We start from the raw sequence: 57,671 nt of genomic DNA, 5'->3' as shown, positions 1-57,671 counted from the left end.
AAGTTAGGTTATACGATTTTAATAAAGTGTCTACCCGTTCAAGGATCTTATAAACAGTATTATGATGCGTATATAAAACCTTGCCTAAATCACTAATGTATTCAACATCCTTTATAAGGATAAACATGATGACTTGTAGTGACAGAGAATTCTTAACAAATAATGAACGGACTTGTTCAAGTGTTGAATTATTAGGGTTATTTATATAAATACCCTTTCCCTTAATTGTTTCAATATGCCAACCTTCTGGGAATGTTGCGTTGATTATTTGTATGTCAGTTCGAATTGTCTTTTCCGTACAGTTTAACTTTTTAGCAAGCTCCTCCGTTCTAAACCATTTTTCTTGACTGCTTAAAACATCAATTAATTGTAATCTGCGTAAACTAGCCTTATCCATCCCATCTCCTACTTTTATCAATAAGTAAATTTTTTTACTAACTAAATGTAATTCACAACTTTGCGGTATGAATCACAAAAAATGTTATATTTCTAAAATCATTTTAATCTTAGATGGCCGACAAAGGTATGACTATTTTTACCGTTAAAAACGGTAATAAATAAATTAGAAATGTCACAAATAGTTTTTTAAATTGCTAAAAGACATTTTATATATTAGCCGTTTTTACCTATTGAAACGGTAAAAAATAGCATAGGAAACTTTAATAAGCAAAGATATAATTTGATTGACAGAAGAGAAGCCATTTTAATTCGTAGATGTAGATAATTATTAAAGTTTGGTGATCTAAAATTGATAATTGGAGGAGGGAAATGATGAAGAGTATGATCATGCTTTTTATTCTAGGAAAACTTTTGCTAGTCCAGTCTATTGTATACAGTGGAATTACTTTAGTAGGATTTTTATTTAGTATTTTTATTGTTGTTTTGCTGTATTTACTTCCGACCTTTTTAAATTTCAATAAAAGAGAACTACATATTGGATATAGTTTCACATCTTTAGTAGTAGGAGCTATATTATTAATTTGCACTGTTTATGAAAGGTATGCGGTTTATTCATTTTCAAGTCTGTATCAAACTGAAGAATTCTCAATGACACTCTTCTCGTTTTTTATGGTAAGAGATTTACTTTTTATTTTCGATTTCCTTTTGTTGCCGTATTTCCTACTGTTTAAAGAAGGTAAAATAAATAACCTACATATTATAAAAATATTCTTTAGAAAAGAAATCAAAGGGATTAGGACAAGAAGGCGTAAGAGTATTTTTAATTACTCTCCACTAAAAAATATTACTCTTAATGAAGAATAAACAATCGAAATATTTGTTAATTTGAAAGATGAAGCCAGATAAATTAAGTTCGAAAAACCTCACTTTATTAAGGTGGGGTTTTTTATTTTTAAAGGATGACCCAAATTGGGCGTTTGAAACAGTAACAATGCCCAAGTACTCATCATATTTTGTATTTGAGAGTCTGCATTATAGTAGATTCAATTGAGTGAACTGTTTTTATTTTGGGTCTGTAAGTTGTATTTTTTAGAGCTTTAGAATTTTTATTTCGGAGGTTATAAGAATGTATGATTTTCAAAGAGAACTTCAACAATTAAATGTTGGTCAGTTACAGTCTAGTCAAGTAGTCCCATGGGATTATTATCAATATCAACCTTATGATTCTCGAGTTTTTGCATGTTTCTTCCCTTTCTTTAGTTGCTTTGGCTGTGGAGGTTGTGGAGGTTGCGGAGGCTGTTTCCGTTGCGGAGGTTGTGGAGGCTGCGGTCGCTGTCATCGTTAATTTGTAATGTTTTATAAAAACTATTTGTCCATTAAGGTCATAAACCCCTACTTATATAAAGTAGGGGTTTACTAGCGTTATGTTATGACATAAGGAATACTAAAAAAACATAGGATTATGAAGAAAGTATTTGTGCAGTTCAATATACAGCTCACTGCATTGAAGGGGTTGAAAAGTATGTCCAAATTGAATTCATCTACACGGCTAAAAGTTAATCGAGATACTTTTTTTATACCTGATTCGAATGGAGGTGTTTATTTCAGGAATAATTTAAGTTCATTTCGTATGGAAGGTGCTTCTGTTTACCAGTGGATTGAAAAGTTATTTCCTATGTTTAATGGTGACCACTCATTGGGAAATTTAACAAATGGACTTCCTAGCCAATACGTAGATCGAGTATATGAAATTGGAGAAATACTATATAATAATGGCTTTGCGCGCGATGTAAGTAAGGATCATCCACATCAATTGTCAGAAGAGGTTTTAACTAAATATGCAAGTCAAATAGAATTTCTAAATTGTTTTGGAGAGTCTGGTTCCTATCGTTTTCAGACGTATCGTCAATCAAAAGTATTAGCAATTGGATCTGGATCTATTGTCAATTCGCTAGTTTCGGCATTACTTGAGTCAGGGTTGCCGAAGTTTCACCTTCTAATAACGAGCCCGGAAAATACCGACGAAAAACGAATAAAAGAGATTGTAGATCATGCCAAGAAAACAGATACTGAGGCAGAAGTTGTATTAATAAAGAGAGAGAAGCTTTCTTTACGAGAAATTGTTTCTAATTTTGATTCGATTTTATATGTTTCAGAGGATGATAATTTATATGAACTTAAGATGCTGAATGACATATGTAAAAGGGAGAACAAGAGATTTATCCCTGCAATTTCTTCACATAAGATTAGTATGGCTGGGCCACTAGTGACGCCAAATTCTGTGGCTTGCTTTGAGTCAGCTTGGAGAAGTATTCATCAAGAAATACTGAATGACGGGGGGACACTGCAACCTTTGTCTTCCATGACGGCAGCAATGCTAACGAATATCATAGTGTTTGAGTTATTTAAAGACATTACAAATTCACGTGAGAAGGAAAAATATAATCAAATTTTTATTATTAATCAAGAAACGCTTGAAGGTAATTGGCATTCATTTTCGCCTCATCCATTGGTTAGTGGGAAGGCAAAGGCCAAATTAGTTCATAATTTTAAAGAAATGCTAGAGCAAAATATTAATAGAAGTGACCAAAGCAAGTTATTAACATACTTAGGGCAATTTAACTCCCAAGAAACGGGACTATTTCACGTTTGGGATGAAGGAGAATTAAATCAACTTCCTTTGGCTCAATGTCAGATACAAGTAGTTGATCCACTCACTGAGGGGCCAGTTAAACTATTATCAAATAAAGTATGTACTGAACTAACTCACGAGGAAGCACGAAGGGAAGCAGGGCTTACAGGGATTGAAATGTATGTATCACAAATAGCGGAGCAAATAATCAAGAATTCAGAAACTGAAGTTGTGGAGAGTCTTGAACCACATGAATATATTGCCATCGCTACAGGTCAAACTTTCTCAGAGAGTATTTGTAGAGGACTACAAAAATATTTGTCCGAAGAGCTTGATCAGCAAACGAATGGACAAAAAAACAATATACGAGAAGTAAATGAAATAAAAATAGAAGATGAACGGGCCAGATTTTATCTACAAGCATTTAATACGATACAAGATTTACCGAAGATAGCACTCGGAAAGGAAATTTTCGGATTTCCTGTAGTATGGATTGGTACAAAACAAGGTTGGTATAGAAGTGTTGGTTTAAATATAACAATTGCCTTTCAAGAAGCATTAAAACAGGCACTTAAGGAGGCACAAAACAAGTCTTCATTATATGATTCAAAGGCTATTGAGACTTCAGCTGTTTTACTTGAAGAAAAGCAAAAACTCGACATCATAATTCCAGAATCTAAAGGTACTGAACATACTGATCTTTTACTTTCGGCTATATACATCTTAAAGCAGAATAAAAAGCAAATTTTATCGCTAGAATTAATGCTTGAATCGTTTAATGTAGAGGAGCTAGCGGGAGTTTATGGCGTCTTGTTAAGAGAGGTGAACCAATCTTGAAATCAGTCGTTACCATTTTGGGAGAGGGACTATTAACGAAATATGTGTCCGAGATTCTTGTAAATAAGTATCAAATAGTCCAGCAGAAGGAAATAGACGTTCCGATCCAAGAAGACACTAATTTAATATTGATTTTGGACGACGCATGGAATCCAAAAGTTCTTGAAAAAGCCGACGAAAAGTTAAGAACAGCTAATGTGCCATGGTTACGTGCCTGTGTTTCATTTGGAGAAGGTGTAATTGGACCTTTAGTGCGTCCGGGAAAAGTTGGTTGCATTAAATGCGCCGATTATCGACGTATAATGGCCGGCAGAGAACGAAGAGAAATGCTAAAAATAGATGATCAGTTATTAGAAGGTGATGGGCAATCAAGTGATGTATGGGGAACTAGAACAGGATTACTACAAATGGCTTATCTAATTGCAGCTGAAGTAGAAAAGTTTATGAACGGGAAAGAAACGCGTATAGACGAAAGAATCTTTATCTTAAATTTAAAGACATTTAAAAGCTCAAATCACTTTTTTTTACCAAACCCATTATGTCCAAATTGTGGGCAGTTAGATGATGATACATCTGATTCTGCGATTATTTCACTTGAGCCTAGTATGAAAATTACACCATCAAGCTACCGCAGTCGTTCGATGGATGAATTGAAAAAGGTGCTAGTTAGCGATTATTTAGGTCAACGAACAGGTTTTTTAAACGGAAAGGCATATGATCTAACTACCCCATTTGCAGATGTAGTTGTAAATTTACCACTACTTCAAGGGGATGAAGGAACGGCAGGACGGACTCTCTCATATGAGTCTAGTGAATTAACTGCTATTTTAGAGGGGCTAGAAAGATATTGTGGTCTTACTCCTAGGGGGAAGCGAACAGTAGTTCACGATAGTTATCAAAATTTAAAAGACCGGGCAATTAATCCGGAAATCGTTGGTACTCATTCAAAAGAGCAATATTCTTTACCACACTTCCCATTCAAGTCATTTAACCCTAAGCGTAAAATGGATTGGGTATGGGGTTATTCCTTTATGAAAGAGGAGCCGATTCTTGTGCCTGAGTTACTTGCTTATTACAGCTTGGGCTGTGGACATGGATTTGTGTATGAAACTTCAAATGGTTGTGCACTTGGAGGTAGTTTAGAAGAAGCTATATTTTATGGTATTTTGGAAATTGTTGAACGGGATTCATTCTTAATGACTTGGTATGCAAAGCTACAGCTTCCTCGACTTGATCCTAAATCGGCGAATGATCAAGAGCTGGATTTAATGATTGAACGTATGCGCTTGGTTGGTGGGTACGAACTTCATTTGTTTAACTCGACGATGGAAAATGGAGTTCCAAGTATCGTAGCAATTGCAAAAAATCTAAAAGAAAGTGGCTTAAATCTCATTTGCGCTGCCGGTGCTCATCTTGACCCGGTTAGAGCGGTTAAGAGCGCAGTGTATGAGTTAGCTGGAATGATGTTAACTTTGGATAAGAAGTTTGAAGAAAATTACGCCAATACTATGAAAATGCTTCTAGATAATACGCTCGTTAAACAAATGGATGATCATGGAATGCTGTACGGATTGCGACAAGCAGAGGAGCGTTTAAAGTTTTTATTAGATGATAACCGCCCATTAAGGACGTTTGAGCAAGAATTTAAATGGAATACAACCCATGCAGATTTGACGAAAGATCTAAAGGATATTCTGCAAGTTTTTAAACAATTAAATCTTGATGTCATTGTAGTTGATCAAACTACACCTGAGCTTAAACGAAATGGACTATTTTGTGTAAAAGTATTAATCCCTGGGATGCTGCCGATGACATTCGGAAATCATTTAAAACGATTAAATGGACTTGATCGAGTGCTAAAGGTTCCGGTTAAATTAGGCTATGCGAAAAAGCAACTAAAGCCGGAACAATTAAATCCATATCCACATCCGTTTCCATAGGGGGTGTTTTAGGAGGTTCATTAGATGAGTTTACAAACATTTCTACACAACCTTCATTTTGATATTGAAAAGGCAAATCAATCAAACTGGGAAGTAGACTGGGAGGATGCGCCTTTAACTTATAAATTATACAAAGATTTACCTATAATACCTCTTTCACTGGACGTGCCACTGTCCTTAACAGAGGAAAAAAACGCAGTAAATCCGAGCTTAAACAAAATAGGATATTTTCTATGGTATGTATATGGATTAACTCAAATTGCCCAAACGGCTATCCCTTCTGGTTCAAATGAGACCGTTAAAATGATGTCGTCGAACCGAAGATTTGTACCTTCTGGTGGGGGCTTATATCCTAATGAATTATACTTATATTTAAAAAGCGATAAAGTCTCTTCCGGGATTTATCATTATGATGTAGCTAGACATTGCTTAGTTTTATTAAGAGAAGGAAACTTTGATTCTTATGTATCAAGTGCTCTAGGAAATAGATGTGATATTCCTAAGTGTTTTGGTACTATTTTTATTTCAACAATGTTTTGGAAAAACTTCTTTAAATATAATAATTTTTCTTATCGTCTCCAAAGTTTAGATGCTGGTGTACTAATTGGACAGATTTTAGAGGTGTCAAAACGCTTTGGGTTTAAAGCAGGGGTATACTATCAGTTTTTAGATCAAGCAATCAACCATCTAATTGGTGTGCACGAACGGGAGGAAAGTATATACGCTGCAATTCCGATTTCTATTGAAGAATCGTCTTTATTTTCTAGTGAAAATAGTAAAAGCATGAGCTTCAATTCAACAGATTTAAGTAAAGAATTACCAACAGTTTCGCACAAGTATATATTAAAATCGAAAAATATAAGAGAATTCCCAATGCTGATTAAAATGAATAAACTATCAATGATGGAATCGACTCAATCATTTAAAAAAGTAGACAAAAGTGATGAAGTTATAGAAGGTCAGCAACGAATAACTTTGCCTAAAGTCAGTATGTTATCATATGATCTAGCAGCTATATGTAAGAAACGCTTTTCACCTGAATTAGACTTTACAATACGTCCCGTCAGTCAAAAAACTCTAGCGACACTACTTCAAGAGACAACAGCCACCTTTTCGTATTTGAACGATTTAGACGAACCCTTCAAAAAAAATAAAAATCGTCCCAAACTATATATGTGTTTACACAACGTCGAGGGGATTACCGATGGCGCATATTGCTATGATGATCTTACTCATTCCTTAATAAAAATCAAATTAGGTGATCATCGAATCCAGCTTCAATATGGAATGAATGCTTCAACTGTAAACTTATGCCAAATCCCAATTTGCATACATGTAGTAGGAAACAAAGAACACATCAAGTCGACACATAGCTATCGTGGCTACCGAATTCAACAAATGGAAGCCGGCATGATGGTGCAGCGATTACTGATCGCCGCATCAGCCTTAGAAATGGGTGGCCATCCACTATTAGGATATGATGTAAAACTGTGTGACGAAATATATGAATTAGAAGAAACAGAAAAAACAAGTCTAATACAAATCCCGATCGGATATTATCGAAATAGACCTTGGATGCTAGGAAACTTGCACGGTTGATTTTTAAAAGTGGGTAGAGCTGAAGAAAGAAAGACAGCGATTTTATTTAAGTGGAAATTAAAAGTACACAAGATTATCATATATTGGATCAATGAGAAATGAGGATACTTTTTTAGTATCCTTATTTTTTTTTGAGCTTAAAAATAGCAACATGCTCATTGTATAAATAAATAAAAAAATACCGATAACAATATTAAATGAATAAAAAGGAATGATTAATATGAGTTTAAGTAACGCCATTATTTTAATGCAAATTCTACTTATTTTTATATCATTGATCATTACTGCTGGAATTTGTTACTTAACATTTAAGTTTATAAAATACTTAAAAAATAATTTTTAATTAGTATGTTACACGTTTGAAACATTTTTAAGTTAGGATATTAAATAGTGAATTGACTCGACATACATTCGACATGCAATTTAGTTTATATAGTACTTTTGACTTAAAAATACGTAGTGTTCTTCGATTGATTGTTATTTAAATATAGAATAAAAACCTTCAAAAAGAAGGTTTTTTATCCTAATAAATATTTAACGTAAATATCCCCAAAGTATAATTGGTGTAATTAAAAATGTATAAAGTAAAAATTGAAGTATGATAATCGGTGCAATTTCCCTAAAGTCTTCAGCCCAAAACTTAGCAATAGTAGCAGTTATGGCTAGTTCTAATAGGGGACCAAAACAAATTAACCATTTCATTATTTTTCTCTCCTGTATATAGTTTCTTAGATGTATTAGTTTTTAGTGAATTCTTTTTTCCTAAAAATTCTAAAAAATTTATTTATATATCCATCAATAAAATTATATTAACACAATTTTAGAATTGTTAAAAATACTATTTATTACCATGACATATAATTAAAAAAAATGTCAGATTATAAAACTTTTTGTATAATTAAATTCGTCTATTGTTAGTAGAGAAAATATAAAGTAAAGTTTTTGCTTTTTTTAAAGTTAAAGTTGATTTTTTGTGACATGAAAAATGATAAAAAATATAGAAAATATAGGAGGAGAACAGAAAGTGTCTAGTAGAAAAAAACCAATTATAGGTATAGCCATTTCATCTTTAGTTATAGCAGCAGGAGTTGTAGGTACTATAAACTATCAGAATCATAATAAAGAACCTAAAACAATTGTGATTAAGAAAAACGATCAAGTCAAAACAGATATTGTTAAAAATAATAATGTACTAAACTTCCCAGATTATTATAAAACAACAAAAGAAGACGAGTCCGGTTTATTAGAAGTGTTAAACATCGATTCAAATTTAGTTTTAGTTAATAAAGATCGAAAACTACCAGATGGATATGAACCGAGCGATCTTATCTATCCATCCATTCCTTTAAATGGAGCAGTAAAAGATAAAACAAGAATGAGAAGTGAAGCTGCTCATGCATTAGAAAAATTATTTGCTGGTGCAAAATCGGATGGATATACATTAACTGCAATTTCTGGATATCGTTCATACGATCGACAAGTTTCGTTATACAATAATTATCTATCTGTACATGGCGAAGAATGGACTAAAGCATACAGTGCATATCCAGGAACAAGCGAACATCAGACTGGACTAGCTATGGACGTTTCTTCACCATCATTTGGTAATGCTTTAGAAGTCGGATTTGCACAAACGCCTGAAGGAAAATGGTTAGCAGAGCATGCACATGATTACGGATTTATCATTCGTTATCCTGAAGATAAAGTAGACTTAACACATTATCACTATGAGCCATGGCACATTCGTTACGTAGGAAAAGAATATGCTACTTATTTATATACAAAACATCTTGCACTGGAAGAAGCAATGCCAGCTAAGAAATAAGAAAAGCTAAGGTAGGAAGAGTGGGTGAAAAGGCATGTTCTATAATGGGACATGCCTTTTTAGTGTGCTGAAATAAAAACTGGTTCATGAGTTAAAAAAAGCGAGTGAATTTGAAAAAAATTAACTCATAAGGGGTTCATGAGTTAAAAAAAGAGAGTGAATCTAAAAAAAATTAACTCATAAGAGGTTCATGAGTAAGTAAATAAGCAAAAAGATGACATCAACCACATATTTTCAACATAATAAAAAGGCACGTCCTTCAAAGAGGACATGCTTTTTATTGATTTATTAATGTATTGGCCATTCTAAGTGCTTTGCGTGTTTGTTTGCATTTAAAATAATAGTTAAACAATTCTTTTTCTGACTGATTGATTAAATACGCAAAGCCTAATTTTTTAAAATATGGTAATGAGTAATCCGATAAATATCGATGATAATCATGTTCTTTTTCTAAAATTAATAGATCTAATAAGGTGAATAAACAGATAAACAATTTATCGTTTTTCTCGGAAGCTAACTGGTAGCCTTCATTAATAAGTTGTAGTAATTCTCCTTTGGGTAAAAGTTCTCCATAATATGAACTTCGTATATATCCTTCGAGTGAAAGTATGTATGGGATCGATTTATGATCCTTCAATTTCATCGATTCGAAATAATATTTTTTCGCTAATTCGTATTCGTTTCTTCGATAGTATTCAAATGCTAAATTATGATATACTCTAGCTTTTCGTTCGTTCGATTTGCAAATTTCGCAGCTTTGGATTAAGTTTTCAAATCTTTTAATGATTTCTGTAAAGTCTTCATTATCTTTAACTTGTATGAGCATAAGCATCTCGGAATCAATTACACGTAGATAGGAATTTATACTTTTGAAATATTGACGAGCTTTATCAGCATAGAAATAGGCCATTACAGACAACTCGTTTGAGTGATTGGCTGATGCTAAATGATAAAAATACTCCTCATTAGCATATTCTTCATTATTTATTTCTTTTAAAACTTGAATGGCATTTAAAGGCTCGTGTATTGTTAAGTGGTAAATTCCTAACACATGTCTAAAAAGATTCAATTCATAAGGTGATAATTTATGCTTTATTTTTTTGATTTCAATGATGAGCTCCAAGGCTTTATCAACTAAATTCTGTATTAAAAAGTATCGAATACGAAGTAGTTTATATTGATTTATATAATTTGATATTCGTATTAGCTCTTCTTGTTCAAGCTCTATGTTTATTTTTTCTACTTCATCAAATAATTGCATGACAATTGCCTGTTGCCAATTATCGATCTGCTTTTTGATATTTTGTAATTTTAATATCTCTTGCTCGATTTTTATTCCAAGTCGATCTGATAGTAGTGTAATGATTTCATGTGCATATTCAGTTTGAGATCTTTCAATTTTACTAATATGAGTACTAGAACAAATACCTTTTCCTAATTGCTCTTGTGTCATTTGAGATTTTTCTCGATAATATTTTATGATTTTCCCCTCATACATAATATATTTCTCCCCTTAGAAAACCTTTTATTAAAAGTTTGAGTAGTAGAAAACCAACAATTCCCCCAAGTTTATAATAAAAATTTCTATTGAATTTAGATGACTTTCTTCCAAAATACAATCTATCAATCAATAAATTTAGTAAAATATGAGACTTTCATCCTAAAAAGACAATCTAGAAACGTTTTTTTGTCATGAAATAAGAATTCAAATGAAAACTTGGACTGAAATAACCCCTATTTACCATGAAAAATCGCTAAATTACAATCAAATTGTTAGAGTTATTTAATTATTCTTAATCTAATTTTACATCATTTTTTTAATAGGAGGAATGAAATAGATTTAGATACTTAATCATTTTTGATTTGTGTTCTATTAAGATTCAATTTTCACTGAGTTAATCTAACGAAGGATAAAGAGAAGGAGAGCATGGAAATGAAGATTAGAAAGAATAAAGTGTTAAACGTGATGGTAACTAGTGTATTGACTACGAGCTTTTTTACAACTTATTTAATGCCCCCAAAAAAGTCTTATGCAACTTCTAATTCTGTAGAAACACTCTTAAAGGGACTTACGGATGAGCAGAGACAATCAATTAAACGATTAACTCCACAAGAAGGTTTTGTGGTGGATCCAAGTTTATTATCATTAAAGGACAAAAACGCAAACATTATAGTTGAGCTTAAAACTTCACCAATCGAAAAGGATCAAAATGGAAAAATAAAAGAAGTGTCAAAAAGTAAAAGAGAAAAAATTAGAGGCGAACAAGAATTTTTTAAAAAGCGATTATCGGAAATATGGAATAAGAAAAACCAAAAAGCAGAAATAAATCAAGAAGCGAAGGAGGCAACTAGCCGGTTTCATATTAAGCAATCATTTGAACATGTATTTAATGGAGTGGCTATGACAATTCCTACGGATCGAATCAATTCACTTCTTGAAACGGGTGTAGTCAAACGAATTTGGAAGGATAACAAAGTTAGTGTACCAATTAATGAGCTAACCACTAAAGATTCGAAAGAAAATAAAGTAGTCCCTCCATCATTACCACTTTTAGGTGCCGATCGTTTACATAACGAGGATATAAATGGTCAAGGAATTAAGGTTGGAGTTCTTGATACAGGTATAGATTATAATCACCCGGATTTAAAGGATGCTTATAAAGGTGGTTATGATTTTGTAGATAATGACTCAGATCCGATGGAGTCAACGCCTGCTGATCTTATCGCTTCTGGTGAGCCTGCCGAAGTCGATGGTCGACCATTTGTTACCGAACATGGAACACATGTAGCAGGAACAATTGCTTCAAACCCACGTAATAATGTTGAATATGCGATGACCGGCGTTGCACCAAATGTTGATTTATACGCATATCGAGTACTTGGTCACTATGGTTCTGGATATGATTCTTGGATTATAGCTGGTATTGAGAAGGCTGTAGAAGATGGTATGGATGTTATTAATCTATCTTTAGGAAACAGTAATAATTATTCGTTGGATGCTACAGCTGTAGCAATTAATAATGCAGCGCTTCAAGGGGTAGTTCCTGTTGTAGCTGGAGGAAATGCGGGTCCGACACCAGGATCATTAGGGTCACCTGGTTCATCACCATTAGCAATTACTGTTGGGGCAAGTGATGTTCCTACAGATATACCGACAGTAAAAACGAGTATAGGTAAGGCTGTAGTTAGTAATGAGCTAATGGCTCACGGCTTAGGGAAAGATTATTTAAGTGTTATTGATAAAAAATTGAATGTTGTTGACGTAGGAATCGGTGCGGAAGAAGATTATGCCAATAAAAATGTTACTGGGAAAGTGGCACTAATCTCACGCGGTACATTATCTTTTGACGAAAAAATTCGCCGTGCTAATGAAAAAGGGGCAGTAGCAGTGTTAATTTATAACAATATAGAAGATGAGATTCCATTTTTCTTAGGTGAAAATTTTGGGTATGTACCTACCTTTAAAATGAGTCAAGATGAAGGGCAAAGCATTGTAGATGAACTTAAAAAGAATCCAGATGCTGAATTAAAAATGACAGATTTACAGTCAAATATGACAACGGGCGATGTATTAGCAGACTTTAGTTCCCGTGGTCCTGTTAGTAATAATTTTGATATTAAACCAGATGTAGTTGCACCTGGAGTATCCACTTTTTCAACGGTTCCAGAATATATAAACAATCCCCAGGAGGGTACGGATTATTCAACTAGTTACGCTAGTATGGATGGAACTTCAATGGCTACACCGCATGTTGCGGGAGTGGCTGCATTACTTCTTCAATCCCATCCAGATTATACGGTTGCAGATGTAAAAGCTGCACTTATGAATACAGCAGATCCTTTAAAAGGAAGAACTTATAATGTAAACGAAGTTGGAGCTGGACGAGTGGATGCATATGAAGCCGTTCATAATACGACTTTAGTCGAAGTTCAGAATAAAACATATACATTAGATGAGGATGGATTAAAAAAACAGATTGATGATGTTTCAGGTTCGTTACCATTTGGAAGTATTACACAAACAAGTGAGGAACAAAATCGAACAACATCAATTAATATTAAAAACTTAAGTAATCAAAATGAAACATACCATACGAGAGTAGAATTTTTAACGATTGATAATGTTTCAAAGGATGCTAGTAAAAACGGAGTAAAACTAGAATTACCTTCAACTGTAGCAGTTAATGGAAACGAGAGCGTTAATGTAGATGCGAAAATATCAATACCAAATTCTGCTGAGGTCGGTATTTATGAAGGATATATTTACGTAGAAAATGAATCAAAGACACAGGAATATCAAATTCCATTCCATGTTCGATATGCAACAAGTGGCTTCGCAAAGGTTGAATTCTTTAAGAATGCAATTACGAGTGATTTAAGTAATTACCACCCAGATATATTACCATTTACTCCAGTTACGATCAGATTAAACAGTGAAATGAAAAAAATAGATGTCGTTGTTAGTGATTTATCTGGAAAACCAATTGGATTATACGGTACTTTCGATTTAGATGGAGCAAATGTTGATACAGACTACTTAGTGATGTACGGATTTTCAGGTGATGTAAAATTATTTACAGGCAACCCAAATAAACCACTATCACTAGAATATGAATCATTAGATGAGGGCAAATATATGGTTTCTTATATTGGTACAGATGCAGATGGAAAAACCTATAAGGTAGACAATGATATGGTAATTGATAATACACCTCCAAAAGTAGTATTTGATAAAAAGACAGGCATAAATGAAATTACTAGTGAAGATTTAACAACTGAAACAAACCCAATAGATGGTAAAGATTACAAAGCTTACTGGGTCCACGGTAATGTGTATGATGATACGATTGACTATTTAAAGAGCAGAGGACATAATCTGACACAAGAAGCGAATACGGTTTATGCTTACCAGGATTCATCTTGGCCAACAGCACAATTTTTCCCTACAGCAAATGGAGATTTTAAATTTGGAGTACTACCAGAGGAGTATGCTAATTACCCTACAAATATAGCAGTTTATACTTATGATTATGCAACTGCTGGTAACCCGATTTTCCCTGATTTTACAATTATTAATAAAGGTGATCGATATTCAACGATTAATACAGCGGCGAAAGAAGTAACGCTTGGTTCAGAGTTTACAAGTACATTTACTGTCCACAATGCAAAAGATTTAACAAGTGCAAATGCAACAATCAATATTCCTAACTATTATAAAGTCATGAGTGTAAAGCAATCGAAGCAATTAGATGAGTTAATAAAGAAAAATAATTGGAGTGTTAGTATTGGTAAACCACAAGTAACAGAAGACACTTGGTCAAATATGACGACAATTTCGATTGATATTAAGGACAAAAAGACAAAATTACCGGTGAAAATTAATGGCAATATTGATTTGTTAGATATTAATCTAAAAGTCGTGAGTGATCTTAACTATATGAGAGAAAGCGGATTTTATTATCAGGAATCAACTTATCAGACAAATGAAGGAAATCAAGTTACATTACCAACATACGCTAATCACTTTAAATTCATAGCTCAACACTCAGTTTTGGAAGGTTATTTCCACGGTGAGGCAGTAAACTTTTATAACTATGACTTAGATTATTCAAAATTAGGTGTAAAAGCATATGTTGTGGACAAAAATGGAAAACAATATAAAGCGGATATTTCAGAAAATGGATATATGACTATTTTTGATATTCCAGCAACTGCAGATGATTACACATTAGTAGTCAACATTCCAGGGCACTATCAATATAGTAAAAAACTTAAATTAAGTAAATTAATAGACGGAAAAGTCCAAGGTATAGACTATTTCGCTTATACTGACACTGCTGCAGCGGGAGATCTAAATGGAGATAATGTAATCGATATTTTCGATGCAAAAATAATTGCAAATAAAGCGAAGGCAACAGGCGATAACTTGAAGGAAGATTTAAATAAAGATGGCGTAGTTGATCTAGTAGACTTCAATTATGTTGAAAAGAACTTTATGACAACAAATCCATATTTCCCTACTTCAATTAAACCAGTTGAAAAAACTAGTAAATTAACTTTAGAAGAATTGAAGAAGAGCTTTAATTAGTTAAAAGATTTAGACCACAAGGGATTTACCTTGTGGTTTTATTACGTTTAGAAAGTTCTGCTAGCTATGTTAAGATAAACTTGTTAATTGAAAAATGTTAATGTAATTAGGAGTGAACGGTTATTAATACGCTTTTGCGAGTATTAGGTATTGCCTTATTTATTATAAGTGTACAAGGTTTGATAAGAGGCATTGTCCCTTGGTTTAGCAGTGGCGATTTTAATTTTATCTTACCGTTTGGATTGGAACAGTATGCTTTATTTTCATATATCGTTATTTTGATTATTGGACTTGTTTTGATATCTAAAACCAAAAAATTTGATAATGAGTAAGCTGCTGGACAGCGAACATAATATGTCCTGTGTTGATTAAGTTGTGAACCTTATTAGTAAAGTAGCTGTTTTTGTGCGTAAATACGTTAGTTTTGTTCATAAATGGGTGAGTTTTGTGCATAAACCACTGAGTTTCGTACATAAACCACTAAATTTTGTTCATAAGAGCCATTCCGCGCCAAAGAATGGCGACAATCCGATAAAAAAACAAAAAGAAAACCACAAGGAACATGATTCCCTTGTGGTTTTACTCATTTTACTTCCATGATTCAATTGCATTTGTTACTAATGAAGCAAATACTTTTGCGCCGTTTGGTTTTAAATGAACGCCGTCTGGTGAAAAATATGAGCTATGATTTGCGCTAGCACTATGCCAGTCTAGAACTCTAGTATTAGGATATCTATTTGAAACTTCTCTTAAAGTTTTATTAACGAAAGATTCCCAAGGTCTAGGTACTCGCGTGTTTACAAATAAAATTTTTCGATCTTTTCCAATTAAATCAATTAGAGAAGACATTTGTTTTCCGGTGAACGGACCATTTGTACCTAGTTCAATGACAACAATATTACCAAGCGAATTTGTGTTTTTAGCTTGTTGAATAATGCTAGTTGCTTCAGTAAATTGTCTACCAATTTTAGCGTTTACTGATAAAGATGGATAGGTCTGTTTGAGCTGAGGAATCGAATTAATAACAATCGAGTCTCCAATAATAAAGATGTTTTTTTGATTATCCGTAACATCAGGTGTATTAGTGTTAGTTGGAGTTTGGTTAGTATTTACATTCGAATTCTGATCTTCATTCTTATTCTCATTTTTATCGTCATTCTTTTGTACATTCTGATCTGGTTCATTTTGTTTGGTTGTTGTATTATTCGCAACGGGCTTTTCATCGGTTTTTGATGGGTTATTGCTTTCGTTATGCTGAACTGGTTTCGTTGCTACTTTATCATGATCAACTACGTTAGTTGAAGGAGGCGTTTTAACATTGTTTTGTACCGTTTCAGCTGATTGCTTTGATACGGATTGAACTGACTCTACCTCTGAGCTTGCTTTTACTCCTTTAGCGTCTGGAAGTACTGATAGCCCAAAGCTAGCAATTCCAGCTAATAAAACAAACGTGCTAATCATGACGATATGTTTGTAGAAGAATTCTTTTATATTAATATTTCCTGAGAGGAAGTTCTTTAAAAGTAATCTTAGTTTGCCTTTTCGAATCGGATCTTCAATGTAGCGATATGAAAGTGCTGCAAGAACAAATATTAAGGTAATTTGAATAAGTGCTCTAAAGATTGAAACATCACCTGCATTTACTTTAGGGGTAAATAATATAATTACGGGGTATTGCCATAAATATATACCGTATGAACGTAATCCAATCCATTTCAATGGCCTCATTGATAAGAATCTACCAATCTTGCTTGTAGGGTGTGCAAGCGCCGCAATTAGCATAGCAGCAGAAATTGATAATAGGAACATTCCCCCACGATATAGGAAACTATCATATTGATTCGTTTTCCCGACCATAAGTAGAAAAATGAATAAACCAGTAATTCCAACTACATCAATTAAAATTTTTCCAGACTTTGTGACGTGATTTGTAAGCTTTCGACTCGGCCATACTAGTGCTAAAGCTGCACCTATTAGTAATGAAAAGGCTCTCGTATCAGTACCGTAATATACTCTACTCGGATCACTCCCTGGATGGAATAATATAGCCATTAATATTGCTGAAACAAATGCGCCGATTAATGTAAATAAGAAAAGTCGATCCTTATTTTTAATATATTTTAAGCCTAATAGAGTAAGGATTGGCCAAATGATATAAAATTGTTCTTCAACTGCTAACGACCAAAAATGATTTAATAATGATGGGTTTGCATATGAATCAAAATACGAAAGATGATGAAAAATGTACCACCAATTACTGTAATAAAATATTGCAGCTACCGAATCTTGTTTTAAATTTCCGATCATAGATGATTTAAACAATGAAACGAATGCTATGAGAATAAGTAATAACGTAAACATCCCAGGTAAAAGTCTTTTGGCGCGACGGAACCAAAAACCTTTTAAGTCGATTCTATTATTAATACTCCACTCTGCAATTAATAGATCAGTAATTAAATAACCTGAAAGTACGAAGAAGACCGATACTCCTAAGAACCCACCAGATGCCCAGGAGAAATTTAAGTGATATGCAATTACTGACAAAACCGCTAAAGCTCTAAGTCCGTCTAATCCGCCCATGTAACGATACTGTTTATTTGTATTAGACATAAGCTTTGCCTCTTCGTTTAAACACCTCATAAACGATTTCTTTCTCAAAAGAATGTTGAACGCTTGGAAAATCTAACTTTCTAGCTTTCTGAACCAAAAAGTTCATTGTAAACTACCCCTTCCCCTAATATAACTACTTATATTAGCCCTATCTTTATTTATTTGGCTTATGATTATATCTATTTCGTTTCGCTTAAAAGAGAGCCAAGTCTCAAAATGAGAGAGGCTCTTTTAAATTTATTTGTTTATACTGTTGCTTTATTAAGGATAAATTAAGGAAACCCTGCTATCTTATATAATGATTACCGACTAAATCTTTTGAAAGAATATCAGTCGGAATAATGAATTCAACAATACCCATATAACCAGGGGCTACCTCATATTTATCAAATGAGATTACTAATTTATGATCATTATTTATATAGAAATTTTGATTCTCTTTAATACTTGTAAAAGCATCAATTGAATAATCCAGATTTGCCTCAGGTATCCAGTATACCTTACTTTCGTCCTTTTTCATCTGCTCTTTCATCTGTTCTTTAATATTTTCACTAATTATTTTTACATATGATTGATCTTTAAAAAGGATTGGTAATGACAATAAGATTTCTTTTTTCTTATCAATCGTGTCAAACTTCATAGTTGTTGACGAAGAAGCGGCAGTATTGACAACATATCGTTCAATGGACAATATATCCTCATTGTCTGTTTTGACTTCATAACCGCTGTCAATTCCTAAGTGCGCACCAGAATCCTTTTTGACTGATTCTGTTTCTTTCTTGAATTGTTCATAAAGCTTACGGTTTTCATCTAAGTATTTTTTGTTCAAGCTTTGCTCTAAATCTTTATTTTTTAAATTAGTAACAGCAGGAACCTTTAGATCTGCTTTATAGGTTGGTTCATTTACAGTAAATTCAGTAAAAGTTAGTACATTAATAACATTTCCGAGTATTGGAACATTCGATAAAGTCTTTGCGAATGATGAACTAGTGTTAATTGATAAAACAAATAGTGCTGCGGCAACAAATCCAGTAATCGATTTTAGAGGATATCTTTTTTGCATGGAGCGTTTAATTGCTTTTTTAACGATCATGTCCAAGTTATCAGGAATGGGGACATTCTTGTAGTCCGATCTTAATTTTTCTAATTTCTTATCCAACTAATTGGCCTCCTAAAAAATAAATTCATTTCATTTTAATCCGGAGTATTTCTAAAGCTTTATATAAACGAGTTTTTATTGTATTTGGACTTTCCTGTAAAATTTCAGCAACTTCTTCGATTTTAAGGTCTTCGAAATACCTTAGGACAATTACAGCGCGGTATTTAGTTGGTAATGATTCTAATGACCTTTCTAAATCAATATTGGTGTAATTATCATCTTGGCCTGGAGAATATAACTCAATCGTTTCTTCATCCACTACCATTATTTTTTTCTGTTTTCTTAAAAAATCTAATGCTGTATTTACTACAATTCTATAAAACCAACTTTTTAAAGATTGTTCATTCTTTAATTTATCTTTTGAGGAAATGGCTTTTTGAATAGAATCTTGTAATATATCCACCGCATCTTCTGAATTTTTAACGTAGCTATATGCTAATCGATAAAAATCGTCTTTATTATTAATAATAAAATCTACAAGTTCATTTTCTAAGTTTAACTTCCCCTTCATGTAAAGAGCTCCTTTTTTGAGATACGTATCTAAGAAGGTACACATATAAAAGACGTATACCTATTCGAAAAAGTTTTATAAAAAATAAAAAAAATATAAGTTAATTTTTACTAAAAATAAATCGTACCGAAAACGCGTATTTTCGTAAAAATTTACTGTGAAAATTAGGAACAATGAAGTGCAGAGAAATGGGGGAGAAAAAGAAAAGTTTGTTCAAAAAAATAAAAAAGCAAGGAGCCAATCCCTTGCACATAGGTATTAATATCAATACAATCTTAAATTCTTTAATCTGCTCCTTATTCTACCCTATTCCTTGTAATTGATTATTCCTTTAATCTTTTTTAAACCATTCGTTTTCCTAAATCCATACCTTCATCTAGACACGCACCCAATACTTCGTTTACCCATAAAGTAATATGTGGTAAAGAGGAGGGGACATATGTATTCTTATCAAAATCCAAATAATTATTACGATTACTATAGACAATTAAACGCTGAATTAGAAAGAGACATTGAAAAAGCGATTAACTTAAAATATAATGCAATCAATTGCCTGGCACAATTAGGACAACAAGCACCAAATGATGCTACAAAAGTAGTGATTAATGAGATTCGTGAAGATGATGTTAGACATTATGAAGCGTTTCAACAAGTTTATCGAATACTAACAGGAAGAACAATTGAAGCCAAAATTACACAAGTATGTGGGAAAACCTTTAAACAAGGAATTGAAGCCTTATTTATTGGTGAACAATACGATAGTCGCTTTTATCTAAAAATTGCCGACAGTACAACGAATCAAACTGTTAAAAATGTCTTTAATCGAGCGGCTATTGAAGATGGCATTCATGCAAATTGGTTCTTATATTTCATGATAAAAACTAAATAAATACGTAAAAGAAGCATTACATAAAGTAGTGCTTTTTCTATTAGAAGTATTCCATTACATAATTAGATTAGGGATAATAGAATTGAAACAAGTTGTACTGATTTAAGAATTTTAATTGGAGGATAAATTAGAATGGAGAGCCTTAATTTTAAACCATTTCCAAAATTAATCACGGAACGATTAATTTTAAGACAAATGAACCAAGACGATAAAAATGAAATATTTGCATTGCGATCAAATAAAGAAATGTCCAAATATATTAGACGACCGCTTGTAAAAGAGATAGATGAAGCACTGCAATACATTAATATGATTAATCTAGGAATAGAACGTAATGAATGGGTTCTTTGGGCAATTACACTTAAAGAAAGTGATCAATTGATTGGGACAATTTGTTTGTGGAATTTTGCAATCGAACAATCAAAAGGGGAAGTCGGATATGAACTTTCGCCAGAGCTTCAAGGAAAAGGAATTATGCAGGAAGCAATCGTAACAGTGCTAGATTACGGATTTAAAGTGCTAAATCTACAAACAATAGAAGGCGATGTTCAGTCGGAAAATCAAAAATCAATCCAATTACTAGAGAGAAATCAATTTAGTAATAAAGGTAAAATCGAGAGAGAGTCAACAAGTGAGGAAAATAAATATTCGTACATTTTTGAACTAACAAGGGAGAAGTTTTACACTGGTGCAGGGAAGAAATGAATAAAAAAGTAGTCACTATAGCGTGACTACTTTTTTAATATAAACTAACTATTTTTAAATTTTTTGATTTAAGATATTCAATAATTTGAGGTAAAGCATCTAAAGAAGGTTTTGATTCATGAAGTAAAATGATGCTACCAGACTCGGTGTAGCTTTTTACATAATGAATAATTGTATTTGTGTTGCGATTTTTCCAGTCTTCAGTATCTTTATTCCATAAAACCATTTTAAATTGATGTTTTTGCATTAATTGTATAGTTGCTTCGTTTTTTGCTCCGTATGGAGGTCTAAAGAGAACTGTGTCTTGCTTCGTAATATTTTTGATTAGATTGTTCGTTTGAATTAAATCATTTTCTTGTTGTTTATAAGATAGTTTTACGAAGTCATAATGGTGCATAGAGTGGCTTCCGACTGAGTAGCCGTTTGAATATGCATATAGAACATTTTCAGGAAATCTTTGAACATTTTCCCCAATATAGAAAAACGTTCCCCCGACTTTGTATTTTTTTAATATATTAACAAATTCCTTTGAATATTTCGATGGACCATCATCAAATGTAAGTGCTACACTGCCTTCTGGGATGCTATAACTTACTACGTTTTTTAACTCTGTAGTTGGGTAGATTGATAGGACGGGCTTCTTTACGGGTTCTTGTTTTGTTGCATATCTTACGTCTGGTTCATTTATTTGAGAATTCGGTTGAGAGACATTTTTAATTGAAGTCTTCTTTGGATCTTGTTTTTGCTGGTCTATCTTGTTTTGTTTTTCATTAACTTTTATGTTTTGTGCCTTGGCAACACTTTCAGCTTTTGCTGGTTTTTTTCCACAAAAAAAGGATTCTGAGACACAAGTGTGACTCTTATAACCTATTAAAATTATAGAAAGCAGACTAATAGCCGCAACAGTAATCCAACCATAAAGCTTATACCGTTTCGAGCTATTCTTTTCATTTTTTGAACTTGATCGAGTAATTGATAAATAAGGCAAATCGATTAGTATTCTAAGATCTTTCATATTTTTTATGGAATGAAGCTGTAGATGGTATTCCTCTGAACATGAAAAGTAGATTTTCTCGCTTTTATGATCACTAGTTTTAGTTACATAGCTAGTAAACTGACCTTTTTCCTCATACCAAGCACTATTTAACGAAAGATTATACTTCACATTCTCTTCAAAATTAATTTTTGATTTCAAAAGATTAGCCGTTTTGTTGTCAATTTCCCAATGAAGCTCAATTTCTTGATTAAATAATAGTTTAATATGCAAATACGATCTATCGAATTTTTGTTCGACGGATAAAAGCTCAATAAGTTTTTCCTGGTAAATTGACATAACTTCCCCCTAACTTTTATAGAAATCACTTCCGATTACACGTGAATGATATATAGTCAAAACCTGATTTGTTTATATATTTAATTTTACTGTTTTTTCTTAAAAAATATTAGTCTATTAAGAAAATAAAATAGTTCTTTTTAACACGCTGAAATATGACAAATATTAAATTATCTTTACATTTTAATTGTAAAGTACTGTAAAGAATTGTCAATTGTTGATTTTAAATTGGTTCTCGTGTCTTAAGTGAATATGTTTGTAAAGGGAATAAAGTACTATTTTGTATGTTTTTGTAGGTAATAATTGGTAATGTTGAAAATAAATGCCATTTAGTTATTATTTTTGAAAATAATTGAATGAATTTCTTTTACAGTGAATATTACAAAGATTTTTTGTTCAATATATGAACTTTGGAATTAAATTTTAATGAAATTGACAATTTATAAACAATGACATATTATGTTTAGTGATTAATAAACATTTTAACTATTTGTTTGTGAAATTATAGATAATAAAAGGTTGTGTTTGCCAATGGAAAATTTAGATGCTTTTTGGAATGCTGGAAATAAAGAATTAAAACAAGGGTATAGCGAAGAGAAGGATCATTATTCATGCCTACTTTGTAGTGAAAAAATTGAGAAAGGAATTGTTTATCAAGATTCAGGTGTTTTATATGAGGCTGAAAAATTTATGAAGATTCATATAGAACGTAATCATAATTCTGTTTTCGACTATTTAATTAAACTGGATAAGAAGTTGACAGGATTAACTGAACATCAAAACCATCTTCTAAGTCTTTTTTACCAAGGTAAGAGTGATGCAGATATTCAAAAAGAAACTGGAATTGGCAGTGCTTCAACAATTAGGAATCATCGCTTTGTTTTAAAAGAAAAAGAGCGACAAGCGAAATTATTCCTCGTGTTGATGGAGCTTTTAAAGGAAAAGGATCAGCATGCTCCAAACTTTTTACCGCTTCATAAAACGGCGAAAATGGTTGATGATCGTTATAACATCACTGAAGACGAGAAGGAAAAAAGTTTAAAAAAATATTTTCCTGAAGGCGTGGATGGCCCATTAACAAAATTTCCATTAAAGGAAAAACAAAAACTTGTTGTTTTGAGAGAAATCGCTAAAAGATTTTCACCAAATAAGTCATATACAGAAAAAGAGATAAATGCGGTACTAACAGCTATTTACCATGACTATGTCATATTAAGAAGATATTTAATTGAGTATGGATTTATTGATCGTAAGGCAGATGGAAGTAGCTATTGGCTAAAAGTTTAGTAAAAGAAAGGATTGTTATGAAATGAGTAGGAAAAAAGAATTAAAAATGCAGTATAAAGAAACGAAAGTGCAAGCAGGAATATACCAAATTAGGAATGTTAAAAATGAAAAAATATTTATTGTAAGTACTAAAAATTTAAAAACAATAAATGGAAAGAAATTTGAATTAGAGGCAGGGTCTTGTACAAATCAAGCTCTTCAACAAGAATGGAATGAATATGGTAAAGAATCATTTGTTTTTGAGGAATTAGAGGTTTTGAAAGAAGAAGATATTAGTCCATTAGGTATTAAGGGAGATTTAAAGAAGCTTGAGGAAAAATGGCTTGAAAAACTGCAACCGTTCGGTGAACGAGGTTATAACTCATTTAATGGTAAGGGTGATCAAGCTTGATTACATCAGAGATAAATCCCGATAGGCAAAAGGTAACAAAATTTACTTTATTACGTCCTATGATTCTGTTTCTAATTCCATTGCTTTTAAGTAATATTCTGCAGTCAATTGGCCAAGTTTTTAGCATGATTATAGTGGGGAATTGGCTAGGAGAAAATGCTCTAGCTGCAATTTCTGCTTTCTTTCCAATATTTTTCTTTTTGGTTTCTTTTATTATTGGAATTGGATCTGGTAGTTCAATTTTAATCGGTCAGGCATATGGAGCAAAGTTTGATGAGAGGTTAAAAGCAATTGTTGGAACGACTCTTACTTTTACTTTAATTCTTGCTGTCGCCTTAGCTATTATTGGTAATCTTTTTATTGAAGATTTACTTAAATTAATAGGGACACCTGAAAATATTCTTAATGTAAGTAGTCATTATGCGTCGATTTTATTTTGGTCAATACCGGTTTTATTTATCTATATGGTTTATACGACTCTCATGAGAGGTATTGGAGATTCGAAAACTCCATTTTACTTTCTAGTATTGAGTACAGTTTTAAATGTTGCTCTGTTACCGCCTTTAGTATTTGGATGGATCGGTATTCCGAGGTTAGGAATTTACGGAGCGGCGTATGCATCAGTTGTTTCAACGATTTTAACATGTATCGTTCTAATTATTTACTTATCTAAAACGAAGCATCCTCTTAGAATTGATTCATCAATTAGAAAATATTTACGAATGGATTTTGAACTATTAAAATTAATTTTAAAAATTGGTATACCGACTAGTATAAATATGGTTTTTCTTTCGATTTCAGAAATCGCCGTTATTACGTTTGTTAATCATTATGGATCAAATGCTACAGCTTCTTACGGGGTAGTAAATCAATTGTTAAGCTATGTTCAGATGCCGTCAATCTGTATTGGTATTGCAGTTTCAATTTTTGCTGCTCAGTCAATTGGTTCGAATCAGTTTGAACGATTAAACCAAGTTATTAAAATAGGATTACTACTTAACTATGTGCTTGGTGGCATAGTCATTTTATTAACCTATCTTTTCTCAGAACCGATTTTAAATTTATTTTTAACAAACGCAAGTACAGTTCACATTGCCAATAGTTTATTAATGATCACTTTATGGGGATATTTAATCCTTGGCCATTCATTTATTTTGACGTCAACAATGCGAGCAAGCGGCGCAGTTCTCTGGCCGACTCTAATTAGCATTTTCGTCATATGGTGTATTGAAGTACCAGTAGCCTATCTATTGTCTCATTACACACATCTCGGAATGAAAGGAATTTGGGTAGGATATCCGGCAGCCTTTATAGTTGGCCTTTGTCTAAACTATTTTTACTACAAATTTTCTTGGAAAAAGAAACGCATCGTCCGATTAATAAATTAATATATAGGGCGTAAACCACGAGATAATTTCTCGTGGTTTTTTTCCCGTTTAGAAAGAAAAATAGACGTAGTTTCTAATTCAGGCAAAAGTAAAACTATGGCCTGTCTTCGCCAATTTTTCTTTCTTTATTTCCACCCTTCTTAATCCGTAACTTAACGTATACCTTTATTGTTAGAGGAACATACTTTTATAGATGCGAACATGAAAAGTATATAGAGTGATGAATTTCACAAAATAGTAACATTAGTAAAAATTTGTTTAGAATAATTAATTCCAATGGACAATAAGATATTACAGTGTAGGGGGGATAGCAGATGGAGTTGGATAATGTCACACTCAGTAGATTACTAACAAGTATGACACTAGTATTTCACATTATTTTTGCAACGATTGGTGTTGGGATCCCATTAATGATTGCGATTGCTGAGGGATTGGGGATTTTAAAAAAAGACCCACATTATTCGTTAATGGCAAGGAGATGGGCTAGAGGCTACACCATTACTGTTGCAGTTGGAGTAGTTACTGGAACGTGTATCGGTCTACAACTATCTTTATTATGGCCGAGCTTTATGAGAATTGCAGGTCAGGCTATTAGTTTTCCGTTATTTATGGAAACATTTGCTTTCTTTTTTGAAGCAATCTTTCTTGGAATATATTTATATACCTGGGATCGATTCAAAAAGCCTATTTATCATTGGCTAATTATTTTACCCGTTATATTAGGCTCGACCTTGTCAGCATTTTTTATCACTACCGTAAATGCATTTATGAATACGCCACAAGGTTTTACCTTGAAAAATGGAGCAATTAAAACGGTCGATCCAATTGCCGCAATGTTTAATCCAGCGGCACCATCAAAAACATTGCATGTAATCGTTACTGCATATGTTGCATCTGCTCTCATATTGACTTCGATCGCTGCAATTCAAATATTAAGAGGAATGAATACAGAATATACACGAAAAGGTCTACGATTAGCGGCTACATTAGGCTTAATATTCGCCGTTTTAACTGGAATAACAGGGGATGTCTCAGCAAAATTTCTTGCTAAATACCAACCGGAAAAGTTAGCTGCAATCGAATGGCACTTTGAAACACAGAGAGGGGCAGACTTTGTCTTATTCGGAACATTAGACGATCAGACCCATGAAGTAAAATATGAAATTCGCATTCCTAAATTATTAAGCTTTTTATCTTTTTCAGATTTCAATGCACCAGTAATTGGTTTAAATGAATTTCCAAAAGATGAGACCCCACCTTTATACATACATTATTTATTTGATATTAAGATGACCTTTGTTGGATTAATTATATCGATGACCTTTATTTTTGTTGTATTTTCAATTAAAAAGAAAAATTGGATGCACAATAAATGGCTATTACGTGGACTAGCAATGACCGGACCCCTAGCGATGATTAATATCGAACTAGGATGGATGATTGCTGAAGTTGGCCGTCAGCCATGGATATTAAGAGGATATATGAAGGTTTCAGAAGGGGCCACAACAGCCAAAGGACTAGGCGGAATGTTTTGGTTATTTTTTGTATTGTATGTATTTTTAGGAGTGTTTTGTACAATCGTAATTCGAAAAATGTTCATTCATAATCCACCCGAAGATGAACTTCAATATCGTTTAAAAAAATAGGCTTTGTTAAATAAGTTTGAACAGAGCTGATGAATAGGAGGGTGAGCTTCTTTGAATATTGAGTTATTAGGAATAATCGTTTTATGGACATTCCTATATGGATATATCATCATTGCATCAATTGACTTCGGTGCAGGATTCTTTGCTTATTACGGAAAGGTTACGAAGAAGGATCATTTAATAAGTAATTTAATTAGTAGATATTTATCACCAGTCTGGGAAATTACCAACGTATTTTTTGTATTTTTCTTTGTAGGGATTATTGGATTCTTTCCAAGTGTTGCATTCTACTACGGTACAGCTTTATTAATCCCAGGTAGTATCTCACTAGTACTGTTAGCAATTAGAGGATCATTCTACGCATTTTCAAACTACGGTTCAAAGGATAATAAAGTATATTTATTCCTATACGGAGCGACTGGCTTGTTAATACCTGCATCACTTTGTACAGTTCTAACGATCTCTGGTGGAGGGTATATTTTTGAAAAAAACGGAGTCGTTCAATTTTTAGCTAAAAATTTATTAACAAGCATCTATTCATGGAGTGTTGTAATCATTGCAATCATTTCAGTTTTATATATTAGCGCAACATTTTTAACATACTACGCTAGTAAAGCAAAGGATGAAAGTGCTCTAGCAATTTTACGACAATACGCCTTATTTTGGACCGTTCCAACAATCCTATCAAGCTTCCTTGTATTTGTAGGATTACGAGATAACAATACTAGGTTTTATCAAAATATCATTAACCATTATTGGTGGATGTTTTTACTTTCACTAATTTGCTTTCTGATTGCATCAACTTTAATTTTAATAAAACGAAACTACGGAACAGCTTTTATCTTTGTTATGCTCCAATTCTTCTTCGCATTTTTCGGTTACGGAGCAGCACACTTGCCATATATTTTAGACCCATATATAACAATCTATAACGGCTATACAAATCAAACGTCCGGAACAATGCTAGTAACCGTATTTTTATTAGGGTTACTCCTACTGGTACCATCATTGCTATTCTTATTTAAACTATTTTTATTTGATGCCGAATATATTCAAGGGAAAAAGTAGAGCGGAGGAGATGACATGCACTCTTCAAATAAACATGAAAAACGTTTAGTTATTTTATGCTTTATCGTCGCTTTAATAATGGGGTTATCCTTTATTAGTAAGTTTTTTCATTGATTTGTGGGGAGGTTTGCAATATTTTATTGTGGCCTCTTTTTTTATGGTGGTGCAAATAATGAAGTAGAACTGCAAATAAATTCCCTAGGTAGTAATGATGTTGAAGGTGCAAATAAATCGGGTGAAACTGCAATTAAATCTAGCAAAAGTGCAAATAAACTAATGGAACTGCAAATAAAAATGGAAGAACTGCAAATAAATTACGTGAACCTGCAATTAAAAATATCAAAACTGCAAATAAAAAAGGTGAAGCTGCAAATAAGAAGCTAAATTCACTTAAAATGAAGTCGATTTTACCTAGATTTACAATTTTAGTACGTTGAATATAAGAAAATAGTGTAAATCTAAGCAAAATCATTCAAAATATCATCTAGTAGCCACCTTAATTAGGCACTTTCTAAAACTTTTCCTTCTTTTACAAGGAGAGTGCGAGTCGAGACATTCTTTGCAAACTCCATATCATGAGTAATGACTAGAATACTCATTCCATCTTTTGCTAAACTCTTCATAATCTCAGCAATGCCATTCGTTAGTTCAGGATCTAAAGCCGAAGTAGGTTCATCGAAGCAAAGAATTTTTGGTTGTAGTGCACATGCTCTAGCAATAGCTACACGTTGTTGTTGACCACCTGATAATTCGTTTGGATATGCGTTTGCTTTCTCACTAAGACCAACTTGTTCTAGTAAACTAATCGCTCTTTTTATAGCTTCTTCTTTATTCATTCCTAGTGCAAGCATTGGCGCTTCAATAATGTTTTCGATCACCGTTTTGTGAGGGAATAAATTATAGTTTTGAAAAACGAGACCGACGTTTTTTCGTACTTTTAAGAGATCCTTTTTAGATTTAATGATTTGACCATCTATTTCAATTGATCCACCATCGAAACCTTCCAAGCCATTAATGCAACGTAGAATTGTTGTTTTTCCAGCTCCAGATTGTCCTAAAAGGGTAACGATTTCTCCTTTATTGACTGCAAAAGAGACTTCATTTAATACTGTTTGTTTATTAAACTGTTTTGTTAAGTTATTTACTTTTAACATATAAGTCTCTCCTTATTTATAATATGAATATCGATTTTCTAAACGTTTAAATAATGTAGTTAATACTGCTGTTAATAGCAGATAGATGATTCCAACAAAAACAAGAGGGAGTAGTGACGCGCTAGTATTAGAAGCGATTTTAGCTACTCGAAGCATATCGTCTAGTCCAACTACATATACAAGTGCTGAATCTTTAATCAGCGTAATTACCTCGTTCGAAACAGGAGGTAGTACTTTTTTTGTCATTTGAGGTAGAATAATTCGTTTAAATGTTTGGCTGCGACTTAAGCCTAGAACCTCAGCTGCTTCATATTGCCCCTTATCAACCGATTGAATGCCAGCTCTGAAAATTTCACCAAAATATGCAGCGTAATTTAATGTAAACGCGATAATTACTGTTGTAAAGCGGTCAAACACAATTCCAATTAATGGTAAACCGAAAAAGATAAAGATTATTTGTAAAAGTAGTGGTGTACCACGCATTAAAAGTATATAAGAACTCACTATTGATTTGATTGCTGTTATATTTGAAAGTCTTCCAAGTGCTATAACGATTCCAAGTGGGATTGATAACGCCAGAGTAATTAAGAAAACCTCTAGCGTTACTGTTAATCCATCAAGCATGGAAGGTAATAAAGATGTAATTTGTTCCATGATCATAATCTCCTTTTTATTTCAATGTACCGAACCATTTTTTATAAATTTTGTCGTAAGTGCCATCTTTTTTCATAGCATCAATTTCTTTGTTAATTTTTTTAAGTAAAGCATCATCGTCTTTTCTAACGCCGATTCCATATTCTTCTTCACCAAAGTTATCGTCTAAAATTTTGTATTTGTCTTGTCCTCTTTTATTCATATAGTAACGAGCTAATGTTTCATCTGCGACAACTACATCAACACGCTTAGATTCTAAGTCCATTAAAGCTTGGTTATTATTTTCATATAATACAGGTTTGCTACCATTGAAAGATTTTACTAATTTTTCATCTTTATTAACTGCATCTAAAGAACTTGATCCTTCTTGAATACCAACATTTTTACCTTTTAAATCTGCTTTTGTTTTTATTTTTGAATTTGCAAGTGTGATAATAACTTGTCTATTTTTTAAATAAGGAGTAGAAAAATCAACTTTTTTCTCACGCTCCGGTGTAATTGAATAACCATTCCAAATTGCATCGATATTACCAGATTTTAATTCAGTCTCTTTCATTGACCAATCAATTGGTTGGAAAGTTACTTTCATTTTTTCACGTTTAAACACTTCATTTGCTAAATCGATATCAAAACCAACGACCTTTCCTTTTTCATCTTTAAAGCCCATTGGTACAAAAGTATCGTCTAAACCAACAACTACTTCGTTCGCATTTCGTTTCTCTTTTCCACAACCCGTTACAACTAATATTGAAATCATACACATGATAATTGCTGACATTAATCTTTTATTCATTTTTACTCTCTCCCTTAAACTTTTCTTGAAAAACAAAAAACTCCCGACCTCTAGCTATATAGAATAGCTAGAGGACGGGAGTAATACTCACGTGGTTCCACCTCTATTTATTGATACCTCACGATACCAACCTCTTCAAGTGCAGCAATTAAGCTATACTCTAGCACGATAACGGGTGCAGGGAATCCGGAAACAGTCTACTACCAAAAAGGGTTCGGTGCTCAGCTCAGAGATGTGTTCAAAATATTGTCTTACGCCCCTCGCACCAACCGGGAACTCTCTGTTTAAGAACTTAATATTTTTACTATTTCTCATCATGGCTTTTAAATTAAATTATTAATTATATTTGATACTGCATTTTTTAAAATCAAACTAGTTTGTTTTGCGATGAACAAATAATATTACAGATTACAAACAACTGTCAACAAATTTTATTTTAAAAAACATAGATTTTGTCAAAATTTAGGTAGGAAATTTCTCGGGAAATATGGAAAAATGTCGATTGAATACTGATAAAACTGATTGGAATTGTAAAATATTATCTATTCACAGAAATAACATATACTTCATGAATTTGGATTGAAAAATATGATAAATTAAAAGTAAGAATGAGAGGAGCAACACTCGTTCTAGGCAGTCGAGTTAGTTTTATGTAGTTATTCAAAGAAGTAGCCCTTGTGAGCCAAAAGCATAGGGGCTATTTCTTTTTTGTTGCACTAATTATACAAACAATTAATTCGATCAATGCAACGACAAAGGTTACTGTGATAAGAATAATTTAACAAAAAATTCAAGCTATCAAAGTATATCAAATGAATCATATGCTATAATAAATATATATTAAGAAAAGAACGAGTGCGACAACACTCGTTCTAGGTAACTAAATAAGCCGAAATGGTTTTATCAGAGAATTTTACTAAAGAAGTAGTCCATGCGGTGGAAAGCATAGGGGCTATTTCTTTTTTGTTGCGTTAATAATACTAACTACTAATTGAATCAATACAACGACGAAGGTCATTGCGATGAAGCTCAGTGTAAGTATTTCAAGTGTTTCCAATGGCATCACCTCCTTTCTACAAAAAAATGTAGAAAAGAAGATAAAACCATTCCCCTATGCTATTTAATTGCCTAATTAAATTATAATAAAATAATTATATGTAAACTGAGGTTTTAGTCATTAAATTTAAACAATTTCATGAAGTTTTAGAATGATTACAATTTTGTTCGGTTGGTAAAAATTGAACAGAGTGTAGAAATATTAATATCTTGAAAATTATTGTATGATAGATTTATTCGAGTTTTTTAAGAGTGAAATATGTGTATATAGATCATTTAAAGTAGGAGAGTAGAATGAGAAAATTTAAGAAAGTTTATATAGAAATTACAAATATTTGTAATTTGAAGTGTAATTTTTGTCCGAGCCCAACGCTTGAGAGACCGTTGAAGTTTTTGGATGAGAAGGCATTTGCTCATGTTGTTAATTCAGTAAAACCTTATACGGATCATATTTATTTTCATTTGATGGGTGAGCCATTTTTAAATACAAAGCTTGGTAGATTTTTGGACATTAGTCATGAAAATGGTTTGAAGGTTAATATTACAACGAACGGTACGTTAATTAATAAAGTAAAGGATTTGTTAATTGACTCAAAAGGTTTAAGACAAATCAATTTTTCACTTCACAGTTTTGAAGCGAATGATTTAACGAAGGATTTGCATGATTACGTTGAAAATATTACGAATTTCATAAATGAAGCGAATGAAAAAAGCGATATGATTTGTGCGATTAGGCTTTGGAATATGGATAGTGCAGAGTTACAAGCAAGTAACTCGTTAAATATTGATATATTAAGATTACTTGAGGAAAAACTAAATTTAGATTTTTCTTTAAGTGAAAGGCTGCAAGAAACGCATAATATTAAACTGCGCGATAAAATTTATTTAAATATGGCAGAAAAGTTTCAATGGCCAGACATGGGAAATGACATTATCGATGAGGAAGTATTCTGCTATGGTTTAAGGGATCAAATCGGAGTACTAGTTGATGGTACTGTTGTACCGTGTTGTTTAGATAGTGAAGGTAAAATTCCTTTAGGGAACTTATATGAGACATCATTAGAAGACATTTTAAATTCTGAACGTGCTAGAGCGATTTATGATGGGTTTTCAAGACGATGTGCAGTGGAAGAATTATGCAAAAGATGTGGGTATGCAAAACGACATAAAAAGTAATTTTTGGTAAAAAGCGCTTTCTTTTTAAAAGAAAGTGCTTTCTTTTTTTAAAGCGAAAAAAAGCTATATGAATCCTCAAAATTATATAGTAGTATAGTTTAGTCTGTTTAAAAGTTTAGGAGGATTTACATCAATGAAAGACGTACAACAAATTAAAATTACTACTGCGGATCCATCTGCAATTGGTTTATTCGGCTTAGCGATGGTAACGCTTGTTGCCTCAACACAAAAGTTAGGAATTACTGACGGTGTTTCATTAATTTTACCTTGGGCTATATTTTTAGGTGCAATTGCACAATTATTTGCGAGTATCCAGGATTTCAAACATAATAATGTTTTTGGTGCAACTGCATTTGCCGGTTATGCTTTCTTCTGGTTAGCTGTTGGTACTACTTGGTTAATTCAATTAGGCGTGTTTGGGGAAGCATTAATGAAAGCAGCAGATGTAAAACAACTTGGTTTTGCTTTTGTAGGATATTTAATCTTTTCAATCTTTATGACAATCGGAGCAATGGAAACACATAAAGTTTTATTTATTATTTTTGTATTAATTGATTGTCTATTTATCGGTTTATCACTTAGCACTCTTGGATTTATGGAAGAAGCTACACATACATTTGCAGCATATAGTGAATTAGGAATTGCAATTATGTCATTTTATGGATCAGCTGCAGCTGTTTTAAATAGTCACTTTGGAAGAGAGTTTTTACCAGTAGGGAAACCATTTGGTATTTTTAAAGCAAAATAATGATTTTACTGTGAACCTTTACTATTAGAGTAAAGGTTTTTTTGTTGTTAATGTGTTCGGATGAAGAAGTGTTATCCAACACCTATGCAAAAAAAAACAATTTATCAACAAATTTTATCGTTTTATCAACAAACTTCACCTCGATATCAACAAAAACACTACTATATCAACAAGCTTCACCTCGATATCAACAAAAAACACTACTTTATCAACAAACTTCACCCCGATATCAACAAAAAACACTACTATATCAACAAAGTTCACAGCTTTATCAATAAAGTTCACTAAGCGTTCGCATTTTTCCACAAAGTCAGCCCTATCTTTCCATTTAAAATAAAAGGTTTTTTTATAAATAATTGTATTGTTTGGTTAGAAATGACAGATGATAATTGAAGGCTTTTAAATTGAAATGAAAGGTGGAAATACGTTTGACAACACTATTGTATATCACAGCGCATCCTCACGATAAGGCTACTTCATATAGTATGGCAGTCGGTGATGCGTTTATTGAGAGCTATAAAGAGGCGCATCCTAATGACCAGGTTGTACATATTGACCTTTATAAGGAAACGATTCCTCATATTGATGCTGAAGTTTTTTCAGGATGGGGGAAACTTCAAACTGGAGGGGCATTTGACACACTCTCTTCAGGTGAGCAATCAAAAGTTGGTAGATTAAATGAGCTTGTAACTCAATTTGCTGAAGCTGATAAATATGTTTTCGTAACACCGTTATGGAACTTTTTATTTCCTCCAATTATGAAAAACTATATTGATGCAATTTGCGTTGCTGGTAAAACGTTTAAGTATACTGCAAATGGACCACAAGGATTATTAGGTGATAAAAAAGCTTTACATATTCAAGCACGCGGCGGCGTTTATTCGGAGGGTCCAGCAGCAGGTCTTGAAATGGGACATCGCTATATCGGCACAATCATGAGCTTCTTAGGTGTACAAGATTTTAATGGGATCTTTGTGGAAGGTCAAAATCAATTCGCAGATCGTGCTCAAGAAATTAAAGAACAAGCAATCCAAAAAGCTAAGGAAGCTGCGAAGGATTTTTAAAATAAAGTAGTTTCAAAACTAATAAAAGCCCGCTAGGAATTTCAAGTTCTTAGCGGGCTTTGTGTATTTTCTTAAATTGAGGTTAGATTAGCTCTAATTATTAATTGTTTGAAGCGAAACAAGGGTTGCATTAAACAATATTAGGCATATATGATCCAGTTCGGCAATATATCAACGGGGTTTTGTGGTATATCAACGAAGTTCAGCAATATATCAACGGGATTTTGTGATATATCAACGAAGTTCAGCAATATATCAACGAAGTTCACAACTTTATCAATAATGTTCAAAAAGTGTTCGTACCTATAACATATTAAGACTGCGTTCTTGGAGCAGGGTAGCTACTGAACTGATTTCATTTCATTATTCTCTGTCATGTCTAAATAATCCCATGAAAAAAGCCACAATATTGTTTCCGATTGTGGCCGCTCCTAAAACTTACAAAGTCGTTTTATTCACTTTGATCTTTCCAAATCGGTAAATAAATCCGAAATGTTGTTCCTACATTTTCTTTACTGCTTATTTTAATTTTGCCTTTGAATTTTTCAATGATATTAAAGCAGACGGTTAATCCGATGCCTGTACCTCTTTCTTTTAGTGAATAGAAAGGGGTGCCAAGCTTTTCGATTGTTTCTTGTGACATACCAATTCCTGTATCTATGATTTCAATAAGAGCAAATTCATTTTCTTGCAAAAGGTTGATTGTAATATAACCGGCACAATGCATTGATTCGATAGCGTTTTTCATCATGTTAACTAGAACTTGTTTAAATTCAATTGGATTAATTTTTGTGTAAAGCATTTCGTTTAAGTTTAATTGAAAGCCAATGCTTTGACTATTTGCCATTGAGGCTAATAAGTCAGTTACGTTTAGAATTTCTTTGTTTACTTCAGTGACTAGAATTGTGTCTGTTTGGGGTTTTGCTAGTGATAAATAATCGTTAATTATTATTTGGGCGTACTCTAATTCTTTCAACATAGTATCGACATAGTATCTTTCATCAGGTAGGATTGTTTTTGATTTTTGAAAAAGCTGTGCAAATCCTTTTACGACGGTAATTGGGTTGCGAATTTCGTGTGCAATTGTTGCAGCTAGTTGACCGATTGAATTTAATTGTTTTGCTTGCTGTATTTCTTTATAGTTTGCTTCTAAGGCGATGACTTTTGTTTCTGTTTGTAAAAATACAAATAAGAGTATTAATTGAATGGAAAGGAATTCTAATATATTACCAACAGGGTCTAATGCAATATATGAATATTTTTCTTTGAGTTCAGTAAATGAGATTAATAATACAAAAGTAGGTCCAACTAGTATGTTTAAGATCCAACCTATGTAAAATGCTATTCGGTTATATAAAAAGATCGTAAAGATTGGGATAATGGCTACAAAACTATACATTGTTGATGTGTCTGGGTATGTCCAAAATTTAATATAAACATATAGTGAAGCGATAGTCGTAAATAATACTTTTGAAAATGTGTTATTTTTTTTAACGAAATAAAATAGTGCAAAAATGACTACGAACATTAAGAATACTTGGGTCAGAAGTTCGATTGGATGGTCCTTAAAAGTTAAAGGAGAAAGTGTAATACCTACTAGTAATAAAGAAGTCAGTGAAGCCATGAAATAAATATAAATTCGTCGGCTTCTATTATTGTAGTACTCCGTATTTTTCATGTTTCAATCTCCATTCTAAAAAAGAAACTTACAATAATATTTTACACTTTTCAGAAAATTATTTATACATAAATTGTGATAAAAAAAGAGACCATCGTAAAAACCCAGTGGTCTCTAAATCATTTTGTTTAATTAATTAGTAAAAGAAACAGTAATCGTAACAATTTCTGAAGGGTTACCTGTTCTTATTGGTGGCCCCCAAGTTCCAAATCCAGAAGAAACGACAAAGTGTGATTGTTCTTTTTGTAAATATCCCCAATCTACTTCATAAAGCCTGCGCGTAATTAAGTGATTTGGCTTAAACTGGCCGCGATGTGTATGACCTGAAACTTGTAAATCGACACCTAGTTGAGTTGGGACTTCTAGGTGATAGGGCTGGTGATCAAGTAAAATGATTGGCTTAGTATGATCAATTCCTTCGAGTAATTCGTTTAATTCTAAACGCTTTTTACTTGCGAGGTCTTTACGACCGACGATATAAAAATTATTTTCAACAAGCTCTTTCTCATCCAATAAAATATGGATGCCAGCATCCTTTAAATGCTCAACTAGTAAATCTAAATGCCCACCATAATAATCATGATTTCCAGGTACAGCATATGTTCCAATCCTCGGTTTTAATTTTTTTAAAGTTTCGATCATGTTTTCTTCAACAAAAGGAGTAATATCTTCATCGATAATGTCTCCAGCAATTAAGACTAAATCAGGTGAAATTTTATTAACTTCATCAACAAGAAACTCTAGTCTTTTATTCGTGACAAGTGTACTTAAATGCAAATCTGAGACTAATACAATTGATAATTCTTTATATTGATCATTAGATTTATCAATATTTATATCATAATGGATAATTTCAGTGTTAATGGCATTTCTTCTTCCGATTGTAATAAGTAAAATGATGCTTAATACTACAATCGTTCCAAGGATCAAAGTAATAACATCCGCTTTTAAAGGAGTTAGGGCTCTTAATATTAGGCCAACCAAATCTGCTGCGATCACCAAAAAAATTAAATAATAAAATATAGCTAGCCAATAGGCCCCAATTTTATGTAATGGTTTAAAGAATGAATTAGGGAGTTTTCTTTTAAGAAATCTTGATAGGATATACGCAAAAGTAATAATCCCAAATACAATCCAATAAATTAATTTTATGGTTGGATTCGTCCATTTACTAAAAATAGTATTTAAATAAATCCATCCGTTAATGCCTATGAAAAAATTAATTAAGAAAAAGAAAATCATAACGAAAGTAATATTTAATAAAATTCTTTTATTCATAATAATCCCTTTCATGTAATAGTGAAGTACTTCTAGTATAAATGTTTAAACTTATAAACGCATCTATTTCAATCGATTATAACGTGAATTTAATGTGACAAATATTAATCGACAGAAATTGAAAAAAGATGGGAAATGGTAGGACAAAATAAAGGATTTTTGGAAGTTTTGTCGTATTATTTTAATGTTAAACTCATTTTTGTAAATTTGAATTTAGTGAGGATGAAAACGTGTTAATCGAAAAACTTTTACTGCATGTTTTAATCATATTAAGTCCGATATTAATCTACAGTATTATTTATGAAAGACATGGCTATAAGGATAAAATTTATCTATTTGGCATGTTCCAAGCTGTAGCAGGCTTTCTTTGTATGGCCTTTCCATATCCTGCATATGGATTGTTTTGGGACTTAAGATATATTCCTTTAACGATTGCTTTTCTTTATTGCGGTTATCGCTGGGGAATTGTGACTTTTTTATCGATTCTATTAGCTAGATTTATTTTAGGCGGCGACGCTATTATATTTGGATTGATTAGTATTACCCTATCCTCACTGGGCTCATTGATTTTATTTAAATGGTTTTGGAAGTTTAAACCTAAACAAAGAATAATTGCAACGGCTTTAATTAGTTTATGGCCAGCTGTAATACAATTAGGAATCTTATTTACTTATTTAATCGTAAATGATATTAGTTTTAAAAGCGATTACAGACTTTTTGGTTTAGTTCTTATTTTTATTGTGATCGAGTTAATCGCCATTACTTTAGGAGCAAAACTAATTGAGACGTTAATTGAGAATAAAATATTACACAAAGAAATCCAAAAGGCTGAAAAGCTTAATACTTTAAGTGAAATGGCAGCTTCTATTGCACATGAAGTACGAAATCCACTTACGGTTGTTAAAGGTTTTCTTCAATTAATGCAGGAGAGTAAAGATAACCAATCGATGGAATATTTACCTTTAGTATTGAGCGAATTAGGTAGAGCGGAAGGGATTATTAATGATTATTTAAACTTTGCCAAGCCACAATTTGATAAAGTAGAAACGATCAATTTAAAACAATGTGTATCAGATGTAGTCACATTATTAGTACCTTTAGCATTGAAGCAAAATGTTAAGTTAAAGGGTGATATGGAAGCAGATACATTCATCAATACAGATAAAAATCAATTTAAACAAGCTTTAATAAACTTAATCAAAAACGCGATTGAGGCAACTAGCTCCGGTGGATATGTACATACAAAACTATGCGAAGAAAAAGATAAAACAGTCATCACGATCAGAGATAATGGAAAAGGTATGACAAAGGAACAACTTTCACGCATTGGTACACTCTTCTATTCAACGAAAGAAAAGGGAACTGGAGTTGGAACAACGGTTTCTGTCCGTATCATTGAAGCAATGCATGGAACAATTTCATTCGAGAGTAGCGTTGATGAGGGCACGAAAGTAACAATTAAACTACCAAAAGTTGAATATAAAGTGAATGATTAATAGCTCGAAAGTAGAAATACTAAAAAGAGTAAAAAACGCTCAGTATTATACTAAGCGTTTACTTATATTCCTTTTTTTGCAATCCAAATTGTCCAACGGTCTTTCTCAATGATTGGTGTTTGGTGTTTAAGTTTATCTTCTATAAAATTTACTAAATTAGTTAGTTCATCATCAGTAAGTTCATGTAGAATTGAACGGCCTGTTCTAAGGAATAAATCCGTTTTAAGTGAATCTAGATCATTATAAATACGTCTAGTTTCCCAAAGCTTTATTTCTTTTTTTATATGAAAACCAGCAGACTCTAATGCCGATTGCATTTCTTTGGAATCATATCTTCTAGCAATTTCTTTTGTTTTTAGTTTAGGATATTGGTCGAAAAAATAGCCTCGTAAATGAATCGCGTCTCCTGGTAATAAACAATCTTCTGGCGTTCGGTCTTGTACGATGAGGATTCCATTCTTTTTTAGTAAACGATTTGCTTCACTAAAACATTTAGTTAAAGAATCTAAGTGATGAACTAAAGCTCTTTCTAAAATTACATCATAACTAGAGGATGGGAGTTTAGTATCGTATGCGTCACCTTTACTAAACTTTATGTTTTTATAGTCTTTACAATTTTCAGCAGCTCCTTTAAGCATTTCCTCTGAAAAATCTACGGCTGTAACTTGGTTAACACTTAACTTAGTGAGGGCAATTGAATAAATACCGCCACCACAACCTAGATCAACCACGTTTTTTCCATTTAAATCAATATTATCCTTCATTAGCTGAAGCCAAGAAGGGTCAGCCTCTCGAGATGTATAAGTCATTTTATTTTGTGCGTCGTGGAAGTCAATTGTCATGTAAATACCTCCCCTTTGAATTAATTCAAATTATCTATAAGAATAGTATAGACGACAATTTTAAGATGAATAATATCAATAAGTTATAAGTATTAATAAGATCCTCTTATAAAAGGGTATTATTATGCTTAAAGTTGAAAAAGGAATGATGAATATGGAAGGTACAATTGAACTATTTGAAAGTTTACGAACGGAATTAATTAATGATTATGATGCTACAAAGGGAAGTATTTTTGGACACAAAGGATTGAAGGTACAAGGAAAGGTTTTTATGTTTTATAATGAGTCCAATATAGTTGTAAAATTAAATCCAACGGACGTTGAAGCTGCCTTAAAATTAACAGGTGCAAAAAACTTTGATCCGATGGGTGGAAAACCAATGAGAGAATGGGTTGAAATTCCTTACGGAGACAATCAACAGTGGTTTAATTTTTCATTGAAAGGCATGGCATATGTAAAAAGTTTAATAAAATGATGTTAGTATACATCGCATTTTCGGGATTTAACGGAATTATAGAGTTTTAATTTAAGGGAGAATGATTTAAGTGAATAATCGTAAAGTAGCAGTTTCTTGGAGTGGTGGGAAGGATTGCTGTTTAGCTCTAGATCAACTGATTAAAGATGGATATGAAGTGGCATGTTTAGTATCGATGGTTTCGAAAAAAGATGATAGAAACCATGCTCATGGGACACAACTTAATTTTTTGCAAATGCAAGCTGATGCAATTGGTATTCCCCTTGTTATGATTGATTCGGCAGGTAAATATGAGGAGTCAATGATTAACGGGCTAAAAGCGATAAAAGAACAATTCAATCTTTCTAGTATTGCATTTGGCACATTATATGTAAGTGAAGATCGACAATGGAATGAGCTAGTTGCATCCCAATCTGGACTTCAAGCACTTTTCCCTGTGTGGATTACTAAAAATGAGTCTATTAATTTACTAAATAAATGGCTAATGACTGGATATAATGCAATTGTTTGTAGAGCAAGTGAGAGAATTTTTGATTCGTCTATAGTAGGTAGGACTTTAAATGAAGACTTAAAAGAACTTTTTACTAGTAAAGAAATCTGTCCAATGGGCGAGGGAGGAGAGTACCATACATTCGTCATTGACGGACCACTTTTTAAAGAACGCCTAAATATAATAGATGCGGAAATCATCTTAAATAGTGGGCTATGGTCTTTAAATATTAAGGAAATACATACGGACACTAAATAGAATAGTAAATTAAAAAACAAGTTGAAACCACTAAATCCAGTGATTTTAACTTGTTTTCATTTACTTTAACTCGTTTGAAGTTAAGTACCAATCAGCATATCGTTCAATACCCTCATTTATTGAAACTTTTGGTTCGTAATTTAAATCATTTTTGATTTTTTCAATATTAAGTGTATAGTCATAGGTTAAGAAATTCGCAATATGATTTGAAACTTTAGGTGGTTTTTTAGTAAACTTTGCTATCAGTTCAGAGCTTGTTGCAATGAATGAGAGTAGTTTTGGAGAGATGTTTTTTGTATTTAATTCTTTATTTAAAGCTATGAATAGTTGATTCAGTACATCTATTAAGTAAATAGGTTGATCATTTGTGATATTGTAGTATTCGCCATTAAGGGCATGATCAGCTTTCATACAAGCAATAATCATATCGACAACATTATCAATATACGTGAAATCCATTAGAACTTGTCCACTATGAACTAAAGGTATGCCACCGTCCTCATTTATCTGTATAAATCTTCCAAAAATCGTATGGTCAAAAGGACCAAAAATTTGTCTAGGTCTTAGTGAAATAGCTGGTAGTCCTTTTTCAATCGCATCTTCAATAATTAAATCTGCTAAATGTTTCGTTTTAGCGTAATAATTAGAATGCTTCGTCGGGAGTGGATCGCTTTCTTTAACGTTTTTACGACTTTCATTTGTGAAATACACACTTGGAGTAGAAATATTAACAAACTTTTTTAAGTTTGCCAAAAGTGCAGCATTCACAATATTCTTTGTTCCTTCAACATTCGTTTTTTCGAATTCAGAATAATCCCCAAAAGGTGCCGCAAGAGCTGCGCAATGAATTACATAATCTACATTTTTTATATTCTCGTTTAACAAGACGGAGTTGTTTAAATCACCTTTAATAAACTTAACATTACTCATATTGATAAAAAATTTAGCCGCTTCTTCGTTCCTACCATATGCTATTACAGAATACCCCATCTCGCTTAATCTTTTAGTAGTGTGTTTCCCTAAAAAACCAGTGGCACCACTTATGAAAACCTTCATTATTCCACCTCGAAAAATTTGTTATCGCTCGAATTTTATGAATCTAGTTCCTTGAAATGTTAGTTTTCCTGAATCTTTTTCTACTAATTGACCATAAATAAATCCATCAACTTGAAATTCAATTCTGTCCCCAGATTCAACCTCAAGTGTAACATAATAATGTGTGTAAGACTGGCCGAGCTGGTTTTTATTACGCTGAATATATTCAATTCTTTTTGTAGCTATTTTTGCAGGAACCGTTAATTTAGGCTGTTTATTATTAAAATTCCATTGTTTTAATCCTTTTAATAAAGCGAAAAAGATACCTGCAAAAACGAATACGAAGATAATTGGAAAAATGAAAGCAAGAATTTTAAATGCATCTAAACCACTATTAAACGATAACACCAATAATTACCCCCTTTATTGTAAGGCTATACTATTAGTTTATTAAATTTTCTGAAAACAAATCAATATAAACTTATTTCCAAATCGCACCAAAGAAATAGAGATTAAAAAATTTTAGTTAATTTTATTTACTTTATTATTTAAAAATAGTTATTTCATAAGCCGGAAAGTAAAATTGTAAAATAATTACTTTTAGTAATCTAATAGAACTAATATCCAAAAAGCTTTTGAATTCCTTATGTTATCGTTAGTTTATTTCTGAAAACTTTAATTGTGACAGAATAAAAAACTAAGTAAAAGTTTCTGCCATTTTAGTAAATTTTTATTGATTTAATTATTGACCAATAATATCCATGAGAGTAGGATACTTTTTATAGAATCTATTTTTTAGTAGTTTAAAGGTTATTTCTAGTAAAATTTATATCTAGTTATGACATTGGCGTGGGAGAGTTAGAAAGTTGAATTAGATCTAATGAGCTTCATTGAAATAATTTAATAGGAGTGATTAAGAAATGAATGTTAAAGATTTAGTATCTGTGTACAACCAGTATTACAATCATTCGAACTTACGTATATTTTTCGTATCAGGACATAATAATCAGATCGAAGAAATAACTGGGAATGAAGAAAATGGATCTCGTCAATTTGGTATATATGTCATTTTATCTAGAACAGAAGCACAGTTAATTAAACTAGTGTCATTAAATTTTGAAGACTTAGGAATCATTGAAGTGACTTTAAATGATGTAGAGGATCCAATAAAACATGACTGGACTAGCTATTTAAAGAAAGTAATAAGTTATTTAAAGCAAGCGGGATATCGTATTAATAGGGGGATGGATATACTGATTTACAGTAATCTTCCAAATGAAATTGGCTTATCTTCAAGTAGGACAATTGAAGCTTTAACAAGTACAATGTTAAAAACTTTATATGAATAAAAAATAGAAACCACATCAACCAACAATTAAAAAAGCAACCTAGTAAACTCCATAAAAGATAAAATTTCCTCCTGTAAATTATAATATTTCAAAAACACATAAATAAAACTTAAATATGCGGTTCGGATTTAAAGTAATTAAAATATGTAAAAAATTCTCCATATTTAATGAATAATCGTACAACCTTCAACTGTTAAAATTAACTTAATAAGTTCAATTAAGTTGGAAAGGTTACGAGGAGAGTTGAATGACTACTATTAAAGATATTGCGGAAAAAGCAGGTGTATCAATTGCTACTGTTTCAAGAGTTCTGAATTATGACCCTGCACTATCGGTAAGTGATGATACAAAACAAAGAATTTTCGAGACAGCCGAAAAGCTTTCATATAGGAAAAAGTCTAAAGTAAAAAAGAATATTGCTAAAATCGCACTTGTTAAAGGTGAGCACGACAAAGAAGAGTTAAATGAATTGTTTTATATGCTAATCCGATTCGGAATTGAAAATAAGTGTGAGCAACATTCTTTACATATTTCTACTTTTTTTCATGGAAGTGAAAAGGGAATGTATGATGAGCAAATCCTTGGTGTTATTGCTTTAGGTAAGTTCGATAGTCACCAAATTATTTCATTGAAAAAAGTTTCGAAAAATATTGTGTTTGTTAATTTTTCACCAGATGAAGAAAAATACGATTCTGTCATAACTGATTATGAGAATGCTATTGTAAAAGTTTTAGACCATTTTATATCGCATGGTCATCAAAAAATTGGATACATTGGTGGACGTGAGTATGATCGAAATCAAAATCATAATTCTCGCGTGAAAACATATAAAAAGTATTTAGAAGAGAAGGGACTTTTTCATAAAGAAAATCTGTATTTAAGTAGTTTTACAGCAGAAGATGGATTTAATTTAATGAACAAGGCAATCAAAGAGCAAGGTGGAGAATTACCAACAGCTTTTTTAGTCGGATGTGACACGATGGCAGTTGGATGTTTAAAGGCACTTCATGAGGCAAAAATATCGGTTCCTGAGCGCGTGAATTTAATCGGAATGAATGATTTTGTGTTTACAAAGTATTTGTTTCCTAGTTTAAGTACTTTGAAAGTATATACCGAATTAATGGGCGAATCCGCTGTGGATTTATTGATGGAAAGGCTTTTAGGTAGGAAAATAGCTAAAAAAGTGATTGTTCCAACGACGTTAAAAATACGTCAAAGTAGTCTTTAAAGAATAGCCATTTAATTGTCATTTGCGAAATTTGTAAGATAATTGCTAAAAATGAAACATTTTGCTTTTAATCTTTACTCTTTTTAGTATAATTAAAAATTAAAAGGAGTGGGAACGTGAAAGTTGGGTATTTAGGTCCTGAGGCGACTTTTACACATGTCGCAGTTCGATCTGTATTTAAAAATGAAGAACATATTGCTTATTCTAGTATACCTGTTTGTATGGATGGTGTAGCTGAGGGAGAGGTTGATTTAGTAGTAGTTCCAATTGAGAATTCGGTTGAGGGCTCTGTGACTACAACAATCGATTATCTTGTACATGAGCAGCCATTAAAAATGGTTGGTGAAATCATTATACCGATTAGACAACATTTATTGATGGCAAAAGGACAGGCACATCGAGTGAAGGATATTGAGGTAATTTATTCTCATTCCCATGCATTAGCTCAGTGTCATACGTTTTTACATGGTCAATATAAATACACGAAGCTAGAGCCGGTAACTTCTACAAGCGCAGCAGCTAAAATTGTTAGTGAGCAAACTAATGAGTGTATAGCAGCGATCGCGAACGAGTTTGCTGCTAAGAAATATGGTTTAGAAATTGTTGCTTCAGACATTCATTCTAATTCTTATAATCATACAAGATTTGTTGTTTTACAAAGACAAGATGCGAAAGTGGAAACAAATTATTTTGATTCTAAACAGACTAAGGCAACTTTAGTCATTAATATGCCGGAGAACCACGCTGGTGCGCTTCACCAAGTGCTATCTGCATTTGCCTGGAGAAAGATTGACCTTTCAAAGATTGAGTCTCGCCCGACGAAAACGGGATTGGGAAATTACTTTTTCATTATTGATGTTGAGATGGGCTATGATGAAGTATTATTACCTGGAGTTAAGCAAGAATTAGAAGCTTTAGGCTTTTCGGTAGATGTCGTAGGGAGTTACTCTACAATATCGCTATAAAAAAAGAGAAGGATTAGGATCCTTCTCTTTTATATTTTTTAATTTTACATTACTAGTAGTAATATTGGGGAGGACAATAATATCCTGGTGGGCAATAGTAGTAAGGATAACCGTAACCATAACCTCCATAAAAGAATGGGAAAAATGGGAAGAATGGACGGAAGAACGGACGACCAAATCCAAATCCAGGTCTACCAAACCCAAAGCCTGGTCTACCGAACCCAAACCCTGGTCTACCACCAAATCCACCCATTCCACCCATTCCACCATGAAATCCGCCTCCACCATGGAAGCCACCACCAAATCCTGGGCGATACTCAAGTTCATTCGACATGTATAACAAACCTCCTTTACTTATGAGTCTTACATATTTAAAATATGCTGGACAAATGCGGAAGGTTTGGGCGTTCGAGTTTAAAACTGTACTGGAAACATAGAATTCTTCAATACCCTTAATCGTTAAATAAATTAAATTTGCGAATACGGTATTGTAGGTTTTGTCTACTGATGCCTAATTTTTTTGCAGCTTTTGTAATGTTACCGTTATGTTCATTTAAAACATTCATAATGTACTGTTTTTCATTATTTAATAAAGTGCTTTTTAAATTTGATTGATCTTCTGTAAGATCTGCTGATTTGACCTCTTTATTTTGACTGATTGTAGGTGCGGAAATAACATTTCTTTTTTCATTAAAAAATCTAGATGGTAAGTGCGTGGTAGAAATAGTTGTATCATTTTCAACTAAGTTCATTGCACCTTCAATCATATGCTCAAGCTCCCGTATATTTCCTGGCCAGTTATGGTTTAGAAAGAAATTGGATACTTCCTCATCTAATTTAATGACTCGATGACCAAAAAGGCGATTGTATTTTTGAATAAAGAAGTTTGCTAATAATAGAATGTCTTCAAATCGTTCACGTAATGGCGGAAGAAATAATGAGACTACACTTAAACGGTAATATAAGTCCTTCCGTAAATGATTATTCGCAATTGCTTCGATCGGATCTTCATTTATAGTAGCAATAATTCGCACATCTAATTCTTTTTCACTCGTATCACCAATTCTTCTAACTTTGCGTTCTTGAATAACACGTAAAAGTTTAGCTTGCAAGTTCGGGCTAAGTGAGTTGATTTCATCTAGTAATAATGTTCCACCATTGGCCTCTTCAAATAATCCCGGTTTATCAATTGCCCCGGTAAATGCTCCTTTTTTTGTACCGAAAAGAATACTCTCGATTAAGGTTTCCGGAAGAGCGGCACAATTTTGAGAAATAAATGGTTTTGTAGCTCTTTGGCTTGCGTTGTGAATACTTTGTGCGAACAATTCTTTACCTGTTCCGGTTTCACCAACGATTAATACGGAGGAAGAAGTTTTAGCCGATCGCTTAGCGTCCTCAATAATGCTCTTAAATGACGCGGAAGTTCCGATTAATTGTTCGAATGTATAGCGTGTATTTCTGTTTTGAAGAATTCCGTCTTGTACGGATTGTTTTAATTCAGTGACATCGCGAACCATTTCGATGGCTCCGATAATTTTATGATCCTTCATGATTGGATAAGTATCGTTGATTGTTGTAACTTCTTTTCCCTTATTATTGAAATAGGACTGTTTAATATTTTTACGAACTTTCCCTTTTTGGAGGGCTTCGAGAAGTGTACTTGATTGGTTTTTTTGAAACGTGAATACATCTAGAAGATTTTTATGTAATACATCCTCTTCATTCATCATTTCAATTTCCATCATTCTTCGGTTGTACACCATTGTATTTGCATCTTGGTCAACTACATGTATACCGATGTCAATTTCTTCTAATATTAACTGTAATAATTCATCAACAGCTAAAAAGTTTTGTTTATCATTTTTCATAAGATTCTCTCTTTTCATTATCACTGTATAAAAAATTTGCACTTCTAATTATTTTTGGTAAGATAAAAAGGCAGTTTTTCTAAATGTGCTAATTTTTTTTGTTACTCTTTTTTTTGCTGCAAATATTCTATGCATATTTTAATTAATTTTGCGCTTAAATGCAAAAATATTTTGCGGTAAATTGTAAACGGTATCATCATTATTGGTGGATAACATTGGATATAAGTACATTCTGTGAATTTTTCTGTATTTAACATGTTTGGCACGGAAATTGCTTATTCTTTTAGTAAGAAACTAAAAATTAATCAATATTGGGGGAACTCAAATGGCAACTAATTCTCAAAAAATCATTGACCAAACAAATCAATATGGCGCAAATAACTATCATCCACTACCAGTAGTAATCGCAAAAGCTGAAGGTATTTGGGTAACAGATCCAGAGGGGAACAGATATTTAGATATGCTTAGTGCTTATTCTTCTGTAAACCAAGGTCATCGTCATCCGAAAATTATTCAAGCTTTAAAGGATCAAGCTGACAAAGTTACATTAACTTCTCGTGCTTTCTATAGTGAAAACATGGGTGAGTGGTTTGAAAAAGTAGCAAAAGTTACAAACAAAGACATGATTTTGCCAATGAACACTGGTGCTGAAGCTGTTGAGACAGCAATTAAAGCTGCTAGAAGATGGGCTTATGATGTAAAAGGTGTTGAAGATAACCAAGCTGAAATTATTGCTTGTGTTGGTAATTTCCATGGACGTACGATGGCTGCAGTATCTTTATCATCAGAAAAAGACTATCAACGTGGATTTGGTCCATTCTTACCAGGAATTAAGTTAATTCCTTATGGCGATATGGAAGCATTAAAAGCAGCTATTACGCCTAATACTGCTGCATTCTTAATCGAACCAATTCAAGGTGAGGCTGGAATTAATATTCCTAGAGAAGGATTCTTACGCGAAGTAGCTGAAGTTTGTAAAAATGAAAACGTATTATTTATTGCAGATGAAATTCAAACTGGTCTATGCAGAACTGGTAAAACTTTTGCATGTGATTGGGATGGAGTAATTCCTGATATGTATATTTTAGGTAAAGCACTTGGAGGCGGCGTATTCCCAATTTCATGTGTTGCTGCAAATCGTTCAATCCTAGGTGTATTTGAGCCAGGTTCTCACGGATCTACATTTGGTGGAAACCCATTAGCTTGTGCTGTTTCTGTAGCAGCATTAGATGTACTTGAAGAAGAGAAATTAGCTGAGCGTTCAAATGAGCTTGGAAATTACTTTATGGAAAAATTAAGAGAAATCGAGCATCCTCATATTAAAGAAGTTAGAGGACGTGGATTATTTATTGGTGTTGAACTACATGTTCCTGCACGTGTTTACTGTGAAGCATTGAAAAAACAAGGTTTATTATGTAAAGAAACACATGATACTGTAATTCGTTTTGCACCACCATTAATTATTTCTAAAGAAGATTTAGACTGGTCAATTCAACAAATTAACGAAGTATTTAGCCAATATAAAGCAACTGTATAAATGGAGCGATTAAAAATGACAACTACAATCCCACAAAATGAAGTACAAAACAAAATCAAAGAAGAAGGCAGAGAATTAATTGAGTCAACTCAAGAAGTAATCTCTGAAGCACTTCATAAACTTGGTTATTCAAAAGAACTTTATGAGTTATTAAAAGAACCTTTACGATTTTTAACAGTACAAATTCCGGTAAGAATGGATGATGGCTCAGTGAAAATTTTCACTGGCTATCGTTCACAACATAATGATGCTGTAGGTCCAACAAAGGGCGGAATTCGTTTCCATCCTGAGGTAAATGAAGATGAAGTAAAAGCTTTATCAATGTGGATGAGCTTAAAATGCGGTATCGTTGATTTACCATACGGTGGGGGAAAAGGCGGTATCATCTGTGATCCAAGAAAGATGTCAATATATGAGTTAGAGCGTTTAAGTAGAGGATATGTTCGCGCAATCAGCCAAATCGTTGGTCCGACGAAAGATATCCCTGCACCAGACGTATACACAAACCCTCAAATTATGGCTTGGATGATGGATGAGTATAGTAGAATTCAAGAATTTGATTCTCCAGGATTTATTACTGGTAAACCACTTGTACTAGGTGGCTCAGCAGGACGTGAAACAGCTACAGCTCAAGGTGTAACAATCTGTATCGAAGAAGCTGCGAAGCGTAAAGGAATCGATTTAAAGGGTGCTAGTGTCATTGTTCAAGGATTTGGTAATGCGGGTAGCTTCTTAGCTAAATTCATGGTTGAAGCAGGTGCAAAAGTAGTTGGTATTTCAGACGCACTTGGCGCATTATATGATCAAAATGGTTTAGATATCGATAGTTTATTAGAAAAAAGAGATAGTTTCGGTACAGTAACTAACCAGTTTACTGATGTAATTTCTAATAAAGAATTACTTGAAATGCCTTGTGATATTTTAGTTCCGGCTGCAATTTCAAACCAAATTACAATTGAAAATGCTCACAATATTAAAGCAACAATCGTAGTTGAAGCTGCAAATGGTCCTACTACTCTAGAAGCTACTAAAATATTAACAGAACGTGGAATTCTATTAGTTCCAGACGTATTAGCAAGTGCTGGCGGAGTTTCTGTTTCTTATTTTGAGTGGGTTCAAAATAACCAAGGTTACTACTGGTCTGATGAAGAAGTTGCTGAAAAGCTACGTGAAAAAATGGTGCGTTCATTTGACAGTGTTTATCAAACTTCAGTTAATCGTCAAGTAAATATGAGATTAGCTGCATACATGGTTGGTATTCGTAAAATGGCAGAAGCATCTCGTTTCCGTGGATGGGTTTAATAGATTAATAGGTTCGCTCCAGGTGGTTTTCCATCTGGAGCAATTATATTGTATTGACAGATAATAAAATCTATTTTTATAATTAAGTATTATTTCAATACAATGATTTGTATGCGTTTTCAATTAATATCTGAAAATTTAGTTTTAAAATATGTTAATTTAAAGCGTTTTAGTGTTCATTATGGGATTCGGGGGAGTCTGCATTCTGTTATATCAGAATATTTTAACTTATGCGCACAATTTGCATCTAGAGGAGGGACTTTCATGAAACAACAAGAACAAGGGTTAAAGAAAGAGCTTAAAAGTAGACACTTGTTTATGATTGCTCTTGGGGGAGTTATTGGGACAGGTTTGTTTATGGGATCAGGCTATACAATTAGTGAAGCTGGCCCAGGTGGAGCAATATTAGCCTACTTAGTAGGTGGATTCGTAATGTACTTAACTATGCTATGTTTAGGAGAATTAGCAGTTAATTTACCAGATGCTGGTTCTTATCAAACTTATGCAACTAAATATATCTCACCAGCGTCAGGTTATGTAGTTGGATGGATGGCATGGTTAAACTGGTCGGTAACAATCGGTTTAGAGTTAATTACAGTTAGTATGTTAATGAAAAGATGGTTTCCAGATGTACCGACTTGGATCTGGTGTGTAGTATTCGGGGTAATATTATTCGCAATAAATGCACTTTCAACTAGAAGTTTTGCTGAAGTTGAATTTTGGTTTGCTAGTATTAAAGTAGTGACAATTGTTCTATTTATAGTTTTAGGTGGAGCAGTAATGTTTGGCATTGTACCTGTGGAAGGGTCAAAGGCTCCAATGCTTTCTAACTTTACAGACCACGGCGGACTTTTCCCGAATGGCTTTTTAGCGATTATGGTCACAATGGTTGCAGTTAACTTCTCATTCCAGGGAAGTGAATTAGTAGGGATTGCAGCTGGTGAAAGTGAAGATCCAGCAAAAGCTGTACCTAAAGCAATTAATAACACTGTATGGCGAATTCTAGTATTCTTTATTTTATCAATATTTGTTTTAGCAGGCTTATTCCCTTGGGAGAAAGCTGGATTAGTAGATAGTCCATTCGTAGTAGTATTTGATAACATCGGTATTCCATATGCAGCAGATATTATGAACTTTGTTATTATTACAGCGGTTCTATCAGTTGCTAACTCAGGTTTATACGCAACATCTCGAATGATGTACTCAATGGCTCAAAAAGGAATGGTTAGTTCGAAATTAGGAAAACTAACTAAAAATGGTGTACCTTTAAACGCTTTAACTTTTAGTATGTTTTTTGGATGCTTATCTCTATTAAGTGGTATTTACGCAGAAGACACAGTTTATCTATGGCTACTATCAATTGCAGGATTTGGCTGCCTATTTGTTTGGGCAAGCATTGCATTATCAAATCTTTTAGGTAGAAAGAAATACATTCAAGAAGGTGGAAAATTAGAGGACTTAAAATACAAAACTCCTCTATACCCAATCGTACCAATTGTTGCATTAGTGTTAAATGTGGCTGTAATGATCAGCCTTGCATTTATCCCAGACCAACGCATTGCATTGTACTGTGGTATTCCATTTATGATTCTATGTTTAATCTATTACCATTTCTCCGCTAGACATAAGATTGAAAAGCATGAGCAAGAAGAAGGTAGGAAGGTAAGTTAATATTTCGGTTTTTGAGACTGATTTTATTAATTAGATAGAGCCCGCGAGGAGGTTAGGCTTCCTGGCGGGTTTTTTTGTTTTAATTGCGGTGTGATTGTTTTTTAGTAAATTTGGTTTGGGGTCGGTTTTTAGGGTGCATTGAAGGGATTTATTGGTGAATTAGCTATTTTATCAATAATGTCTACGGTGTTCTCGTGCTTTTTGAGTTTCAATACACTATATTTCAACGCAGAGAAGTACCCCGAGGTCGTTTATGCACAGAAATCAGTAATTTATGAACGAAACTTATTGATTTATGCACAAAAGCCAGCGTTTTATGAACCAAGCTCACAAAATGTACGTGATATCAATAATATGCTAGCCGTATTTCAACGCACAGCAGCCACTCAAAAGGAGTCCAAGAGTTATATCAACAAAAATCAGTAGTTTATCAATAAAAATCCCTATTATATCAACAAAGTTCACAGCTTTATTAACAAAATACACAATGTGTTCGCATTTCTGGCAACGCACTTGCAAATAATCGTCACTCAGAAGGGGAAGTGGACCGACCTGATCTAGTGATAATTGAGCAGAGTTCGTAAAATATACGTGCCATCTATAATTCGCTCTCTAAATTTCAACACACAGAAGTACCCCGAGGTCGTTTATGCACAAAAAGCAGCACTTAATGAACGAATCCCAACGATTTATGCACGAAACTCACCACTTTATGAACAAATCCCAATGATTTATGCACAAAAGCCGCCATTTTATGAACCAACCTCACAAAAAGTACGTGCTATCAATAATTCGCTAGCCATATTTCAACGCACAGCAGCCACTCAAAAATTTTATCAACAAAAATCAGCGCTATATCAACAAAAATCAGTAGTTTATCAATAAAAATGCCCACTATATCAACAAAGTTCACAGCTTTATCAACAAAGTACACAATGTGTTCGCATTTCTACCAAGAAACCATCCCGAAACAAAGGAGAGCAGCAACTTATCCACACTCAAAAAAAAGAACCATCTCAAAAGAGACGGTCCTATTTTTAAAGCTTATTTATTTTTTTCAGACTCTGCACTTGTTACAGAGATGTCTTGTAAGTGACCTTGGAAACCTTGACCAGCAGTTAGGTCGAAGCCTTTAACGCGTTTGTTAACTCCATCTAAACCGAAGCGGAATAGAGTAGGGATAACTGGTACTTCTTCATTTACAAGCTCTTGCCATTGATCGTATACGTCTTGACGGTATTTTTCGTCAAAGGCTTTAGCTGAGATACCTTCTTTTAATAACTTGTCGTTATCTGGATTTACCCAACGAACGTAGTTAAATGGTGCGTTTTTCGCCCAAATTCCAGATGGGTCTGGGTCAGAACCTGTTCCCCAAGCTGCTGCGAAGATATCGATTTTTGGATTATCTTTTTCTACCATATCGTAGAATGAGTTGAACTCATGTAAACGTCCATCTAATAATTGAACATCTAAGCCAACATCTTTCCAAGATTGGATGTAGAATTGTGCTAATGGTTCAGCAATATCGCCACCGCTCATAGAAGCGAAGTTGATTTTGAATGGTTTACCGTTTGGATCTTCACGTAAGCCATCTCCAGTTACGTCTTTGTAACCAGCATCATCAAGTAATTGTTTAGCTTTTGCTGGATCATGAGTGTATCCTTTTAATGCTTTATCAAAGTATTTAGGGAATGATGGTGGAATTACAGATGTTGCAGGCACTCGTAATCCTTTGTATAATTTTTCCCCAACTGCTTTGTTGTCAATAGCATAAGCCATTGCTTGACGTAAACGTTTATCTGAGAATTTTGTATTATCCATTACGTTTACACCGTTTTTCGCATCGAAATGTCCTAATTTAAATCCAATGTAAGAGTAAGCTAATTCTGTTTTACCGATTAATTGGATATTTTTTAATTTTTTAGCTTGATCGTATTGGTCAGCTGAAACAGACGCGATATCGATGTCGCCATTTTGTAATGATGATGTAGCAATTGTTGGGTTAACAACTTTTAAAAGTACACCGTCAAGTTTTGGAGCACCATTCCAATAATCTTTGTTCGCTTCAAATTCTACAGCTTCACCTGGAGTGATCTTTTTGATTTTGAATGGTCCAAAGCCAATTGGAGCTTTACGAATTTGGTCAGATGATGCTAATTTATCGATTGGTACATTTCCTAAATATTTTTTAGGTAGTGGGTTAGTCCATAAACCAGTAAGTACTGATGGGTTTGCTTCTTTGAATGTAATTGAGATGTTGTGGTCGTCAATTACTTTTACCCCAGAGATCGATTTTGCTTTACCGTTATGGTAATCTTCCATACCTTCGATCATAGACATTTGTGAGTCATAACGTACACCAGTATATTTCGGGCTACCAATTACAAGGTAAGCGTACTCTAAATCTGAAGCAGTTACAGGGTCACCATTGTGCCATTTTACATTATCGCGAATTGTTAAAGTAATTGTCTTTTTATCATCGCTTAATTTGTATGTAGCAGCACCATCTTGGTCATAAATATAGTTTTCATCTGTTGAAAGAAGTGCCTCATCAAAGAATTGAAGAACTTGAGAATCTGGATCGCCTTCATAGAAAACTGTATTTAAAATACCTTCAAATGGCGTGTCAGATACTAAACCGTATTTTAAAGTGCCACCTGCGATTGATTTTTTGTTATTCGTTACTTTAATTGGGAAAGCAGCTTGATCTACTTTAGCAGTTGTAGACGTTGTTTTTGTGTCCCCGCCCTTACAAGCAGATAGAATTAACATAGATACTGCCATTGCGCTTAAAACCTTAGAAAATCCTTTTGCATTTTTCATATTTCCACTCTCCTTTAATGGTTTCTTAACCTCTTCTTTGTCTTGCATCAGCTGCACGCTTTAGCGCTTCACCGATGAAATTTATACTCAGCATGAGCACTAAAATCATGCACGATGCAGGTAGCCAAATCCACAGCTTGTTTTGTAAAACATCAGGGTTTGTTGCATAACTTACTAGTGTTCCTAAACTTGGAGTACTTTCTGGTAAACCAAATCCAAGGAATGTTAACCCAGATTCAATTCCAATATTTCCTGCTAGGTTTAACGTAAATGCAACGATAATTAATGAACTTACATTTGGTAAAACGTGTGAAATAATGATTTTCCAGTTCGGCGTGCCAATCGCTTTTGCAGCTGCAACATAATCTAATTCGCTTTCTGATAATACTTTTGAACGAATTAATCTTGCCTTACCTGTCCATAAAAATAGACTCATTATTAAGATGAAATTTACGATTGAGAATGTAGGCACAACAGTAACGAATACGATAATTAACATTAGTGTTGGTAAAGATAAGAAGAAGTCAATAATACGCATGACAACTCCATCAACCCAACCACCAAAGTAACCAGCTACTAATCCTAGTGCTAGGCCTAGTAAATTCGTAATAATTGTGATGAAAAATCCGATTGTAAAGGAATTCCTAGTCCCAATTATTAGTTGCCCGAATATATCACGTCCCCCGTAATCAGTACCTAGCCAATGAGCAGATGAAGGGGGCTGATAGATTGATAGAAAGTCAACTTTAACAATTTGGTTTTGATCTAGTACAAGCGAAGTACCATACACGAATAATATTATTAAGCCAAGTAGGATAAGAGAACCTAAAGCTAACTTATCTCGTCTAAATTCTGCCCAAATAACACTAAATCCAGATGAACTTTTTCGCTTCTCAACTATATGATTTTGATTTTCGATTTTTAATTCCATAAGTGTCACCTACCTTAATCAATCCGTATACGTGGATCCACGATGCTTAGAATAATATCTGAGATTAATGTTCCAAAAAGTGTTGCAAGACATGTCATTAAAACAAGTGCATTTACAACGGTAAAGTCACGTAACATAACGGATTTAACAAACAGCTGTCCAATTCCTGGATATCCAAAAATTGATTCTAAAAATACTGAACCAGCTATTAAACCAGTAATCTCATAACCTAGAAATGCTGCGATTGGTAAGAATGAATTACGTAAAATATGTCTAGAATAAACCTTTGATTCAGGAACACCTTTTGATCTTGCAGTTCTTACGAAATCTTTAACTTTTGTATCAATAATTTCACTACGTAAATATTGAGAAATACCTACAGTTGAAATTAGTGCACCTGATAAAGTTGGTAAAACAAGATGATCTAATTTACTTACATAATAAGCAAATGTTCCATCGGCAATCTGAGGGTCTACGCTACCACCTGTTGGAAATAGGTCTAAATAAAATCCGAAAATAAATAACATAATTAATCCAAAAATAAAGAGTGGGGTAGCAAAACCTACATAGTTATACCCGGTTATTAGATTATCGGCCCAGGTGTCATTCCACCGTCCACTAATAATCCCAAATGGAATAGCTAATAAGTAAGTCACAATAAATACGCATAAAGCAAGTAATACTGTATTGCCAATTCGGTCGCCAATTACGTCGACTACGTTGATTTTGTGTGTATATGAAATACCAAAATCACCTTTTGCTACGTTTTTAATCCAATGATAATACTGAACATAAGCAGGATCATTTAAGCCCATTTCTTCACGAATCTTTTCAATTTCCTGTGGATTAGCTTTTGGGTTAATTGATCGACCAGTTAGAGCGTCACCTGGCATGGCTTTAGCAAGTGCAAAGATTAGTATACTCAAGATTAGAAGCTGTGGAATCATGATGAGTATACGTCGGATGATAAATTTCAACATATTCGTTACTCCTTTCTATGGTAATGCTACTCGATGAGTATCTGATATTGCCTTTAAATCAAATGGTCGACCATTTTCATCAAAGTAAGAAGAAAAGTTTTGTTGGTATTCTTCTCGAACTACTTGTCTTGCAATAATTTTTTCTTCTCTAACTTCTGGACGAATGTCAGGTATTGCTGCGATTAAGCGTTTAGTATAGATATGTTGCGGGTTATTTAATATATCGTCAGTAGTGCCTTCTTCAACAAGTCTACCGCGATACATAACACCAATTCGATCACATAAATGGCGGATAACACCTAAGTCATGACCGATAAATAAATAAGTTAATTTGAATTCTTCCTGTAAATCTTGTAGGAAGTTAAGTACTTGTGCTTGTACAGAAACGTCCAATGCTGAAACTGGCTCATCTGCAACGATTAACTTTGGTTGTAAAGTTAAGGCTCTAGCAATCCCAATACGTTGACGTTGACCGCCAGAAAATTCATGCGGATATTTGTACAGAGACTCAGG

Annotated in this window: 49 protein-coding genes and 1 other annotated feature (2 of these 50 cut by a window edge); of the genes, 27 read left to right on the top strand and 22 right to left on the bottom strand. The window is 33.1% G+C overall.

Going from position 1 to position 57,671, the window contains the following annotated elements; genetic code table 11:
- A protein-coding gene (locus CN601_RS04315; RefSeq protein WP_098170193.1) for a BglG family transcription antiterminator crosses the window boundary here: on the bottom strand, window positions 1–397 show its 5' end (the start). It extends 1,037 nt beyond the left edge of the window; 397 of the gene's 1,434 nt are visible here — the first part of the coding sequence; it begins with the start codon at window positions 395–397; its stop codon lies beyond the left edge, outside the window.
- Window positions 398–768: 371 nt separating this feature from the next.
- On the opposite strand from CN601_RS04315, the gene CN601_RS04310 reads away from it, so the two are divergent.
- The 5 genes from CN601_RS04310 (at window position 769) to CN601_RS04290 (ending at window position 7,407) form a co-directional block, all read left to right on the top strand.
- Window positions 769–1,263, top strand: coding sequence for a hypothetical protein (locus CN601_RS04310; RefSeq protein ID WP_142317303.1), 495 nt, complete (start codon window positions 769–771; stop codon window positions 1,261–1,263).
- 262 nt (window positions 1,264–1,525) lie between these two features.
- On the top strand, window positions 1,526–1,744 hold the full coding sequence (locus tag CN601_RS04305) for a heterocycloanthracin/sonorensin family bacteriocin (RefSeq protein WP_098118054.1): 219 nt from the start codon (window positions 1,526–1,528) through the stop codon (window positions 1,742–1,744).
- 177 nt (window positions 1,745–1,921) lie between these two features.
- A complete protein-coding gene (locus tag CN601_RS04300) occupies window positions 1,922–3,868 on the top strand; it encodes a putative thiazole-containing bacteriocin maturation protein (RefSeq protein ID WP_098170191.1) in 1,947 nt (648 codons plus the stop codon).
- The gene (locus tag CN601_RS04295; RefSeq protein WP_098170190.1) at window positions 3,865–5,808 is read left to right on the top strand and encodes a TOMM precursor leader peptide-binding protein; all 1,944 of its coding nucleotides are present in this window, start codon (window positions 3,865–3,867) and stop codon (window positions 5,806–5,808) included. The genes CN601_RS04300 and CN601_RS04295 overlap by 4 nt, the downstream gene beginning before the upstream one ends.
- Window positions 5,809–5,832: 24 nt before the next feature.
- Window positions 5,833–7,407, top strand: coding sequence for a SagB/ThcOx family dehydrogenase (locus CN601_RS04290; protein WP_098170189.1), 1,575 nt, complete (start codon window positions 5,833–5,835; stop codon window positions 7,405–7,407).
- Window positions 7,408–7,941: 534 nt separating this feature from the next.
- On the opposite strand, the gene CN601_RS26815 is transcribed toward CN601_RS04290, so the two are convergent.
- Window positions 7,942–8,109 carry a hypothetical protein gene (locus CN601_RS26815; RefSeq protein WP_179865435.1) on the bottom strand — a complete coding sequence of 56 codons (168 nt, stop codon included), beginning with the start codon at window positions 8,107–8,109 and terminating at the stop codon, window positions 7,942–7,944.
- Between the two features lie 322 nt (window positions 8,110–8,431).
- On the opposite strand from CN601_RS26815, the gene CN601_RS04285 reads away from it, so the two are divergent.
- Window positions 8,432–9,232 (top strand): M15 family metallopeptidase, encoded by an 801-nt coding sequence (locus tag CN601_RS04285; RefSeq protein ID WP_257131604.1) that lies wholly within the window; start codon window positions 8,432–8,434, stop codon window positions 9,230–9,232.
- Window positions 9,233–9,509: 277 nt separating this feature from the next.
- Here the strand turns inward: CN601_RS04285 and CN601_RS04280 are convergent, their stop codons facing one another.
- Window positions 9,510–10,730 carry a helix-turn-helix domain-containing protein gene (locus CN601_RS04280; RefSeq protein ID WP_098170187.1) on the bottom strand — a complete coding sequence of 407 codons (1,221 nt, stop codon included), beginning with the start codon at window positions 10,728–10,730 and terminating at the stop codon, window positions 9,510–9,512.
- A gap of 435 nt (window positions 10,731–11,165) precedes the next feature.
- Here CN601_RS04280 and CN601_RS04275 point away from each other — a divergent pair, with 435 nt between their 5' ends.
- Entirely contained in the window at window positions 11,166–15,320 is a 4,155-nt protein-coding gene (locus tag CN601_RS04275) for a S8 family serine peptidase (RefSeq protein WP_179865434.1), read from the top strand.
- Between the two features lie 588 nt (window positions 15,321–15,908).
- Here the strand turns inward: CN601_RS04275 and CN601_RS04265 are convergent.
- The 3 genes from CN601_RS04265 to CN601_RS04255 form a co-directional block, all read right to left on the bottom strand.
- Window positions 15,909–17,930 (bottom strand): acyltransferase family protein, encoded by a 2,022-nt coding sequence (locus CN601_RS04265; protein ID WP_098170184.1) that lies wholly within the window; start codon window positions 17,928–17,930, stop codon window positions 15,909–15,911.
- A gap of 286 nt (window positions 17,931–18,216) precedes the next feature.
- On the bottom strand, window positions 18,217–19,089 hold the full coding sequence (rsiV, locus tag CN601_RS04260; RefSeq protein ID WP_218923231.1) for an anti-sigma-V factor RsiV: 873 nt from the start codon (window positions 19,087–19,089) through the stop codon (window positions 18,217–18,219).
- 25 nt (window positions 19,090–19,114) lie between these two features.
- Window positions 19,115–19,600: an RNA polymerase sigma factor SigV gene (locus CN601_RS04255; RefSeq protein WP_098170183.1), complete on the bottom strand. Its 486-nt coding sequence runs from the start codon at window positions 19,598–19,600 to the stop codon at window positions 19,115–19,117.
- 439 nt (window positions 19,601–20,039) lie between these two features.
- On the opposite strand from CN601_RS04255, the gene CN601_RS04250 reads away from it, so the two are divergent.
- Together CN601_RS04250 and CN601_RS04245 are read left to right on the top strand one after the other, a co-directional pair.
- On the top strand, window positions 20,040–20,489 hold the full coding sequence (locus CN601_RS04250; protein WP_098118044.1) for a ferritin-like domain-containing protein: 450 nt from the start codon (window positions 20,040–20,042) through the stop codon (window positions 20,487–20,489).
- 132 nt (window positions 20,490–20,621) lie between these two features.
- Window positions 20,622–21,194: a GNAT family N-acetyltransferase gene (locus CN601_RS04245; protein ID WP_098170182.1), complete on the top strand. Its 573-nt coding sequence runs from the start codon at window positions 20,622–20,624 to the stop codon at window positions 21,192–21,194.
- A 34-nt stretch (window positions 21,195–21,228) separates the two neighbouring features.
- On the opposite strand, the gene CN601_RS04240 is transcribed toward CN601_RS04245, so the two are convergent.
- Window positions 21,229–22,527: a polysaccharide deacetylase family protein gene (locus CN601_RS04240; protein ID WP_098118042.1), complete on the bottom strand. Its 1,299-nt coding sequence runs from the start codon at window positions 22,525–22,527 to the stop codon at window positions 21,229–21,231.
- A 531-nt stretch (window positions 22,528–23,058) separates the two neighbouring features.
- On the opposite strand from CN601_RS04240, the gene CN601_RS04235 reads away from it, so the two are divergent.
- The 5 genes from CN601_RS04235 (at window position 23,059) to CN601_RS04215 (ending at window position 28,307) form a co-directional block, all read left to right on the top strand.
- Window positions 23,059–23,814 (top strand): DUF2087 domain-containing protein, encoded by a 756-nt coding sequence (locus CN601_RS04235; protein WP_098118041.1) that lies wholly within the window; start codon window positions 23,059–23,061, stop codon window positions 23,812–23,814.
- Window positions 23,815–23,836: 22 nt separating this feature from the next.
- Window positions 23,837–24,205, top strand: coding sequence for a GIY-YIG nuclease family protein (locus CN601_RS04230; protein WP_098118040.1), 369 nt, complete (start codon window positions 23,837–23,839; stop codon window positions 24,203–24,205).
- Between the two features lie 59 nt (window positions 24,206–24,264).
- Window positions 24,265–25,593, top strand: a complete 1,329-nt coding sequence (locus tag CN601_RS04225; protein ID WP_098170219.1) for an MATE family efflux transporter — start codon at window positions 24,265–24,267, stop codon at window positions 25,591–25,593.
- 314 nt (window positions 25,594–25,907) lie between these two features.
- A complete protein-coding gene (locus CN601_RS04220; RefSeq protein WP_098170181.1) occupies window positions 25,908–27,239 on the top strand; it encodes a cytochrome ubiquinol oxidase subunit I in 1,332 nt (443 codons plus the stop codon).
- Between the two features lie 51 nt (window positions 27,240–27,290).
- On the top strand, window positions 27,291–28,307 hold the full coding sequence (locus CN601_RS04215) for a cytochrome d ubiquinol oxidase subunit II (RefSeq protein ID WP_098118038.1): 1,017 nt from the start codon (window positions 27,291–27,293) through the stop codon (window positions 28,305–28,307).
- A 253-nt stretch (window positions 28,308–28,560) separates the two neighbouring features.
- Here the strand turns inward: CN601_RS04215 and CN601_RS26490 are convergent, their stop codons facing one another.
- Genes CN601_RS26490 through CN601_RS04195 form a run of 4 tightly spaced genes read right to left on the bottom strand, consistent with a single transcriptional unit; the run spans window position 28,561 to window position 30,908 of the window.
- Window positions 28,561–28,779, bottom strand: coding sequence for a hypothetical protein (locus CN601_RS26490; RefSeq protein ID WP_142317302.1), 219 nt, complete (start codon window positions 28,777–28,779; stop codon window positions 28,561–28,563).
- 28 nt (window positions 28,780–28,807) lie between these two features.
- Entirely contained in the window at window positions 28,808–29,461 is a 654-nt protein-coding gene (locus tag CN601_RS04205) for an amino acid ABC transporter ATP-binding protein (protein WP_098170179.1), read from the bottom strand.
- A gap of 12 nt (window positions 29,462–29,473) precedes the next feature.
- Window positions 29,474–30,115, bottom strand: a complete 642-nt coding sequence (locus CN601_RS04200) for an amino acid ABC transporter permease (RefSeq protein WP_098118035.1) — start codon at window positions 30,113–30,115, stop codon at window positions 29,474–29,476.
- A 16-nt stretch (window positions 30,116–30,131) separates the two neighbouring features.
- Window positions 30,132–30,908 carry an amino acid ABC transporter substrate-binding protein gene (locus tag CN601_RS04195; RefSeq protein ID WP_218923230.1) on the bottom strand — a complete coding sequence of 259 codons (777 nt, stop codon included), beginning with the start codon at window positions 30,906–30,908 and terminating at the stop codon, window positions 30,132–30,134.
- A gap of 67 nt (window positions 30,909–30,975) precedes the next feature.
- Window positions 30,976–31,235, bottom strand: a binding site (T-box leader).
- A 1,023-nt stretch (window positions 31,236–32,258) separates the two neighbouring features.
- On the opposite strand from CN601_RS04195, the gene CN601_RS04190 reads away from it, so the two are divergent.
- The 3 genes from CN601_RS04190 to CN601_RS04180 all read left to right on the top strand — a co-directional run bounded on the left by CN601_RS04190 (window position 32,259) and on the right by CN601_RS04180 (window position 34,952).
- Complete coding sequence (locus CN601_RS04190; RefSeq protein ID WP_098118033.1) at window positions 32,259–33,140, top strand: radical SAM/SPASM domain-containing protein; 882 nt, start codon at window positions 32,259–32,261, stop codon at window positions 33,138–33,140.
- Between the two features lie 133 nt (window positions 33,141–33,273).
- Window positions 33,274–33,888 carry an acetate uptake transporter gene (locus CN601_RS04185; RefSeq protein ID WP_098118032.1) on the top strand — a complete coding sequence of 205 codons (615 nt, stop codon included), beginning with the start codon at window positions 33,274–33,276 and terminating at the stop codon, window positions 33,886–33,888.
- A gap of 428 nt (window positions 33,889–34,316) precedes the next feature.
- The gene (locus tag CN601_RS04180) at window positions 34,317–34,952 is read left to right on the top strand and encodes an FMN-dependent NADH-azoreductase (RefSeq protein ID WP_098170178.1); all 636 of its coding nucleotides are present in this window, start codon (window positions 34,317–34,319) and stop codon (window positions 34,950–34,952) included.
- A 451-nt stretch (window positions 34,953–35,403) separates the two neighbouring features.
- On the opposite strand, the gene CN601_RS04175 is transcribed toward CN601_RS04180, so the two are convergent.
- Both CN601_RS04175 and CN601_RS04170 read right to left on the bottom strand, forming a co-directional pair.
- On the bottom strand, window positions 35,404–36,630 hold the full coding sequence (locus CN601_RS04175; protein WP_098118030.1) for a sensor histidine kinase: 1,227 nt from the start codon (window positions 36,628–36,630) through the stop codon (window positions 35,404–35,406).
- A gap of 132 nt (window positions 36,631–36,762) precedes the next feature.
- Window positions 36,763–37,908, bottom strand: a complete 1,146-nt coding sequence (locus CN601_RS04170; protein WP_179865433.1) for a metallophosphoesterase — start codon at window positions 37,906–37,908, stop codon at window positions 36,763–36,765.
- Window positions 37,909–38,138: 230 nt separating this feature from the next.
- Here CN601_RS04170 and CN601_RS04165 point away from each other — a divergent pair, with 230 nt between their 5' ends.
- Complete coding sequence (locus tag CN601_RS04165; RefSeq protein ID WP_098170176.1) at window positions 38,139–39,404, top strand: ATP-binding protein; 1,266 nt, start codon at window positions 38,139–38,141, stop codon at window positions 39,402–39,404.
- A gap of 62 nt (window positions 39,405–39,466) precedes the next feature.
- On the opposite strand, the gene CN601_RS04160 is transcribed toward CN601_RS04165, so the two are convergent.
- Window positions 39,467–40,246, bottom strand: coding sequence for a class I SAM-dependent methyltransferase (locus tag CN601_RS04160; protein ID WP_098170175.1), 780 nt, complete (start codon window positions 40,244–40,246; stop codon window positions 39,467–39,469).
- Between the two features lie 124 nt (window positions 40,247–40,370).
- Here CN601_RS04160 and CN601_RS04155 point away from each other — a divergent pair, with 124 nt between their 5' ends.
- Window positions 40,371–40,721, top strand: coding sequence for a hypothetical protein (locus CN601_RS04155; RefSeq protein ID WP_098170174.1), 351 nt, complete (start codon window positions 40,371–40,373; stop codon window positions 40,719–40,721).
- A gap of 70 nt (window positions 40,722–40,791) precedes the next feature.
- A complete protein-coding gene (locus tag CN601_RS04150; RefSeq protein WP_098170173.1) occupies window positions 40,792–41,469 on the top strand; it encodes a Dph6-related ATP pyrophosphatase in 678 nt (225 codons plus the stop codon).
- A gap of 60 nt (window positions 41,470–41,529) precedes the next feature.
- On the opposite strand, the gene CN601_RS04145 is transcribed toward CN601_RS04150, so the two are convergent.
- Together CN601_RS04145 and CN601_RS04140 are read right to left on the bottom strand one after the other, a co-directional pair.
- Window positions 41,530–42,525, bottom strand: coding sequence for an NAD-dependent epimerase/dehydratase family protein (locus CN601_RS04145; protein WP_098170172.1), 996 nt, complete (start codon window positions 42,523–42,525; stop codon window positions 41,530–41,532).
- Between the two features lie 21 nt (window positions 42,526–42,546).
- The gene (locus CN601_RS04140) at window positions 42,547–42,912 is read right to left on the bottom strand and encodes a DUF2500 domain-containing protein (protein WP_098170171.1); all 366 of its coding nucleotides are present in this window, start codon (window positions 42,910–42,912) and stop codon (window positions 42,547–42,549) included.
- Between the two features lie 512 nt (window positions 42,913–43,424).
- Between CN601_RS04140 and CN601_RS04135 the strand changes: the two genes are divergently transcribed.
- From CN601_RS04135 to pheA, 3 genes are all read left to right on the top strand, one after another.
- On the top strand, window positions 43,425–43,853 hold the full coding sequence (locus tag CN601_RS04135; RefSeq protein ID WP_098170170.1) for a GHMP family kinase ATP-binding protein: 429 nt from the start codon (window positions 43,425–43,427) through the stop codon (window positions 43,851–43,853).
- A gap of 247 nt (window positions 43,854–44,100) precedes the next feature.
- Window positions 44,101–45,081 (top strand): LacI family DNA-binding transcriptional regulator, encoded by a 981-nt coding sequence (locus tag CN601_RS04130; RefSeq protein WP_098118021.1) that lies wholly within the window; start codon window positions 44,101–44,103, stop codon window positions 45,079–45,081.
- Window positions 45,082–45,197: 116 nt separating this feature from the next.
- On the top strand, window positions 45,198–46,046 hold the full coding sequence (gene pheA, locus CN601_RS04125) for a prephenate dehydratase (protein WP_098170169.1): 849 nt from the start codon (window positions 45,198–45,200) through the stop codon (window positions 46,044–46,046).
- Between the two features lie 52 nt (window positions 46,047–46,098).
- Here the strand turns inward: pheA and CN601_RS04120 are convergent, their stop codons facing one another.
- Together CN601_RS04120 and CN601_RS04115 are read right to left on the bottom strand one after the other, a co-directional pair.
- Entirely contained in the window at window positions 46,099–46,380 is a 282-nt protein-coding gene (locus CN601_RS04120) for a hypothetical protein (protein WP_179865432.1), read from the bottom strand.
- Window positions 46,381–46,498: 118 nt separating this feature from the next.
- Complete coding sequence (locus CN601_RS04115) at window positions 46,499–47,914, bottom strand: sigma-54 interaction domain-containing protein (protein ID WP_098170168.1); 1,416 nt, start codon at window positions 47,912–47,914, stop codon at window positions 46,499–46,501.
- A 325-nt stretch (window positions 47,915–48,239) separates the two neighbouring features.
- On the opposite strand from CN601_RS04115, the gene CN601_RS04110 reads away from it, so the two are divergent.
- The 4 genes from CN601_RS04110 to CN601_RS04090 all read left to right on the top strand — a co-directional run bounded on the left by CN601_RS04110 (window position 48,240) and on the right by CN601_RS04090 (window position 53,309).
- Window positions 48,240–49,451 (top strand): ornithine--oxo-acid transaminase, encoded by a 1,212-nt coding sequence (locus CN601_RS04110; RefSeq protein WP_098118018.1) that lies wholly within the window; start codon window positions 48,240–48,242, stop codon window positions 49,449–49,451.
- Window positions 49,452–49,466: 15 nt separating this feature from the next.
- Complete coding sequence (locus CN601_RS04105) at window positions 49,467–50,753, top strand: Glu/Leu/Phe/Val family dehydrogenase (protein ID WP_098118017.1); 1,287 nt, start codon at window positions 49,467–49,469, stop codon at window positions 50,751–50,753.
- A 264-nt stretch (window positions 50,754–51,017) separates the two neighbouring features.
- Window positions 51,018–52,424 carry an amino acid permease gene (locus CN601_RS04100; RefSeq protein WP_098118016.1) on the top strand — a complete coding sequence of 469 codons (1,407 nt, stop codon included), beginning with the start codon at window positions 51,018–51,020 and terminating at the stop codon, window positions 52,422–52,424.
- Between the two features lie 591 nt (window positions 52,425–53,015).
- Window positions 53,016–53,309: a hypothetical protein gene (locus CN601_RS04090; RefSeq protein ID WP_142317301.1), complete on the top strand. Its 294-nt coding sequence runs from the start codon at window positions 53,016–53,018 to the stop codon at window positions 53,307–53,309.
- A gap of 159 nt (window positions 53,310–53,468) precedes the next feature.
- On the opposite strand, the gene opp4A is transcribed toward CN601_RS04090, so the two are convergent.
- The 4 genes in view from opp4A to CN601_RS04070 are tightly spaced (at most 25 nt apart) and all read right to left on the bottom strand, a layout consistent with a single transcriptional unit that may run on beyond the window.
- Complete coding sequence (gene opp4A, locus CN601_RS04085; protein ID WP_098118014.1) at window positions 53,469–55,247, bottom strand: oligopeptide ABC transporter substrate-binding protein; 1,779 nt, start codon at window positions 55,245–55,247, stop codon at window positions 53,469–53,471.
- Between the two features lie 25 nt (window positions 55,248–55,272).
- A complete protein-coding gene (locus CN601_RS04080) occupies window positions 55,273–56,178 on the bottom strand; it encodes an ABC transporter permease (RefSeq protein ID WP_098170165.1) in 906 nt (301 codons plus the stop codon).
- Window positions 56,179–56,192: 14 nt separating this feature from the next.
- Window positions 56,193–57,158 carry an oligopeptide ABC transporter permease gene (opp4B, locus tag CN601_RS04075; protein WP_098118012.1) on the bottom strand — a complete coding sequence of 322 codons (966 nt, stop codon included), beginning with the start codon at window positions 57,156–57,158 and terminating at the stop codon, window positions 56,193–56,195.
- Between the two features lie 15 nt (window positions 57,159–57,173).
- Window positions 57,174–57,671: the 3' portion of an ABC transporter ATP-binding protein gene (locus tag CN601_RS04070; RefSeq protein WP_098118011.1), read on the bottom strand. It continues 429 nt past the right edge of the window; 498 of the gene's 927 nt are visible here — the last part of the coding sequence; the start codon falls outside the window, past its right edge — the gene reads right to left on this strand; the stop codon is at window positions 57,174–57,176.

Origin of the sequence: Bacillus sp. AFS017336, assembly GCF_002555445.1 — a bacterium.
Lineage (GTDB): Bacteria > Bacillota > Bacilli > Bacillales > Bacillaceae_G > Gottfriedia.
The sequence above is the reverse complement of the archived record's forward strand: the minus strand, read 5'-3'. Positions and strand labels throughout refer to the sequence as shown.

Coding starts and splice junctions, on each gene's coding strand:
- CN601_RS26490 (WP_142317302.1), bottom strand. CDS start 28,779: ATGATTTTGCTTAGATTTACACTATTTTCTTATATTCAACGTACTAAA.
- CN601_RS04185 (WP_098118032.1), top strand. CDS start 33,274: ATGAAAGACGTACAACAAATTAAAATTACTACTGCGGATCCATCTGCA.
- CN601_RS04115 (WP_098170168.1), bottom strand. CDS start 47,914: ATGAAAAATGATAAACAAAACTTTTTAGCTGTTGATGAATTATTACAG.
- CN601_RS04135 (WP_098170170.1), top strand. CDS start 43,425: ATGAATGTTAAAGATTTAGTATCTGTGTACAACCAGTATTACAATCAT.
- CN601_RS04220 (WP_098170181.1), top strand. CDS start 25,908: ATGGAGTTGGATAATGTCACACTCAGTAGATTACTAACAAGTATGACA.
- CN601_RS04105 (WP_098118017.1), top strand. CDS start 49,467: ATGACAACTACAATCCCACAAAATGAAGTACAAAACAAAATCAAAGAA.
- CN601_RS04255 (WP_098170183.1), bottom strand. CDS start 19,600: ATGAAGGGGAAGTTAAACTTAGAAAATGAACTTGTAGATTTTATTATT.
- CN601_RS04195 (WP_218923230.1), bottom strand. CDS start 30,908: ATGAATAAAAGATTAATGTCAGCAATTATCATGTGTATGATTTCAATA.
- CN601_RS04175 (WP_098118030.1), bottom strand. CDS start 36,630: ATGAAAAATACGGAGTACTACAATAATAGAAGCCGACGAATTTATATT.
- CN601_RS04280 (WP_098170187.1), bottom strand. CDS start 10,730: ATGTATGAGGGGAAAATCATAAAATATTATCGAGAAAAATCTCAAATG.
- CN601_RS04265 (WP_098170184.1), bottom strand. CDS start 17,930: ATGTCTAATACAAATAAACAGTATCGTTACATGGGCGGATTAGACGGA.
- CN601_RS26815 (WP_179865435.1), bottom strand. CDS start 8,109: ATGAAATGGTTAATTTGTTTTGGTCCCCTATTAGAACTAGCCATAACT.
- CN601_RS04300 (WP_098170191.1), top strand. CDS start 1,922: ATGTCCAAATTGAATTCATCTACACGGCTAAAAGTTAATCGAGATACT.
- CN601_RS04230 (WP_098118040.1), top strand. CDS start 23,837: ATGAGTAGGAAAAAAGAATTAAAAATGCAGTATAAAGAAACGAAAGTG.
- CN601_RS04225 (WP_098170219.1), top strand. CDS start 24,265: ATGATTCTGTTTCTAATTCCATTGCTTTTAAGTAATATTCTGCAGTCA.
- opp4A (WP_098118014.1), bottom strand. CDS start 55,247: ATGAAAAATGCAAAAGGATTTTCTAAGGTTTTAAGCGCAATGGCAGTA.
- CN601_RS04205 (WP_098170179.1), bottom strand. CDS start 29,461: ATGTTAAAAGTAAATAACTTAACAAAACAGTTTAATAAACAAACAGTA.
- CN601_RS04240 (WP_098118042.1), bottom strand. CDS start 22,527: ATGTCAATTTACCAGGAAAAACTTATTGAGCTTTTATCCGTCGAACAA.
- CN601_RS04130 (WP_098118021.1), top strand. CDS start 44,101: ATGACTACTATTAAAGATATTGCGGAAAAAGCAGGTGTATCAATTGCT.
- CN601_RS04170 (WP_179865433.1), bottom strand. CDS start 37,908: ATGAATAAAAGAATTTTATTAAATATTACTTTCGTTATGATTTTCTTT.
- CN601_RS04200 (WP_098118035.1), bottom strand. CDS start 30,115: ATGGAACAAATTACATCTTTATTACCTTCCATGCTTGATGGATTAACA.
- CN601_RS04275 (WP_179865434.1), top strand. CDS start 11,166: ATGAAGATTAGAAAGAATAAAGTGTTAAACGTGATGGTAACTAGTGTA.
- CN601_RS04145 (WP_098170172.1), bottom strand. CDS start 42,525: ATGAAGGTTTTCATAAGTGGTGCCACTGGTTTTTTAGGGAAACACACT.
- CN601_RS04160 (WP_098170175.1), bottom strand. CDS start 40,246: ATGACAATTGACTTCCACGACGCACAAAATAAAATGACTTATACATCT.
- opp4B (WP_098118012.1), bottom strand. CDS start 57,158: ATGTTGAAATTTATCATCCGACGTATACTCATCATGATTCCACAGCTT.
- CN601_RS04290 (WP_098170189.1), top strand. CDS start 5,833: ATGAGTTTACAAACATTTCTACACAACCTTCATTTTGATATTGAAAAG.
- CN601_RS04245 (WP_098170182.1), top strand. CDS start 20,622: ATGGAGAGCCTTAATTTTAAACCATTTCCAAAATTAATCACGGAACGA.
- CN601_RS04155 (WP_098170174.1), top strand. CDS start 40,371: ATGCTTAAAGTTGAAAAAGGAATGATGAATATGGAAGGTACAATTGAA.
- CN601_RS04310 (WP_142317303.1), top strand. CDS start 769: ATGATGAAGAGTATGATCATGCTTTTTATTCTAGGAAAACTTTTGCTA.
- CN601_RS04235 (WP_098118041.1), top strand. CDS start 23,059: ATGGAAAATTTAGATGCTTTTTGGAATGCTGGAAATAAAGAATTAAAA.
- CN601_RS04250 (WP_098118044.1), top strand. CDS start 20,040: ATGTATTCTTATCAAAATCCAAATAATTATTACGATTACTATAGACAA.
- CN601_RS04110 (WP_098118018.1), top strand. CDS start 48,240: ATGGCAACTAATTCTCAAAAAATCATTGACCAAACAAATCAATATGGC.
- CN601_RS04190 (WP_098118033.1), top strand. CDS start 32,259: ATGAGAAAATTTAAGAAAGTTTATATAGAAATTACAAATATTTGTAAT.
- CN601_RS04080 (WP_098170165.1), bottom strand. CDS start 56,178: ATGGAATTAAAAATCGAAAATCAAAATCATATAGTTGAGAAGCGAAAA.
- CN601_RS04100 (WP_098118016.1), top strand. CDS start 51,018: ATGAAACAACAAGAACAAGGGTTAAAGAAAGAGCTTAAAAGTAGACAC.
- CN601_RS04120 (WP_179865432.1), bottom strand. CDS start 46,380: ATGTCGAATGAACTTGAGTATCGCCCAGGATTTGGTGGTGGCTTCCAT.
- CN601_RS04305 (WP_098118054.1), top strand. CDS start 1,526: ATGTATGATTTTCAAAGAGAACTTCAACAATTAAATGTTGGTCAGTTA.